This is a genomic window from Sphingopyxis sp. YR583, from assembly GCF_900108295.1.
In the GTDB taxonomy this organism is placed as follows: Bacteria; Pseudomonadota; Alphaproteobacteria; order Sphingomonadales; family Sphingomonadaceae; genus Sphingopyxis.
Genome location: NZ_FNWK01000001.1, coordinates 2,039,780 through 2,097,081, shown reverse-complemented (window position 1 = coordinate 2,097,081; position 57,302 = coordinate 2,039,780). Strand labels below are relative to the sequence as shown.

The 57,302-nt window shown below is 65.5% G+C and carries 49 protein-coding genes and 1 tRNA gene (1 of these 50 cut by a window edge); 24 read left to right on the top strand and 26 right to left on the bottom strand.

Annotation, left to right across the window (positions count from 1 at the left end):
- The 4 genes from BLW56_RS09680 to hisS all read right to left on the bottom strand — a co-directional run.
- On the bottom strand, positions 1-831 hold the 5' portion of the coding sequence (locus BLW56_RS09680; protein WP_093510301.1) for a DUF4167 domain-containing protein. The gene continues 93 nt to the left of window position 1, outside the view; only the first 831 of its 924 coding nucleotides appear in the window; its start codon is at positions 829-831; its stop codon lies off the left edge, out of view.
- Between the two features lie 234 nt (positions 832-1,065).
- Positions 1,066-1,890: a peptide chain release factor N(5)-glutamine methyltransferase gene (gene prmC, locus BLW56_RS09675; RefSeq protein WP_093510300.1), complete on the bottom strand. Its 825-nt coding sequence runs from the start codon at positions 1,888-1,890 to the stop codon at positions 1,066-1,068.
- Positions 1,883-2,950, bottom strand: coding sequence for a peptide chain release factor 1 (gene prfA / locus BLW56_RS09670; protein WP_093510299.1), 1,068 nt, complete (start codon positions 2,948-2,950; stop codon positions 1,883-1,885). The genes prmC and prfA overlap by 8 nt, the downstream gene beginning before the upstream one ends.
- Positions 2,950-4,197 (bottom strand): histidine--tRNA ligase, encoded by a 1,248-nt coding sequence (hisS, locus tag BLW56_RS09665; protein WP_093510298.1) that lies wholly within the window; start codon positions 4,195-4,197, stop codon positions 2,950-2,952. Before hisS ends, prfA begins: the two co-directional genes overlap by 1 nt.
- Positions 4,198-4,291: 94 nt before the next feature.
- On the opposite strand from hisS, the gene BLW56_RS09660 reads away from it, so the two are divergent.
- Positions 4,292-6,226 (top strand): M61 family metallopeptidase, encoded by a 1,935-nt coding sequence (locus BLW56_RS09660; protein ID WP_093510896.1) that lies wholly within the window; start codon positions 4,292-4,294, stop codon positions 6,224-6,226.
- A 41-nt stretch (positions 6,227-6,267) separates the two neighbouring features.
- Entirely contained in the window at positions 6,268-6,804 is a 537-nt protein-coding gene (gene ppa / locus BLW56_RS09655; RefSeq protein ID WP_093510297.1) for an inorganic diphosphatase, read from the top strand.
- On the opposite strand, the gene BLW56_RS09650 is transcribed toward ppa, so the two are convergent.
- The 4 genes from BLW56_RS09650 to BLW56_RS09635 form a co-directional block, all read right to left on the bottom strand.
- On the bottom strand, positions 6,801-7,733 hold the full coding sequence (locus BLW56_RS09650) for a mechanosensitive ion channel family protein (protein WP_371262223.1): 933 nt from the start codon (positions 7,731-7,733) through the stop codon (positions 6,801-6,803). The two genes, ppa and BLW56_RS09650, sit on opposite strands and share 4 nt — an antisense overlap.
- A gap of 5 nt (positions 7,734-7,738) precedes the next feature.
- Positions 7,739-8,944, bottom strand: a complete 1,206-nt coding sequence (gene metC / locus BLW56_RS09645) for a cystathionine beta-lyase (protein ID WP_093510295.1) — start codon at positions 8,942-8,944, stop codon at positions 7,739-7,741.
- Positions 8,945-9,013: 69 nt separating this feature from the next.
- Positions 9,014-9,856, bottom strand: a complete 843-nt coding sequence (sseA, locus tag BLW56_RS09640) for a 3-mercaptopyruvate sulfurtransferase (protein WP_093510294.1) — start codon at positions 9,854-9,856, stop codon at positions 9,014-9,016.
- Between the two features lie 183 nt (positions 9,857-10,039).
- The gene (locus tag BLW56_RS09635) at positions 10,040-11,347 is read right to left on the bottom strand and encodes a hypothetical protein (protein WP_093510293.1); all 1,308 of its coding nucleotides are present in this window, start codon (positions 11,345-11,347) and stop codon (positions 10,040-10,042) included.
- Between the two features lie 118 nt (positions 11,348-11,465).
- On the opposite strand from BLW56_RS09635, the gene queF reads away from it, so the two are divergent.
- Together queF and BLW56_RS09625 are read left to right on the top strand one after the other, a co-directional pair.
- Positions 11,466-11,936 (top strand): preQ(1) synthase, encoded by a 471-nt coding sequence (gene queF / locus BLW56_RS09630; protein ID WP_093510292.1) that lies wholly within the window; start codon positions 11,466-11,468, stop codon positions 11,934-11,936.
- A 69-nt stretch (positions 11,937-12,005) separates the two neighbouring features.
- On the top strand, positions 12,006-12,416 hold the full coding sequence (locus BLW56_RS09625; protein WP_093510291.1) for an acyl-CoA thioesterase: 411 nt from the start codon (positions 12,006-12,008) through the stop codon (positions 12,414-12,416).
- Between the two features lie 20 nt (positions 12,417-12,436).
- Here BLW56_RS09625 and BLW56_RS09620 read toward each other — a convergent pair whose 3' ends face one another.
- The 8 genes from BLW56_RS09620 to hflK all read right to left on the bottom strand — a co-directional run bounded on the left by BLW56_RS09620 (position 12,437) and on the right by hflK (position 20,346).
- Positions 12,437-12,664, bottom strand: a complete 228-nt coding sequence (locus BLW56_RS09620; protein WP_093510290.1) for a hypothetical protein — start codon at positions 12,662-12,664, stop codon at positions 12,437-12,439.
- Positions 12,665-12,753: 89 nt separating this feature from the next.
- Positions 12,754-14,040 (bottom strand): cytochrome P450, encoded by a 1,287-nt coding sequence (locus tag BLW56_RS09615; protein ID WP_093510289.1) that lies wholly within the window; start codon positions 14,038-14,040, stop codon positions 12,754-12,756.
- 101 nt (positions 14,041-14,141) lie between these two features.
- A complete protein-coding gene (locus BLW56_RS09610; protein ID WP_093510288.1) occupies positions 14,142-14,594 on the bottom strand; it encodes a hypothetical protein in 453 nt (150 codons plus the stop codon).
- Positions 14,591-16,186 (bottom strand): helicase HerA-like domain-containing protein, encoded by a 1,596-nt coding sequence (locus tag BLW56_RS09605; RefSeq protein ID WP_371262222.1) that lies wholly within the window; start codon positions 16,184-16,186, stop codon positions 14,591-14,593. The genes BLW56_RS09610 and BLW56_RS09605 overlap by 4 nt, the downstream gene beginning before the upstream one ends.
- Positions 16,187-16,248: 62 nt before the next feature.
- Entirely contained in the window at positions 16,249-16,617 is a 369-nt protein-coding gene (locus BLW56_RS09600; protein ID WP_093510894.1) for a VOC family protein, read from the bottom strand.
- A gap of 120 nt (positions 16,618-16,737) precedes the next feature.
- A complete protein-coding gene (locus BLW56_RS09595; protein ID WP_093510287.1) occupies positions 16,738-18,231 on the bottom strand; it encodes a trypsin-like peptidase domain-containing protein in 1,494 nt (497 codons plus the stop codon).
- 139 nt (positions 18,232-18,370) lie between these two features.
- Positions 18,371-19,219 (bottom strand): protease modulator HflC, encoded by an 849-nt coding sequence (gene hflC, locus BLW56_RS09590; protein WP_093510286.1) that lies wholly within the window; start codon positions 19,217-19,219, stop codon positions 18,371-18,373.
- Complete coding sequence (hflK, locus tag BLW56_RS09585) at positions 19,219-20,346, bottom strand: protease modulator HflK (RefSeq protein ID WP_256203369.1); 1,128 nt, start codon at positions 20,344-20,346, stop codon at positions 19,219-19,221. The genes hflC and hflK overlap by 1 nt, the downstream gene beginning before the upstream one ends.
- A gap of 115 nt (positions 20,347-20,461) precedes the next feature.
- Between hflK and BLW56_RS09580 the strand changes: the two genes are divergently transcribed.
- From BLW56_RS09580 to BLW56_RS09535, 10 genes are all read left to right on the top strand, one after another.
- Entirely contained in the window at positions 20,462-21,451 is a 990-nt protein-coding gene (locus tag BLW56_RS09580; RefSeq protein WP_093510284.1) for an Mrp/NBP35 family ATP-binding protein, read from the top strand.
- Complete coding sequence (locus BLW56_RS09575) at positions 21,451-21,873, top strand: CoA-binding protein (protein ID WP_093510283.1); 423 nt, start codon at positions 21,451-21,453, stop codon at positions 21,871-21,873. The genes BLW56_RS09580 and BLW56_RS09575 overlap by 1 nt, the downstream gene beginning before the upstream one ends.
- Positions 21,870-22,466 carry a hypothetical protein gene (locus BLW56_RS09570; RefSeq protein WP_093510282.1) on the top strand — a complete coding sequence of 199 codons (597 nt, stop codon included), beginning with the start codon at positions 21,870-21,872 and terminating at the stop codon, positions 22,464-22,466. The genes BLW56_RS09575 and BLW56_RS09570 overlap by 4 nt, the downstream gene beginning before the upstream one ends.
- A 50-nt stretch (positions 22,467-22,516) precedes the next feature.
- Complete coding sequence (locus BLW56_RS09565; protein WP_093510281.1) at positions 22,517-23,230, top strand: SIMPL domain-containing protein; 714 nt, start codon at positions 22,517-22,519, stop codon at positions 23,228-23,230.
- Positions 23,231-23,304: 74 nt separating this feature from the next.
- Complete coding sequence (locus BLW56_RS09560; RefSeq protein ID WP_093510280.1) at positions 23,305-25,593, top strand: xanthine dehydrogenase family protein molybdopterin-binding subunit; 2,289 nt, start codon at positions 23,305-23,307, stop codon at positions 25,591-25,593.
- Entirely contained in the window at positions 25,590-26,585 is a 996-nt protein-coding gene (gene hemH / locus BLW56_RS09555) for a ferrochelatase (protein ID WP_093510279.1), read from the top strand. Before BLW56_RS09560 ends, hemH begins: the two co-directional genes overlap by 4 nt.
- A 92-nt stretch (positions 26,586-26,677) precedes the next feature.
- Positions 26,678-28,219 carry a DUF1963 domain-containing protein gene (locus tag BLW56_RS09550; protein WP_093510278.1) on the top strand — a complete coding sequence of 514 codons (1,542 nt, stop codon included), beginning with the start codon at positions 26,678-26,680 and terminating at the stop codon, positions 28,217-28,219.
- A gap of 106 nt (positions 28,220-28,325) precedes the next feature.
- Positions 28,326-29,048 (top strand): acetoacetyl-CoA reductase, encoded by a 723-nt coding sequence (phbB, locus tag BLW56_RS09545; RefSeq protein WP_093510277.1) that lies wholly within the window; start codon positions 28,326-28,328, stop codon positions 29,046-29,048.
- Positions 29,049-29,100: 52 nt separating this feature from the next.
- The gene (locus BLW56_RS09540; RefSeq protein WP_093510276.1) at positions 29,101-29,643 is read left to right on the top strand and encodes a DUF7010 family protein; all 543 of its coding nucleotides are present in this window, start codon (positions 29,101-29,103) and stop codon (positions 29,641-29,643) included.
- Positions 29,640-29,885 carry a ribbon-helix-helix domain-containing protein gene (locus BLW56_RS09535; protein ID WP_256203368.1) on the top strand — a complete coding sequence of 82 codons (246 nt, stop codon included), beginning with the start codon at positions 29,640-29,642 and terminating at the stop codon, positions 29,883-29,885. Before BLW56_RS09540 ends, BLW56_RS09535 begins: the two co-directional genes overlap by 4 nt.
- Here the strand turns inward: BLW56_RS09535 and BLW56_RS09530 are convergent.
- From BLW56_RS09530 to BLW56_RS09520, 3 genes are all read right to left on the bottom strand, one after another.
- Positions 29,870-30,727, bottom strand: coding sequence for an ATP-grasp domain-containing protein (locus BLW56_RS09530; RefSeq protein ID WP_093510275.1), 858 nt, complete (start codon positions 30,725-30,727; stop codon positions 29,870-29,872). The genes BLW56_RS09535 and BLW56_RS09530 overlap by 16 nt on opposite strands.
- Positions 30,727-35,433 (bottom strand): NAD-glutamate dehydrogenase, encoded by a 4,707-nt coding sequence (locus BLW56_RS09525; protein WP_177175898.1) that lies wholly within the window; start codon positions 35,431-35,433, stop codon positions 30,727-30,729. Before BLW56_RS09525 ends, BLW56_RS09530 begins: the two co-directional genes overlap by 1 nt.
- A gap of 177 nt (positions 35,434-35,610) precedes the next feature.
- Positions 35,611-36,954 (bottom strand): PAS domain-containing protein, encoded by a 1,344-nt coding sequence (locus BLW56_RS09520; protein ID WP_093510891.1) that lies wholly within the window; start codon positions 36,952-36,954, stop codon positions 35,611-35,613.
- Between the two features lie 308 nt (positions 36,955-37,262).
- Between BLW56_RS09520 and BLW56_RS09515 the strand changes: the two genes are divergently transcribed.
- Positions 37,263-37,703, top strand: a complete 441-nt coding sequence (locus tag BLW56_RS09515) for a DUF983 domain-containing protein (RefSeq protein WP_093510274.1) — start codon at positions 37,263-37,265, stop codon at positions 37,701-37,703.
- Complete coding sequence (locus BLW56_RS09510) at positions 37,660-39,063, top strand: aminotransferase-like domain-containing protein (protein ID WP_093510273.1); 1,404 nt, start codon at positions 37,660-37,662, stop codon at positions 39,061-39,063. Before BLW56_RS09515 ends, BLW56_RS09510 begins: the two co-directional genes overlap by 44 nt.
- 7 nt (positions 39,064-39,070) lie before the next feature.
- On the opposite strand, the gene BLW56_RS09505 is transcribed toward BLW56_RS09510, so the two are convergent.
- From BLW56_RS09505 to BLW56_RS09485, 5 genes are all read right to left on the bottom strand, one after another.
- On the bottom strand, positions 39,071-40,480 hold the full coding sequence (locus BLW56_RS09505) for an efflux transporter outer membrane subunit (protein WP_093510272.1): 1,410 nt from the start codon (positions 40,478-40,480) through the stop codon (positions 39,071-39,073).
- An 11-nt stretch (positions 40,481-40,491) separates the two neighbouring features.
- Entirely contained in the window at positions 40,492-43,686 is a 3,195-nt protein-coding gene (locus BLW56_RS09500; RefSeq protein ID WP_093510271.1) for an efflux RND transporter permease subunit, read from the bottom strand.
- A gap of 166 nt (positions 43,687-43,852) precedes the next feature.
- Positions 43,853-45,124 carry an efflux RND transporter periplasmic adaptor subunit gene (locus tag BLW56_RS09495; protein WP_093510270.1) on the bottom strand — a complete coding sequence of 424 codons (1,272 nt, stop codon included), beginning with the start codon at positions 45,122-45,124 and terminating at the stop codon, positions 43,853-43,855.
- 404 nt (positions 45,125-45,528) lie between these two features.
- Positions 45,529-46,149: a TetR/AcrR family transcriptional regulator gene (locus BLW56_RS09490; protein WP_093510269.1), complete on the bottom strand. Its 621-nt coding sequence runs from the start codon at positions 46,147-46,149 to the stop codon at positions 45,529-45,531.
- Positions 46,150-46,199: 50 nt separating this feature from the next.
- Entirely contained in the window at positions 46,200-46,580 is a 381-nt protein-coding gene (locus BLW56_RS09485; protein WP_093510268.1) for an OsmC family protein, read from the bottom strand.
- A gap of 183 nt (positions 46,581-46,763) precedes the next feature.
- Between BLW56_RS09485 and BLW56_RS09480 the strand changes: the two genes are divergently transcribed.
- The 5 genes from BLW56_RS09480 (at position 46,764) to BLW56_RS09460 (ending at position 53,736) form a co-directional block, all read left to right on the top strand.
- Positions 46,764-48,983, top strand: coding sequence for a TonB-dependent receptor (locus BLW56_RS09480; protein WP_093510267.1), 2,220 nt, complete (start codon positions 46,764-46,766; stop codon positions 48,981-48,983).
- Between the two features lie 2 nt (positions 48,984-48,985).
- Entirely contained in the window at positions 48,986-50,197 is a 1,212-nt protein-coding gene (locus BLW56_RS09475; RefSeq protein ID WP_093510266.1) for a cytochrome P450, read from the top strand.
- Entirely contained in the window at positions 50,194-51,078 is an 885-nt protein-coding gene (locus BLW56_RS09470) for a helix-turn-helix domain-containing protein (protein WP_256203366.1), read from the top strand. The genes BLW56_RS09475 and BLW56_RS09470 overlap by 4 nt, the downstream gene beginning before the upstream one ends.
- A gap of 12 nt (positions 51,079-51,090) precedes the next feature.
- Positions 51,091-52,203: an NAD(P)-dependent alcohol dehydrogenase gene (locus tag BLW56_RS09465; protein ID WP_093510265.1), complete on the top strand. Its 1,113-nt coding sequence runs from the start codon at positions 51,091-51,093 to the stop codon at positions 52,201-52,203.
- 102 nt (positions 52,204-52,305) lie between these two features.
- Positions 52,306-53,736 carry an aldehyde dehydrogenase family protein gene (locus BLW56_RS09460; RefSeq protein WP_093510264.1) on the top strand — a complete coding sequence of 477 codons (1,431 nt, stop codon included), beginning with the start codon at positions 52,306-52,308 and terminating at the stop codon, positions 53,734-53,736.
- Positions 53,737-54,052: 316 nt separating this feature from the next.
- Here BLW56_RS09460 and BLW56_RS09455 read toward each other — a convergent pair.
- Positions 54,053-54,126, bottom strand: a tRNA-Cys gene (locus BLW56_RS09455).
- A gap of 264 nt (positions 54,127-54,390) precedes the next feature.
- Here BLW56_RS09455 and BLW56_RS09450 point away from each other — a divergent pair.
- The 3 genes from BLW56_RS09450 (at position 54,391) to BLW56_RS09440 (ending at position 57,072) form a co-directional block, all read left to right on the top strand.
- Entirely contained in the window at positions 54,391-55,053 is a 663-nt protein-coding gene (locus BLW56_RS09450) for a protein-L-isoaspartate O-methyltransferase family protein (protein WP_093510263.1), read from the top strand.
- 36 nt (positions 55,054-55,089) lie between these two features.
- Complete coding sequence (locus tag BLW56_RS09445) at positions 55,090-56,577, top strand: TolC family outer membrane protein (RefSeq protein WP_093510262.1); 1,488 nt, start codon at positions 55,090-55,092, stop codon at positions 56,575-56,577.
- 105 nt (positions 56,578-56,682) lie between these two features.
- Positions 56,683-57,072, top strand: a complete 390-nt coding sequence (locus BLW56_RS09440; protein ID WP_256203365.1) for a DUF2497 domain-containing protein — start codon at positions 56,683-56,685, stop codon at positions 57,070-57,072.
- A gap of 19 nt (positions 57,073-57,091) precedes the next feature.
- Here BLW56_RS09440 and BLW56_RS09435 read toward each other — a convergent pair whose 3' ends face one another.
- Positions 57,092-57,271, bottom strand: coding sequence for a hypothetical protein (locus BLW56_RS09435; RefSeq protein ID WP_177175897.1), 180 nt, complete (start codon positions 57,269-57,271; stop codon positions 57,092-57,094).
- Positions 57,272-57,302: the final 31 nt, after the last annotated feature.

The window sequence follows — 57,302 nt, the reverse complement described above, 5'->3', positions numbered from 1 at the left end:
GTCGGCGGCGCGTTCGGGGCGACCGATCGCCGGGGGCAGAACCGCGGTATCGATTCCCGCATTGCCATTGTCGGCGCTGTCGTCCTGACGCGGACGGCGGGCCGGGCGGCGCGCGGGGCGCGGAGCCGCTTCCTGTTCGGCCGCTTCTTCGCGCACGGGCGCTTCGCTGCGATCGCCCTGCGGCGCTTCGTCTTCGTCGCGGTTGCGAGCGGGGCGGCTGCGGGCGGGCTGGCGGCTACCGCGATTGTCATCGTCGCGGTTGCCGCGCGGTTCGCGGTTGCCACGGTTATCGTCGTCGCGATCACCACGCGGTTCGCGATTGCCGCGATTGTCGCGCTGGCCGCGGTCACCCCGCTCGTTGCGGTCGCCCCGGTCGTTGCCACGATCATTCCGCTCGCCGCGGTCGTCGCCATTGTCGGCATCGTCGCGGCCGGTGTCGGCTTCGAAATCGCTGTCGGTATCGTCGTGGCCGTCGAAATCCTCGACGCCGCGAATCTCGCGACCACGATCGTGGCTGCGTTCCTGGCCGTTCGCCGCAGCCTTTTCTTCCTGCCGGGCGCGGAAATCGCTCACGACGCGGAAATAATGATCGGCGAACTGCAGATAATATTCGGTCTGGACCCGGTCGCCCGCAAGCTGCGCGTCGCGCGCAAGGTTGCGGTATTTCTCGATCATCTGGGCGCCGTTGCCGCGCGCCCGGCTGTCGATGCGGTTGGCCTGGTCGACCCCACCGCGACCGCCCGACTGCGAACGGTTGTTATTGTTGCTGCCGTTGTTGTTACGGCCGCGACGGCGACCGTTCTGTCGGTTGTTCATGTTCAACTGAGACATCCTGATAAGCTAATAAGCTACGCCAACCCCTTTTGGCCGACCGCGCCACCTGCGCGTCGTGCCCGCGCTTCTCACGCGGTTCTTGCCCTTCTACCGCTGCGCCGGACCCTTGGCCCCGCACCAGCACCGTAAGTGGGAAGCAGACCAGTCGGACCAATCAAGGTTCCCTACCGGGTCTGTAAGCCGCCCCTACCGCGCTTTGCGGCGGAAACCAAGCAAATTCTTGTACAGGCTTCAGGCGCGGGTCAGCAAAAGCGCCCTGTCGCGGCCGCCCAGATCCTGTCTGCAACCGACCGAAAACCCCGCCGCTTCGGCGAGCTTCGATACCGATATGCGTTGCGTGTGACCGATTTCAAGGATCGCCAGCCCGCCAGGCGCCAGAATCCGCGGTAAATCGGGGATGATCCGCCGATAGTCGTCCAGCCCGTCGGCGCCGGCGAACAAGGCGCCGGCGGGCTCATGGTCGGCCACGTCGGGCATCAGTTCCTCCGTGTCGGCGATATAGGGCGGATTGCAGAGAATGAGGTCGAATTGCTGGTCCACCTGATCGGCCCAATTGCCGGGCATCAGATGCACCCGGTCATCCAGTCCCAAAGTCAGCGCATTTTCCTTGGCATGGTCGAGCGCGATATCGCTGGCATCGACCCCAAGACCGCTCGCTTGCGGCCATTCGCTGAGCGCCGCATAGAGCAGCGTGCCGGGTCCGGTACCGAGGTCGAGGATGCGCTTTGGGCCAATGGTGCCGAAATGGGCAACCGCCGCCTCGATCAGCGTTTCGCTGTCGGGCCTCGGGATCAGGACACCCGGGCCGACGCCGATGCGCACCGTCCAGAAATCGCGATAGCCCAGAATATAGGCGACGGGTTCGTGCGTCATTCGGGCGGCCACGAAATCGGCGAAGCGATCGGGAACGGCGAAACGCGCGGGATCGAGCAGCAGCGCCTGCCTTTCGACGCCCAGCGCGTGCGCCATCAGCAATTCGGCATCGAGGCGCGGGGTGTCGGATACCGCCGCAAGCCGCGCCGCCGCGTCGCGCAGCGCGGCGCCGACGTCAGTCACCCAGTCCCGCCAGTCGCTGCGCCTGATCCTCTGCGATCAGCGCGTCGACCAACTCGTCCATCGCGCCTTCGATGATCTCGGGCAGGCGGTGGAGCGTCAGGTTGATCCGGTGATCGGTCACGCGCCCCTGCGGGAAATTATAGGTACGGATGCGCTCGGACCGGTCGCCCGACCCGACCATCGACTTGCGCGCCGACGCTTCGGCGCTGTGGATCTTTTCGCGCTCCAGATCATAGAGGCGCGCGCGCAGCACCTGCATCGCCTTGGCGCGATTCTTGTGCTGGCTGCGCTGATCCTGCTGGATCACGACGAGCCCGCTCGGGATATGCGTGATGCGGATCGCCGAATCGGTCGTGTTGACGTGCTGCCCGCCCGCTCCGCTTGCACGGTAGATGTCGATCTTGAGGTCGCTGTCGTTGATCGCGACGTCGACTTCCTCGGCCTCGGGCAGCACTGCGACGGTCGCGGCGCTGGTGTGGATGCGCCCCTGGCTTTCGGTCGCGGGCACGCGCTGGACGCGGTGGACGCCGCTTTCGAACTTCAATTTGGCGAACACGCCCTGTCCGGTCACCGACGCGACCACTTCCTTGTATCCGCCCATTTCGGCCTCGTTCGACGAGATGATCTCGACCTTCCAGCCCTGTCCATCTGCATAGCGGCTGTACATGCGCAGCAGGTCGCCCGCGAACAGCGCCGCCTCGTCGCCGCCCGTGCCCGCGCGAATTTCGAGCATCGCGGCGCGCTCGTCGGCAACGTCCTTGGGCAAGAGCTTGATGGCAAGATCATGCTCGGCGGCGGGCAGCGCGGCTTCGATCTCCGCGATTTCCTCGGCCGCCATCGCCTTCATTTCGGGATCGGCGAGCATTTCACCGAGCGAGACCAGCTCGCCGCGCAGGCGCACGACCTCACTCGCCGCCCTCGCGACGGGTTCGAGTTCGGCAAACTCCTTCGACGCGGCGACGAAATCGGCGGGCGCCATGTCGCCCGTCGCCATGCGCGCCTGCAATGCGGCGTGGCGCTCGATGATCGCGTCGATCTGTCTTTCGGAAACGGAGGTCATCAGAGCGCGCGAATGATCGCGTCGATCGTGATCGTAAGCTCGCTGTCGCCACGAATGTTCGTGTACGCTTCACCGTCGCGCGAGCCGATCGCGATCAGGGCGCGCGCCGGAATCTTCCCTGCCTTGTCAAAGCGCTTACGCGGCGATCCGCTTGCGACGATTTCGGTTGCGAAACCGCTGCCGCGCAGCGCCGCCAGCGCTCTCATCGCCATCGCGAGCTGGCCGTCATCCTCGACCGCGATCACCGCGTCGAGACGATCGTCGATCACATCGTCAGCGAGCAGCATCGCCAGCCGTTCGATCCCGCCGGCCCAGCCGACCGCCGGCGTCGGCGGTCCGCCGAGCGTTTCGATCAGCCCGTCATAGCGTCCGCCGCCGATCACCGTGCCCTGCGCGCCGAGCCGGTCGGTCACGAACTCGAAGGCGGTGTGGCGATAATAGTCGAGCCCGCGCACGAGCCGCGCGTTGCGCTCCCACGCGACCCCCGCGGCGTCGAGGCCCGCGGTGACAGCGCCGAAGAAGTCCTGCGCTTCGCTCGTCAGATAGGCGTCGATGTCGGGCGCGCTGTCGGCGATCGGGCGATCCTTCGGATCCTTGCTGTCGAGGATGCGGAGCGGATTCTTGTCGAGTCGTGCGAGGCTGTCTTCGCTGAGATCATCGCGGTGCGCTTCGAAATGCTCGACCAGCGCGGCGCGCCAGGCGTCGCGGCTCGCCACATCGCCCAGCGTGTTGAGCGTCAGCGTCACACCTTCGGAAATGCCGAGTTCCTTCAAAAGCTGGTCGGCGAACACCAGCAGCTCGGCATCGGCGAGCGGGCTGTCGCTGCCGATCATCTCGGCATCGAGCTGGTGGAACTGACGATAGCGGCCCTTTTGCGGGCGCTCGTAGCGGAACAGCGGGCCGTGCGTCGCGACCTTCAGCGGCGCGAACTGCTGCCAGCCGTTGGTGATATAAGCGCGCGCAATGCCAGCAGTGAATTCGGGGCGCAGCGTGATCGACTCGCCGCCGCGATCTTCGAACGAATACATTTCCTTCGACACGACGTCGGTCGTTTCGCCCAGCGAGCGCGCGAACACGGCGGTTGGCTCGATCACCGGCACTTCGACGCGCTTGAAGCCATAGAGGCGGCGCACCCGTTCGAAGGTGCCCACGACATGCGCGAACCGGTCGGCGAAATCGCCAAGCATGTCCTGGGTGCCGCGCACAGCTTGCGGGGTCGGAATTTTCGCGCTTTTGTCCTTGCTCATGCGCGGCGCATCTAATGGTTTTTCGTCGAAAGGCAAAGTGCGCTTGCTCAAGCCGTCGCTGGACCTCGCCCACGTTTCGCGGCAGAGGTGCGACATGGAAAAAGCACTGTTCGTCGCAGCGGCGGTCATCGCCGCACCCGTCGCCATTTCCCCCGCCATCGCCCAGGACGGCAACAGCCGGCCCCAACCGGTCGTCCAGCCGCTGACCATCCCCCTGCCCGCCGACAAACCCTATCCGGGCACGATGCAGCTCAAGGTCGATGCGAGCGATTATGCGCGCGGTATCTTTCACGTTCGCCAGACGATCCCCGTCGCGAAGGCGGGCAAACTGACTTTGCTCTATCCCGAATGGCTGCCCGGCAAGCATGCGCCGCGCGGTGCGATCGCCGAGATGGCGGGCTTCAAGCCGAGCGCCGGCGGCAAGCCGCTGGCGTGGACGCGGCAGCCGACCGATGTCTATGCGTTCGACGTCGACGTGCCCGCGGGGGTCAAGAGCATCGACGTCGCCTTCGATTTCCTGTCCCCGACGCGAACGAGCGAAGGCCGGGTGGTCGTCACCCCGGCGATGATGAACCTGCAATGGGAACAGGTCAGCCTTTACCCCGCGGGCTATTTCACCCGCGCGATACCGGTGCAGCTCGAGGTCATATTGCCCGAAGGCTGGACCGGCGCGTCGGCGCTCGACGGGCTCAAGGTGTCGGGCAACCGCTACAGCTTCGCGCCGACCAATTATGAGGTGCTGGTCGACAGCCCGATGTTCGCGGGCAAATTTTTCCGCAAATGGGATCTCGGCAACAAGGTCACACTCAACGTCGTCGCCGACGAAGCGAAATATCTCGAGGCGAGCCCCGACCATATCGCGCGCCACGCGGCGCTGGTGTCCGAAGCCGTCGCGCTGTTCGGGGTTCGCCATTTCGATCGCTATGAATTCCTGCTCGCGCTCACCGACGAGCTCGGGGGAATCGGGCTCGAACATCATCGCAGCAGCGAGAACAGCCGCAACCCCGACTATTTCACCAAATGGAACGACAATGACAGCGAGCGCGGGCTGCTCCCACACGAGCTGACCCACAGCTGGAACGGCAAATATCGTCGCCCCGACAAGATGTGGACCCCCGATTTCCGTACCCCGATGCAGGACAATCTGCTGTGGGTTTACGAAGGGCAGACGAGTTTCTGGGATCTCGTCCTCGCCGGCCGGTCGGGGATGCAGTCGAAAGAGATGATCCTCGCCGAATGGGCAACCAACGCGGGCAACTATAGCTCCCAGCCGGGGCGCCAGTGGCGCTCGGTCGAGGATACGACGCTCGACCCGATCATCGCGGCGCGCAAACCCAAGCCTTATCCGAGCTGGTCGCGAAGCGAGGATTATTACAACGAAGGGTCGCTGATGTGGCTCGACGCCGACATGCTGATCCGTCAGGCGACGAACAACGCCAAGAGCCTCGACGATTTCGCGCGCGCTTTTTTCGGCGGGCGCGAGGGCGACTGGGGGCAGAACACTTATGATTTCGACGATGTCGTCGCGGCGCTGAACGCCGTCCATCCCCATGACTGGGCCACCTTCCTGCGCGAACGCATGCAGGCGAGCGGCCAGCCCGCGCCGGTCGGAGGGATCGAGCGCGCGGGATACCGGCTCGTCTGGCGCGACGCGCCCAATGTCTATGACCGCGACCGCATGGCGCAGGCGAAAAATGCCGACCTCACCCATTCGCTGGGGATGACGATCGACAAGGACGGCCTTGCAAGCGGCATCCTGTGGGAAGGCCCGGCGTTCAAGGCCGACATCATCAATGGAACGAAGATCGTCGCGGTCGACGGGCTCAGCTACAGCCGCGAGCGGATTGAAACCGCGATTCGCGCCGCAACCGACGGCAAAACGCCGGTGCGCCTGCTCGTCGAGCGCGGTGGGCGCTATCGCAATCTCGAGATCGACTATCATGGCGGGCTGCGCTGGCCGCACCTCGAAAAAGTCGGGAGTGGCCCCGACTGGTTCGATCCGCTATTGGCGCCGCGCCGCCGCCTCTAAAAGGATTCGGCGGAGAACAGAACAAAGGACTGATTTCTCCCATGCGCATCGACCTGATTCCCGCCGGCGACAGCCCGCCCGACAGCCTCAACGTCCTGATCGAAGTTCCGATCGGCGGCGAGCCGGTGAAATATGAATTCGACAAGGCATCGGGCGCGCTTTTCGTCGACCGCTTCCTGCACACGCCGATGCGCTACCCAGCCAATTACGGTTTCGTGCCCCACACGCTGGGCGAAGATGGCGATCCGCTCGACGCGCTGGTCGTCGCGCGTTCGCCCATCGTCGCGGGCGCAGTGGTCAAGTGCCGACCGATCGGCGTGCTCAACATGGTCGACGACGCTGGCGGCGACGAAAAGCTGCTGTGCGTCCCCGTCAACAAGACCTTTCCTTATTACGACAAGGTTTCGACGTATAAGGACATGCCCGAAATCGTGCTGCAGCAGATCGAGCATTTCTTCACCCACTATAAGGATCTCGAACCCGGAAAATGGGCCAAGCTCAATGGCTGGGGCGATGTCGATGAAGCCAAGCGCATCATCGTCGAATGTATCGAACGTGCGAAGAAGACCGGTTTCTAAATTCCGTTGGCCGGCGCCGGACCATCATCCGGCGCCCCGACGATCTTCACATCCTGCCGTGGATAGGGAATGCGGATACCCGCTTCCTTGAACCGGTCCCAGATGCCGAGGAAGACCTCGCCCTGGATGTTACCGAGCCCCGCCTCGGGATCCGAAATCCAGTAGCGCAGTTCATGCTCGACCGCGCGTTCCCCGAAAGCCGTGATCCACACGACCGGTTCGGGTTCGTTCAAGATGCGCGGATTTTCCTTTGCCGTTTCGACCATCAGCCGCTGTGCGAGGCGCAGGTCGCAATCATATCCGACGGGTACGCGCATCCGCACGCGCACCTCGGGGCTCGCATAGCTCCAATTCTCGACCGGCTGGGTCATCAGCAGCTCGTTCGGGATCAAATGCTTTTTCCCGTCGCGCGTGATCACATTCACCGCGCGAACGCCGATCTTCGCGACGCGGCCGACATTCGGAACCCCGCCCGGCAGCGATGATCCGCCCATCGCACTGCCATCGCCGACGACGACGATATCGCCCGGCTTGATCGAACGGTCCATGAGCAGGATGATTCCCGCGATCAGATTGCCGACCGTCTTTTGCAGGCCGAAACCGATCGCAAGGCCCGCAGCGCCCGAGAAAACGGCAAGCGCGGTCAGATCGATACCCAAGAGGTCGATGCCGAACAGCATCGCGAAGACGAACAGCGCGATCGCGATCAGCTTTTCGGCGAGCAGGCGCTGCGTCGCGTCGATCTGCGTGTTGCGGCGGAGCAGCCATTTGATCGACCGCAAGATGATTCGCACCGCGAGATACAGCAGCACCGCGACGACGATCGTCGAGAACAGGCCATAAAGCGACAGCCGGTACGAACCGACATCGATGCCGACCGCCTTCAGCGTCTCGATCGTGCGGACGACGCCTTCGGGCAGCCCGTCCATGGCGATCATCCCGCCATCGCGGCGAAACCGCGTTCAAGGTCGGCGATCAGATCGGCCGGATCCTCGAGCCCGACCGACAGGCGGACGAGCGGATCGGTGTCGGTCCACGCAACGGCGGTACGAATCTCGTCCGGATTGCTGGGCACGACAAGGCTTTCATAACCGCCCCAACTGAATCCGATGCCAAAGGCCGACAGGGCGTCGATGAAGCGGGTGCGGCCGGCATCGTCGGTGCCTTTGAGCGTGAAGCCGAACAGGCCGCTCGCCCCGGTGAAATCGCGCGCCCAGATGGCATGGCCGGGATCGCCCGGCAGCGCCGGATGGAGCACCCGGCCCACCTCGGGCCGTGCGGCGAGCCAGTTCGCAACCGCGAGGCCATTTTCGCCATGCCGCGCCAGGCGGACATCGAGCGTGCGAAGCCCGCGCAGCATCAGCGCGCAATCGTCGGGCGATACCGACAGGCCAAGCTGGTAGGTCGCATGCCGCAGCCGCGGCCACAGCGCCCTGGTGGCGGTCAGCGATCCCATCATCGCGTCGCTGTGCCCACCGACATATTTGGTCAGGCTCATCACCGTCGCATCGACGCCGTGCGCCAGCGCGGGAAAAAGCAGGGGCGTCGCCCAGGTGTTGTCGAGCATCGTCGTCACGCCGCGTTCGCGCGCGACCGCAACGATCGCGGGGATATCCTGCACCTCAAAGGTCAGGCTGCCCGGCGATTCGAGGAAGATGAGCTTCGTTTCGTCCATGATCAGGTCGGCGATGCCTGCGCCGATCGACGGATCATAATAGGTCGTCCTGACGCCGAAGCGCGCGAGCATGCCGTTACAGAACAGGCGCGTCGGTTCGTAAGCGCTGTCGACCATCAGCAGATGATCGCCGGGCGACAGCAGTGCGAGCAGCCCCGCCGAAATCGCCGCGACACCCGACGGGTATAGCAAGGTGCCTTCGGCTTCGGCCTCGAGATCGGTCAGCGCATCGGCGAGCGCCCATACCGTCGGCGTGCCGCGCCGACCGTAATAGAGTTTGTCGTGCGTGGCATGGCCGCGCGCCTTAAGGTCGGCGATATTGTTGTAAAGGATCGTCGAGGCGCGCCACAGCGGCGGATTGACGACGCTGCCGCCCAGTCGGGGATCGCCGGTCCATTCGGGCCGGCGACCGCCCTGCACCAGTTTCGTTGCAGGGCGGAGGCTTTTATCGTCGCGGTTGTTCATGCCCGCCTTGTTAGCGTGCCGCTCGCCAAAAGCCAGCGGCACGGAAACAGGTTTCGCCCGCGGACGGGCTCAGGCCGCGCCGGTCGCCTTCGGCGTCGCCGGATCGGCGCCCCATTCGGTCCAGCTACCGTCATAAACCGCCACATCGTCCTTGCCGAGCAGGTGCGCGCCAAAGGCGACGACGGTCGCGGTCATGCCGCTGCCGCAGGTGGTGACGAGCGGCTTGTCGAGATCGACGCCGGCGGCATCGAACGCCGCTTTCAGCTCGTCGCCCTGCTTCCACGTTCCGTCGGCGTTGAACAGCGCGCTGTGCGGAAGGCTGCGCGAGCCCGGGATATGGCCGGGTGCGACACCCGCACGCGGATCGCGTTCCTCACCCGTAAAGCGGGCGGCAGGCCGCGCATCGACGACCTGTTCGGCGCCGCTGTCGACGTTCGCGAGCATCTGTTCCTTGGTGCGCACCGCCTTGGCATCGCGCCACACGGTGAAGTGGCGATGGCGCAGCGTCTGCTTGCCCATTTCGAGCGCGCGGCCCTCGGCCTTCCACTTGGCAAGCCCGCCATCGAGCAACGCGACGTCATGAGCGCCGAACAGTTTGAGTAGCCACCAGGCGCGCGCCGCGCTCTTGAGCGGGCTGTCGTCATAGATCACGATGCGGCTGCCGTCGCCGAGACCGAGCGACTGCATGCGGCTCGCGAATTTTTCGGCCGGTGGCGCCATATTGTCGACGGCGTTCGACGCGTCGGTCAGTTCGGCAAGATCCATGAACACCGCGCCGGGAATGTGGCCTGCCTCATATTCAGCGCGCGCGTCGCGTCCTGCATCGGCGAGAAATTTCGTCGCATCGACGACCCGCAGGTCCGATGCCCCCAGTTCGCGTTCCAGCCAGTCGGTTGAGACCAAGGCGTCCATGTCATGCTCCTGTTGCGGCCGGTCGGGAACCTGTTTTGCCTGTCCCTATCCCGGCCATCCTGCTGTGGCTTCTTTCCGGGGATAGTCAGCCTATGCCCCGCCCCGCGCTTTTTCAAGCGCGGTGGAGATGTGCCTCAGACGATGCTGCACCGCAACAAAAAAGCAGTGTCGTTTTGAGCCAGATTATTGCGCGCGCTTGATTGCGGTCGCGCGGGCGCCCGGACGCTCGACCGTGTAGGAAGCGCGGTCGAGCGGCAGAGGCGCGAGCTTTTCGCTGCCGCTTGCGCCCTGTTCGCGGCCGAGCACGAAACTGCCCGCATTCTGTCCGAACGCTTCGCCCTCGCCATCCCAATGATAGGTGACATCGAAGGCGATGACGGGGACCAGCATCGGCTTGCCGCCGATCATCAGCGGTTCGATTGCCGCGCGCGGCAACATGACCTCGGTCGACAATTCCTCGCCCGCGCCGACCGCCAGCATCATGTCGTCGCGCAGCACGCTGCCCCCCGCCCCGTCGAAGAAGCGGGCCAGCACGGGCTCGGTCATCGCCGAACCCTGATTGAGCGCGATTCGGACCATCAGCCCCGTCGCCGGCGTCGTCCCCTGATTGAGCAGGTTGAGCGCGAAGCCGACCGCGACATGATCGGCGGCGAAGCGGATGCTCCGCACATCGAGTGTCATCCCGACGACCGCACGCTTCTCGCCAGCAGCGCGGGTCACGAGCGGCTGGGCCGGGGACGGCGTGGGCCGGGCGGCAGGCGGCGGCGCTGACGGCTGCGGCGGAACCGGAACCGGCGGCTTGGGCGGTGTTTGCGCCGCCCGAGGTGTGGGACGCGGCGCGGCCGGGCGCGGTGCTGCGTCGATCTCGTCGAGCGGCGGCCCTGCGGGCGCCGCGCGGCGGCGCCAATACCAGAATCCGGCAGCGCCGGCTGCGATGACGGCCAGCAGCCAGGCCCATATCGGCGTACCCGACGGTGCGCTCGCGGGGGCCTCCGCGACCGGCGCTTCGTCGGCCGGAACGGACGTGGCTCCGGCCGCCGGTGGGGCGGTCGTCTCGAGTGGCGGCAAGGCCGGATTGTCGGTCGGATTCGCAGGCACCGCGCTCGCGGCCTCCGGCGCCGCCGCGCGCGGTGCCGCGGTCACAGGCGTGTCGCGCCGTGTCGACGCGGGCGCGGGAGCCGGGGTTGCGGTGGCGGGCTGGGTCGAGGTTACGCGTGGCGGCGCCACCGGCTGCGTTGGTGTCGGGGTCGGCGCGGGGGTTGGCGTCGGCACGCCGCGCCGTTCGCCCGGCGCGACTGGCGGCAAGCCATTGTCGGACGGGCCCTGCACCCCCGGTGTCCGGCCGTCATCGGCGGGCGGCGGAAGGCGGAAATCGATCGGGCGGGACGAGGTTCCAGCGTCTTGCGCGCGCGCGGGCGTCGCCGCCGCCAGCAGAGCCGCCGCAAGCGCAAGCGTTGCAACCTGTTCTCGCCCGAAGTTACGCACCGTCATCTTGTCCGCGATCCCACACTACCCATATCTCGCACGCGCCGCTGAATTGGCGCTGAACCCGGCCGCTTCCGTCCAACCTGTCGGTGACTTCGGCGCCGCTGCGCACTAGAGCCTTTCCATGACCGATTCCAGCCCTACCCCGCTCGCGCCGAAACATCTCGGCCAATCCAGTGAACTTCCTGCCTCGCCCGAGGCGGCCGTTCTCGATTATGTTCCCAATCCGCGTACCGGCGAGCTCTATCTCGTCCGCTTCGCGGCGCCCGAGTTCACCTCGCTCTGCCCCGTGACCGGACAGCCCGACTTCGCGCATCTCGTCATCGACTATGCGCCCGGCGAGACGATCGTCGAATCGAAAAGCCTCAAGCTCTTTCTCGGTTCGTTCCGCAACCATGCGGGCTTTCACGAAGATTGCACTGTCGGCATCGGCCGCCGCCTGTTCGACGAAATGCAACCCAAATGGCTACGCATCGGCGGTTACTGGTATCCACGCGGCGGCATTCCGATCGACGTGTTCTGGCAATCGAGCGCGCCGCCGGCTGATTTGTGGCTCCCCGACCAAGGCGTCGCGCCCTACCGCGGGCGGGGCTGACGAGATTTCTGCCGGGCCAGCCGCTATTTCATCTTTCCGTCACGAATTGTTGACATTAGTGTCAACGATATGAGTAGCGCTGCCTTGCCCCATGACCATGACATCAAGGTCGGTCCCGATGTGATCGACTTCATGGGTCATGTGAATAACGCGCATTATCTGAGCTGGGTGCAGGAAGCGGTGCTGGCGCATTGGCGCCACATTGCGCCGCCCGACGCGGTCGCGGCGCATCTGTGGGTCGCGCTGAAGCACGAGATCACCTATCGCCGCCCTGCCTTCCTCGACGATCAGGTCATTGCGACTGTCATCCTCGAAAAAGTACAGGGGGCGCGCGCCTTTTATGAAACGATCATCAAACGCGGCGAGGATGTGCTTGCCGAGGTCAAATCAAGCTGGTGTTGCATCGACGCACAGACGCTACGCCCTGCACGGCTGGCAAGCGAAGTGGTCGCGCGTTTCTTTCCCGGCGAGAAAATCTAGCAAGCAAGCCCCGGCCCGATTTAAGGGCTGACCGGCTCATCGTCATTATCGTCGACGACCAGCCAGATTCCGCCAGCGACGATCGCCAGACCAAGGACGATCGCAACCCAGCTTCCGCCTTCGAGATCGTTCTGGCCTTCGGCGGCCGATGCGGCGCGCACCGCGCTGGACGCAGCGGAGGCGGCGACGGGCGAAAGGACCATGGAGATCGCCGCGAGAGAAATCGCAGCCTTTTTCAGAACAGCCATATCTAGCTCCTATTACAGCGAACGTGGAACGCAGCCCGATTCGGCGTTGTTCCAGCGGTTGCGGCAGCAGGAGCCCGAATCGCGCCGAGTTAAGCCGCGACGAATCTTATCGGCAGACGCTTTAGCCCGCCGACGAACACCGACTCGACGCGTGCGGCTTCACCTGCGAGCTCAAGACTCTTCAGCCGCGGCAAAAGCTCTTCCATCAATATGCGCATCTCCATGCGCGCGAGATGCTGGCCGAGGCAGACGTGCGCACCGAAACCGAAGGCGATCTGTTGATTCTTTTCGCGGTCGGGATCGAAGACAAAGGGATTTGCGAACACGGCGTCGTCGCGGTTTCCCGAAACATAGTTGAGCATCAGCCAGTCGCCCGCACGGATCGTCTGTCCGCCGATTTCGACGTCTTCCTTGGCGCTGCGCATGAAATGCTGGACCGGCGTCGTCCAGCGAATCGCTTCCTCGATGAGACCGGCCTTGTCGCTGTCCGCGGCGCGGAAACGCTCGAACAGCGCGGGGTTCTTCGCCAGCTCCATGATGGCGCCTGCGGTCGACGCGCTCGTTGTGTCATGGCCCGCCGTCGCGATGATCATATAATAGCCGGCGAGTTCGCGGTCGGGGATCTGTTCGCCGCCGACCATGGCGTTTGCAATGACCGTTGCGATATCCTCGCGCGGGTTGGCGCGGCGATCGGCGGTCAGCGCCCCGAAGTAATTTTCGAAATCGGCGATGACATAGTGGAGCATCGCGATCGCCTGTTCGGCGCTCGTGATCGCCTCCCGGCTCCGGTTCAGCTCGGGGTCGGTGGGGCCGAACAGCTGCTGCGTCAGCATCAGCATGCGCGGTTCGTCCTCGGGCGGAACGCCCAATATGTCCATGATGACGCGCAGCGGATAATGCGCCGCCACGTCGCGGGCGAAGTCGGTCTCTGGCCCCGCTTCCAGCATATGGTCGACGGTCTCGCGCGCGAGCTGGCGAATACGGTCTTCGACGATCTTCAGATTTTTGGGCATGAACCAGCTCTGTGTCAGCAGCCGGTATTTCATATGGTCGGGCGCATCCATCTGGACCAGCGAGCGAATCAGATGCCCGTCATTGTTCGGCGTCGCAGCGCGCGCCAGTGCCTCGCCGTCGCGGTTGGTGAGCACGGTCGGACGGATGCCGTTCGCGAAACGCTGCGGATCGCGGCTGATCGCCATGATGTCGGCGTGCCGCGTCACGAGCCAGAAGGGATCGTGATCTTCATTCTCCGCAACGCCAAGCGGCATATTGGCGCGCGCCCACGCAAGCTGCTCGTGCAGCGGATCCCAATTGCCGTATGCGACGGGGTCGACGACGGCGGCGGCTACCTCTCCAGGCAGTATAGGTTTTGTCATGCAACCCAAGCTGCCCGATCATGTGGCGTCTGTCGAGCCCGGACGCGCGCCTGCCGAAAGGCGCCATCCGAAGCCCCTCACGGCGCAAAGGTTACGATCGGTCAGCCGGCCGGCTGCGGTGCTCCCGCCGGCATCGCCCGCTCCCATTCGGCGCGCGCGGTGCGGATCATCGCCTTGAGCGCATCGGCATGGCGCTGCCAGGCGGCTGCCGCGCCGGCATTCCAAGCAGTTCCCGCGGCAACGCCCAGTTCCTCGACCGTCATGTCGATGAAGGCGTCATATTCGGCGATCGGCAACGCGCCATAGGATCGGTGGGTAAAGACGAGTTCGGCGACGAGCGGCCACACCCAGCCCTCGCCCTGCGCGAGACCGAACATCATCTGCAATGTTTCGTCGGTCATCCGCCGCGAAGACGCATCGATCGAAATGAAGCTCGCGCGGCGTTCGGGATAGGCGGCGAAGAATCGCTCGAACAGCATATGGCGGATATCGATGCCGGCGTCGGCGACGGCCGTCAGGCTCACCTCCATCAACGCGGCATCGGTATCGCTCATTTGAAAAGGCTGCCCAATATCCCGCGCATGAGCTGGCCGCCGAACTTGCCCGCAACCTGCCGGCCGAGGCTCGTCGCGGCCGAACGTGCCGCCGACTGCACCATCTTCTCGGCCATCGACGGTTTCGCCGCCTCGCGCGCCGCGGCCTTTTCGAGGCGCAGCCGCTCCTTCTCTTCGGCCGCCTTGCGCTTTGCCTCTTCCTTCGCGGCGATCGCGGCCTGCTTGTCGGCCTCGACCTGCGCCTTCGCTTCGATCGCAGCCGCCTGTGCCTGCTCGGCCTTCGCGGCGAGCAGTTCCTCGGCGCTTTCGCGGTCGACCGGCGTGTCATATTTGCCCTCGACGGGCGAAATCGACTTGATGATCGCGCGCTCCTTGGCCTCCAGAGGACCGGCGCGCGAGCAGGGCGGCTTGATGAGCGTGCGCTCGACGGGCGACGGCGCGCCGTCGGCCATCAGCAGCGAGACCAGCGCCTCACCAACTTTCAGTTCGGTGATCTCGCGCGCGACATCGACCTTGGGATTGGGGCGGAAGGTCTCGGCGGCCGCTTTCACCGCCTTCTGATCGCGCGGAGTGAAGGCACGTAGCGCATGCTGGACGCGGTTGCCGAGCTGGCCCGCAACATCCTCGGGAATGTCGATCGGGTTCTGCGTGACGAAATAGACGCCGACGCCTTTCGAGCGGATCAGACGCACGACCTGTTCGATCTTCTCGGCTAGCGCGGGCGGTGCGTCGTCGAAGAGCAGGTGCGCCTCGTCGAAGAAGAAGACGAGCTTGGGCTTGTCGGGATCGCCAACCTCGGGAAGCGTTTCGAACATCTCCGAAAGCAGCCAGAGCAGGAAGGTCACGTAGAGCTTGGGGCTCGCCATCAACTTGTCGGCGGCGAGGATGTTCACATAGCCACGGCCATTCTCGTCGGTGCGAATCATGTCATGGATGTCGAGCGCGGGTTCGCCGAAGAAATGGTCGCCGCCCTGCGTTTCGAGCGTGAGCAATTGCCGCTGGATCGTCCCGACGGTCGCCTTCGACACATTGCCATATTTCGTCGTCAACTCGTCGGCATTTTCGGCGCACCAGGCAAGCATCGCCTGCAGGTCGCCAAGGTCGAGGAGCAGCAGATTCTGTTCGTCGGCGACCCGGAACGCGATCGCAAGCACGCCTTCCTGCACTTCGTTGAGGCCCATCAGCCGCGCGAGCAGCAGCGGCCCCATTTCCGAAATCGTCGTGCGGATCGGATGCCCCTGCTCGCCGAACAGATCCCAGAAGATCACCGGATTGTCGCGATACGCCCATTCGCTGTCGCCGATCTCGGCCGCGCGCGCGGCGAAAATCTCGTGCATTTTCGACGTCGGGCTGCCCGCCATCGCCATGCCGGCAAGATCGCCCTTCACGTCGGCGACGAACACCGGGACGCCGACCGCCGAGAAACCTTCCGCAAGCCCCTGCAACGTCACCGTCTTGCCGGTACCGGTCGCGCCCGCGATCAGCCCGTGACGGTTGGCGCGTTTGAGCACCAGCGACTGGCGCGGGCCATCCGCCGCACCGCCGCCGCCAAGGCCGATATAGATTTCGCTTGCCGTGCTGCCGTCGCTCACCCGCTGTCCTCCACTCGAAAATAGACGGACAGGTTAGAGCGGCGGCGCAGCGCTGCCAAGCGTCATCCCATGATGAAAGCGTTGAGCTTGTTGCCGTCGGGATCGCGGAAATAGCCGGCGTAGAATCCCTCGCCGCGCGGTCCCGGAGGGCCCTCGCACGTGCCGCCATGCGCAAGTGCGATATCGTAAAGGCGCTGGACCTGATCCTGATCCTTCGCCTCAAGCGCGACCATCACGCCGTTGCCGACCGTCGCCACATTGCCGTCGAAAGGTTTTGTAATGCCGATCCCGGCGCCGCCGCCCGGTTTTCCCCACGCGATGAAGGTGTCATATTCCATCATCCGCGGCGTTTCGAGTTCGGCGGCAATCGCATCGTAAAATTCCGCCGCCTTGGCGATATCCTTCGTTCCCAGCGTCACATAGCCAATCATCATCTTTCTCCCGACTCATCGTTATGGGAACATAATATGAACACGACAGCGGCAGCGCAAACAAAAAGGGCGCCGGACCCGAAGATACGACGCCCCGTTTGATACGGTAAAAGCCGAAGCCTATTTCACGCGAATCGCGATAAAGGCCGACGGACCGCCGCGCCGCAGGATTTCGAGCAGCACCGCGTCGCGGCCCGCCTTCTTCGCATCGGCAACCGCCTTGGCAAGCGCCTCGCTCGTCGCGACCGGCGAGCGGTTGACGCTGAGGATCACATCGCCGCGGCGCAGCCCCTTGCGGCCCGCATCGCTGTTCGCCGACGCCGCGCCGATCACGAGCCCCTTGGTCCCGGCATCGACGCCGACCGCACGCGCGATATCGGGCGTCACCACCTGAACCGAAAGGCCGAGTTCGTTCTGGATCGCCTTGTCGGCGGCGCCCGTCGGATCTTCGGGTTCGCTCTGCTCCGCTTCGGGGTCGAAGTTGCTGCCTGCCAGCTCTTCCTCGGGCGGACGGGTGCCGACGAGGGTCTGGATCGTCATCGTCTTGCCGTCGCGAATGACTTCGAGCGGGATGCGCGTGCCCGGCTTGGTATTCGACACGATGTAGGACAGCGTCTGCTGCGGCGTGACATCCTTGCCGTTGACCTTGGTCACGACGTCGCCGCGCTTGAGGCCGGCCTTTTCGCCAGCCTGTCCCGGTTCGACGCGCTGGATGAATTCGCCGCGGTCCTTCGGCAGGCCGAGTGCCGCCGCGAGATCCTCGTCGACCGGCGCGATACCGATGCCGAGATAGCCGCGCTGGACCTTTTCACCGGCGCGCAGCGCGTTGATCACCGGGATCGCCGCGTCGGCGGGGATCGCGAAGTTCACGCCGATGTTCGCGCCGACGGGCGAAATCAGCATATTGTTGATGCCGACGACATTGCCCTGCAGGTCGAACAGCGGACCGCCCGAGTTGCCCCGGTTGATCGCGGTATCGGTCTGGATATAACGGTCATAGGCGCCGCCCTGTCCGATATTGCGCTGCACCGCCGAGATGATCCCTGCGGTCACGGTCGAACCGAGACCCAGCGGATTGCCGATCGCGACGACCCAGTCGCCCACGCGCGCGGTGCCGCTGTCGGCGAATTTGACGAAGGGGAGACCGCTTGCGTCGATCTTGAGAAGGGCAAGGTCGGAGGCCACGTCGCGGCCGACGATCGTCGCCTTATATTCCTTCTGGTTGGTCAGCGTGACCGTGACCTGATTCACTTCCTCACCGCGCGGACCGCCCGAAATGACGTGATTGTTGGTGACGATGTAGCCGTCGGCCGAAATCAGGAAGCCCGATCCGCCGCCCTGTTGTTCCTGCGTGATCGGCTCGCGCGTCCCGGCGAAGGGGTTCAGCCGGACACCGAGCGTCACTTCCTGTTTGGTCGAGATGTTGACCACCGCCGGCTGCAGCTGCTCGACGAGGTCGGCGAAGCTTTCGGGCGCGCCCGCACGCGGAACGGCCTTGGCAATCTCGCTCTTCTCATTTTGCGCGACCTGCGCGCCGACGGGCGATTGGGTGACCAGCGCCAGCGCGGTGCCACCCGCCAGCAAGGCCGAAGTGATGCCATAAACATAACGCACGATCGGTAATCCTCTTCGTTCTCGAAAAACTCAACTTACCCCGGCTGCGGCGGTCTGCGGCGAATTGGCTGAACGGCAATTGAACATGAACGGGAGTTGCCCAATCTGTTCATCAAACCGTTCGCCCGTCGTCGCCCCCTCAGTTGCCGCGGAAACGCTTCAGATATTCATTGTCCGCCGACATGATGATCGACGTCCCGCCCTGGTTATTCTCGCCCAAGAAGGTCTGACGATAGCTCTGCATCGCGCGGTAGAAATCGTAAAATTCGGGATCCTTGCCAAAGCTCGCGGCATAGATGCGTGCGGCTTCACCGTCGGCGCCGCCACGGATGATCTGCGCTTCCTTCTGCCCCTCGGCGCGGATCGAGATCGCTTCCTGCTGCCGCGCGGTGCGCATGCGGTTATACGCCGCCTCGAGCGTCGCGCCTTCGGGAAGGTCGGCGCGCTTGATCCGGACGTCGATGATCTCGGCGCCATATTTCTGCGCCTCGCGGTTCAGCGCGACCTGGATATTGTCCATCACCGCGCCGCGTTCGGGCGACAGCAGCGTCGCAAAGGTGCGCTTGCCCAGCTCGTTGCGCAGCGACGAGCCGAGAATCGTCGCAAGCTGCGCCTGCAACTTATCCTCGGTGCGGATCGCGGTGTACATGCGCACCGGGTTGGTGATGCGGAAGCGCGCGAAGGCGTCGACCTGCAGCCGCTGCTGGTCGGTCGAAAGCACCTGCTGGCGCTCCATGTTCACACCAAGGATGCGCTTGTCGATATACTGGATGCCGTCGGTGAACGGCACGCGCAGCACGAGGCCGGCGCCCGAGCGCCCGAAATCCTCATTCGGCTTGTAGCGGTTCACTGTCCGCTCGATCTCGCCGAAGCGCAGGATCAGCGCCTGCTTGTCCTCGGGCACGATTGCCAGCGACTGCGACAGGATGACGAGTACCACGACGACGCCGAAGAGCAGCCGCATCGGGTTCTGGAACAGCGAATTCATCATTCGCCTCCCTTCGCGGTCGCTTCGGGGGCCTTGAGCCGCTTCTGCACTTCGTTGAGCGGCAGATAGGGGGTCACCCCGCGCGCTTCGACAATCGTCTTGTCGACGTTCGACAATACCGTCTCCATCGTTTCATAATAGAGGCGCTGGCGGGTCACGCCGGGCGCCAGCTTATACTGTTCGTAAATCTTGTCGAACGCCGCCGTGTCGCCGCGCGCGCGCTCGAGCACCTGCTGCTGATAGGCGCGCGCAAGGTTGATCGCCGATTCGCGTTCCTGCCGCGCCGCGGTGACTTCCTTGAACGCCTCATCGACCTGGCTCGGCGGATCGACCTGACGGATCGCGATGCCCTGAATCATTACACCGGCGCGATACTGGTTGAGCAGTTCCTGCATGCGCTGTTGGACCTGCGTCTCGATCTCGACGCGGCCGGGGCCGATTGCCTGGACGAGGTCGAAGTTCGCGACCGTCGCGCGCATCGCGCTTTCGGCGACTTCGCGGATCGTCCCTTCGGGATCGGCGAGCTGGAAGAAGAAGAGTTCGGGATCACGCACCGACCAGCGGACCTCATAAGCGAGATCGACGATGCTCTGGTCGCGCGTCAGCACGAAATTCTCGTCGGTCGCATTCGGCGAGCCGACCGCCATCGTACGGATCGCGCGGACGTCCTCCATCCGGATACGCTCGACCGGCGCCGGCCAGGTCAGCTTCACGCCGGGGCCGACGGTGCGCGAATAGCTGCCGAGACGCGTGATCACGCCTTCTTTTTCGGGCGGGACGATGTGGAAGGAAGAGAAAAGGATCCACGCCGCGACGAGCGCAAGGACGACCCATTTCCAGAGTTTCGCCGAATCGCCGAAATTGAACTGGCCGCCGCCGCCCGAGCCGCCGCCACCGAAACCGCCGCGCCCCTTGCGCAGCAATTCGTCGAGTGCCGAGGGGCCGCGGGGCTTTTGCCCGCGCCGCTGGTCGACGGGATCGGGCGTCACCCAAGGGTTGCGCGGGCCGGGGCGCTTATCGCCCTTTCCGTCGTCGTCTCCCTTGCCGGGGCTGCCCCACGGGCTGTTCGCCATCTGGGTGATCGACCCGAAAAATTGCCGCAATCCCCCCGGACCGCGGCCAGCCATGCTTCCATCATTTTCGTTGCTCATCCTGCTTTTATAGGGGCGGCGTCCGCGATTAACAGGGGGTGCGCGCGAAAATGGCTGGCAAACAGGCCAATCATGCCTATCTGCCGCGGACATGACCGAACAAAGCGCCGATATCGCCCGCCTGACCGCCATCGCCACCGATCTGAGCGGGGGGCGCTCGTCGGGGCTCCGACTGCTCGACGATTCGGGCCTGCTTGCGGTCGTCCTCGATGTGTCGGGGCTGGCGACCGAAGCGCGCAAACCGCTCGAGGATAAACTGCGCGCCGGCCTGCTCGCCGAAACGGGGGTGCGCGAGGTGCGCATCGCTATGACTGCCGAGAAGAAGGCGATGACGATCATCGCCGTCGGCAGCGGCAAGGGGGGCGTCGGCAAATCGACCCTCGCCGCCAATCTTGCCGTGGCGCTCCGGCGTCTTGGCGTGAAGGTGGGGCTGGTCGACGCCGACATCTATGGGCCTTCGCAGCCCCGGCTGATGGACAGCGAGGGCGTGAAGCCCGAGGCGCGCGGGTCCAAACTCGCGCCCGTCCCTAACGCCTATGGCGTTCCTATGTTGTCGACCGGACAGATCGCGGCGCCCGGACAGGCGATCGCCTGGCGCGGGCCGATGGCGGGCAAGGCGCTCGAACAACTTGTCGACGCGAGCTGGGGCGACATCGACACGCTCGTCGTCGACCTGCCGCCGGGCACCGGCGACGTCCAGTTGACGATGATCCAGAAGCACAAGCCCGCGGGCGCGGTCATCGTGTCGACCCCGCAGGATCTCGCGCTGATGGACGCGACGCGCGCGGTCAGCCTGTTCGAACAGGCCGATGTGCCGATCATCGGGCTCGTCGAGAATATGGCGGGATATGCCTGTCCGCATTGCGGCGAGGTCAGCGACCCGTTCGGCAGTGGCGGCGCTGAGGCCGCAGCGGGCACGATGGGCCTCGATTTCCTCGGCCGCGTTCCGCTGTCGATGGGCATCCGCCTCGCGAGCGACGGCGGCGTGCCGCCCGCGGCGGGAACCGATCCCGCCGGCGAACCATTCCACGCGATAGCGGCGAAAGTGGCCGCGTGGCTGCAGGCACGAAAGGGCAAATGATGGCGATCAACGACGAAGGCGAAATCCGTGAACTTCTGGGGCAGAAACGCCGCATCGCGGTGGTCGGCGCATCGCCCAACCCTGCGCGCCCCTCGAACGGCGTGCTCGCCTTCCTCGTAAATCAGGGCCATGACGTGATCGCGGTCAATCCGGGGCATGCCGGCAAGACGATCCACGGCGCGCCGGTCGTCGCGACGCTTGCCGACGTCGAACCCCCTGCTGAACTCGTCGATATCTTTCGCAACAGCGCCGATGCCGGCGCCGCGGTCGACGAAGCGATTGTTCATGGTGCCAAAGCCGTATGGATGCAGATCGGCGTGGTCGACGAGGCCGCGGCGAAACGCGCGGAGACCGCGGGACTGACCGTCGTCATGGACCGTTGCCCCAAGATCGAAGTGCCGCGCCTCGGCCTGCTCAAATGAAGGCCGCGCTCTCGCTGCTGGCCGCGACCGCGCTTGCGGGCTGCGCCACCACGGCGGCGACGGCAAATCCGCAAGACGCATTTTTCGATGCCCTCGCGGCGCGCTGCGGCCAGGCCTACGCCGGACAGCTTGCCAGCGATCAGGACGCCGACGCCGATATGCGCGGCAAGGCGATGGTGATGCACATCCGCCATTGCACCGCCGACCGGATCGAAATCCCCTTCCACATCGAGGGGCTGGCCGCAGACGGTGGCTGGGACCGTTCGCGGACGTGGATCGTCAGCCGGACGGCGGCGGGACTGCGCCTGAAGCATGATCACCGCCACGCCGACGGCACGCACGACGAAGTCACCCTCTATGGCGGCGATACGGCGGACAGCGGCAGCGCGACGCGCCAGAGCTTTCCCGTCGATGCCGAATCGATCGCAATGTTCGAACGCACCGGTCGCGGCGTTTCGACCACCAATATCTGGTCGATCGAAACCACCGAAGCGGGTTTCACCTATGGGCTGGACCGCAAGGGGCGGCATTTCCGCGTCGCGTTCGATTATGCCAAGCCGGTGGCGCCGCCGCCCGCGCCGTGGGGCTGGTAGGGAACCGCTTCGCGCGTCATACGCTGGACAGCGATGACGGGAGAAAATCGATGCGCACCCAGACCCTTATGCTGATCCCCCTGCTCGCGCTCGGCGCGTGCAGCGAAAAGGCACCTGACCCACGCGGCGTCGGGCATGATGAAACCCTGCTCTCGGTTTCGGCGACCGGCCGGTCGGAAACGCGGCCCGACGAAGCGCGCTTTACCGCCGGCGTGAGCACGATCGCCGCATCCGCCGAAGCGGCGACGCAGCGGAACAACGAAACGATGACCAAAGTGACCGAGGCGCTGAAAGCCTTTGGCGTCGCGGGCAAGGATCTCCAGACGCGCCAGCTCACCGTGAACCGGATCGACTGGGGAGCGAACAAGGGCAAGTTCGAGGCAGTCAATCAGGTCGAGGTGCGGATGCGCGCGGTCGACCGGGCCGGCGAGGCCGTCGCCGCGACGACGCAAGCGGGTGCCAATGTCCTGTCGGGACCGACATTGCGCGTGTCCGATCAGGAGGCGGCGACCAAATCGGCCTATGCCGCCGCCTATCGCGCCGCGCGCGCCCGCGCCGATGCCTATGCGGGCGCGGCCGGCCTGAAAATCGATCGTGTGCTGACGATCCGCGATGGCGGCGACGGCGGCGCACCGATGCCCTATTACGAGATGGACGCCGCAGCGAACCAGGCCGCACCGCAGGCCGCCGCGCCGCCTTTCAATCCGGGGGTCAGCGAATCACAGGTTTCGGTGCGCGTCGACTTCGCACTCTCGGGAAAATAGCGGCCGGAACGGGCCGCCCGCGAAAGCGCGATTTTCTTTGCGCCGATTCGCGCCCCTGACTATCAGCAGCGGGCATGGTGGGCATTCGCGACACGGTTGGTAAAAACAAATCGCGCCTGCCGCACGTCAGCCGCCGTTCGCTGCTGGTCGGCGCGACCGCGGCAGGCGGCCTCGCCATCGCGTGGAGCCTGTGGCCGCGCGATTACCGCCCGAACCTGACCGCCGCGCCCGACGAACATATCTTCAACGCCTTTCTGAAGATCGGCGACGACGGGCATATCAGCGCGATCGTCCCGCAATGCGAAATGGGTCAGGGCGTTACGACCTTGTTGCCGCAGATCATGGCCGACGAGCTTGGCGCCGACTGGCGCACGATCGCCGTCGAAACCGCGCCGATCAACCCGCTCTATACGAACACGTTGCTGGTCGACGAGGACAGCGCGGTCTTTACCCCGCGATCGGGCGTTCCCGATTTCGTGTCGGACGTGCGCAGCTGGGCGCGGCGCGAATGGGCGGTGCGCCATGCGGTGATGCTGACCGCGAACGGCTCTTCCGTGCGGATGTTCGAGGCGCCGTGCCGCGCCGCGGCAGCGCAGGCGCGCGCGCTGCTGATGATGGCCGCCGCGGACCGCTGGGACGCCAACTGGGAAGAATGCGACACACAGGACGGCTTTGTCATCCACGGCAAGAAAAGGCTGCGCTTCGGTGACGTTGCAGCAGCAGCGGCGCTGCTCGAACCGCCCGCCGAGCCCCTCTATCGATCGAGCAGTTCGGACCCGCTTTACGGCAAGGAACTGACCCGGCTCGACCTGCCGGCGAAAATCGACGGGTCGGCGAATTTCGCCGGCGACATCCGCCTGCCCGACATGGTGTTTGCGGCGATCCGGCAAGGGCCGCTCGGCGCGACGCGGCTGAAGGGGATCGACCGCAAGCAGGGGCTGGCCTCATCCGGGCTGCTCCATGTCGTCACCCACGATCGCTGGGTCGCGACGGTCGCGCGCAACTGGTGGGCGGCGAACCGCGCGCTCGATCGTTTTGCTCCTGTCTTCGAGACCGAAGGCACGCCGATTTCGACCGACCGCATCGACAAGGCGCTGAAATCGGCGTTGAAGGACGACGGTTATCGCATCGTCAGCGAAGGCGACGTCGCGGCGGCAATGGAAGGGCGGCAGAAAGTCGCAGCCGAATATGCCGTCGCTCCAGCGCTCCATGCTCCCATTGAAACGCGCACAGCGACTGCCGCGCCCGACGGTGCCGGGCTGCGCGTCTGGACCGCGACGCAAGCGCCGGCGCAGTGCCGCGACGCAATCGCGCGCGCGACCGGGCTGGCGCCCGCCAGTGTCACGCTGTTCCCGATGATGGCGGGCGGATCGTTCGACGCCTGCCTCGACCACAATGTCGCGGTGCAGGCAGCGATCATCGCGCTCGAGGTCAAGCGCCCGGTCCAGCTCGCCTGGTCGCGTGCCGAGGAAATCATGCGCCTGCCGCCGCGCGCACCCGCGCGCGCCAAATTGACGGCCACGCTCAACGCCGCAGGCGGGATCGACGCGCTGGTGACACGCATCGCGGTGCCGCCGACGAATCACGAGGTTCGCCAGCGCCTGTTCGACCATGCACCCGCCGACGTCGCGCAGCGCGCAGCGGCGGGCAGCACCGATGCGATGGCGGTCGAAGGCGCGGCGAGCGGCTACGCTATCCCGCACCGCGCGGTCGATCATTGCCCCGCCGATATCGGCCTTCCCACCGGACGCTGGCGCGGCAATGCCGACAGCTACACCGCCTTTTTTACCGAATGTTTCGTCGATGAAATGGCGGCGCGTGCCGGAAACGATGCGCTGTCCTATCGCATGGCGATGCTCGGCAATTCGCCGCTGCTCGCGCGCTGCCTGCTCACCGTGACCAGCCTCGGCGGCTGGGAAGGCGGATTGTCGGGCACCGCGCAAGGCCTCGCCTGCCATTCGATGCGCGGCAGCCATATCGCGCTGATGGCGACCGCGCGGCAGACCGAAAAGGGACTTCAGGTCGAACAATTGGTCGCCGTCGTCGACGCCGGCCGGCTCGTGAACCCGGCGATCGCGCGCCAGCAGATCGAGGGCGGGTTGATCTTCGGCCTCGCCGCCTCGGTCGGCGCCACGACCGATTATGAAGGCGGCCTCGCGACCGCGCGCAAGTTCGGCCAGCTCCGCCTGCCCGATCTGTCGCAGACGCCGCAGATCGTCGTGGAATTCATCGACAGCGACCGCGACCCGGGCGGCCTTGGCGAAATCGGCGTTCCGGTCGTCGCGCCCGCCATCGCCAATGCGATGTTCGCCGCCACCGGCCGCCGCATCCGCCGCCTGCCCCTGTCGGCGCATCCGCTATGAGCCTGCCGCCGGACCACCCCGAGGTGGCACCGCCGCGGATCGGCGTGCTGCTGGTCAACCTCGGCACCCCCGATGCGCCCGACGCCCCGTCGGTACGGCGTTACCTCGCCGAATTCCTGTCCGACCGCCGTGTCGTCGAAATCCCGCAGCTCCTGTGGCAGCCGATCCTGCGCGGGATCATCCTCACCACGCGGCCGAAAAAATCGGCGCATGCCTATGCCCAGGTCTGGACCGATTCCGGATCGCCGCTCGCCGCGATCACGCGGACGCAAAGCGAGGCGCTGCAAGCGGCGTTCGGCGAGGCGGTTCAGGTCGCTTATGCGATGCGTTATGGAAAGCCCGCGATCGGCGGCGCGATCGATGCGCTGGTGGCCGGGGGCTGCGACCGCATCCTGATCGCGCCGCTCTATCCCCAATATTGCGCCGCGACGACCGCAACGGTGGTCGATGCGGTCGGCGCGCATCTCAAGACACTCCGCTGGCAACCCGCGATGCGGTTCCTGCCCCCTTATCATGACGCCGCCGCCTATCTGGACGCGCTGAAAACATCGGTCGAGGCGAGACTGGACGCGCTCGATTTCAAACCCGATGTGTTGCTCGCGAGCTTTCATGGCATGCCCGAACGCACGCTGCATCTCGGCGACCCATATCATTGCCAGTGCCTGAAGACGGCGCGCCTGCTGTCCGAAGCGCTCGGCCGCCCGGTCGAGGTCGCCTTCCAATCGCGCTTCGGCCGCGCCAAATGGCTCGAACCCGCGACCGACGCACGCCTCGAACAGCTCGGCCGCGAAGGCCGCAGCGTTGCCATCTTCGCGCCCGGCTTTTCGGCCGACTGCCTCGAAACGCTCGAAGAATTGGCGATCCGCGGCAAGCAGCAGTTCGAAAGCGCGGGTGGACGGCATTTCGCCTATCTGCCCTGCCTCAACGCCGATGCGACCGGCATCGCGATGCTGGAGACGCTGGTACGCCGCGAACTGGCGGGATGGCTCTGATCCCATCCGCTTACCAACTGTTTAGGTCCATGCGCTAAATTGATCCGGCACGGTGCGGAAAGGTCATCGACCGCGCCAGTTTGGAGATTCGCATGAACGAGGTCGAATCGGCGATGCTGATGCTCGCCGGAGTCACGCTGGCCTTTCTGGCGGTCGTTTTTGCCATCTGGTGGTCGCGGCGCCCGCGTCCGGTCGCCGCGGCGCCGCGAGCGCCACGCGAAATCCGGCTGCCGAAGCTCCCGCGAAAGGAAGTGCCCGTTTATGAGGATGTCGAGATCTCGCCCTCACGCCTCGCACGAATCCGCCGTGCCGAACCTGAGACGATGCCCGAAGAAGCGGAACAGGAACCGGCGCCGGAGCCCGCCGTCGCTGTCGAGCCTGTCGAAGACCAGCTCGAGTCGATGATCTCCAACGTCGAGGCCGAAGCGCACCGGATGGGGAACCCGGATGCCGAGGAGGTTGCACTTCGCCTCGTCCCCCAGATTCCGCCGCGCGACGCGATCTCGACGAACAGCTGGATCGGCGGTCGGCCGCGCCTTCCCGCCGGCACGGAATGGCCGAAGATCGACGACCAGCCTGCGGATTTTCTGGCGCAGATCAGCTGCGCCGACCTGCCGCGGGATTTGTGGAGCGGGCTGGGACCGCGCGACGGCACGCTCGCTTTCTTCATCCACCGCCGCAAATATGACATGCGCGTACTTCATCTGCGCGACCCCGGCACGCCCGTCGCACCGCCCTTTACGCTGAACGATCCCGAGGGGTGGTTCGGCCCATATGGCGACCTCGATTCAGGCGATCTCGCATCCTTCGCGGTGCGGTCCTTTCCCGAATGGCCCGTCGATCTGGTCGCCGTCCGTCCCGGCGATTCCGATCCGCGCAGCGAGGGCGATCCGGCCGAGCCCGGCAATACGCTCTATCATGGCGGCTACGACATCGCCGACCCGGCCTTCCATCCCTTCGACTGGGCCAGCATGACGGCGATGGTCGCCTTGCTCGAACAGCGGCTCGACCGGCTGACGACCGAGGCGATGCCGCCGCCGGGGGCCGGGGCCGAAGACATCGGCGCGATGGAACAGCGCGCGGCGATCAATCGCGAAGCGCGCGCGCGCGCCGAAGAGATTGTCGCCATCGTCCACGACAGCGCGGCGCGCGGCGATTTTTCGGCCGCCGACGCGACCGCCGTCATGGCGGGATTGCATGCGATTCGCTGGGCCAAGGCGATCGCCGTGACCGATCCCGACACGGGGATGGAACGCGTCGAGACGATCACCCTGCCGCTGACGACGCACCGCGCGGACGCCGATCTGTGGGTTCACGATTATCAGACGATCCTGTTCGACCGCGCGAAGCATGCCTGGTGCGCCAATCAGGACAATCTTTCGGCACCGGCGCGCGCGCTGTTCGAACCCTGGTGGCAAACGCTTGCGGAGCGCGAGATGGCGGCGATGGGGCATGAACCCTTCCGTCATGTCATCGATTATGACGACCAGCGCGACGTGGTGCTGCTCGAATTGCCGACCAGCGGACTGATGAGCCGCAGCTTCGGCGATCGCGACAATCTGGTCGTGACGATCGACAAGGCGGACCTCGCGGTCGGCGACTTTTCGAAGCTCCGGGTACAGGCAAGCAGTTGACGCGCCTCCCGCCTGAATAGCTTTGCGATTGACGTTCCGGTCAACTTGCAGGCTCCGGCGGCGCAGCCTAATCATCGTCTCCTAACTCTGTGGGAGAGCTTGATTTATGGCACGCGTAGCAATCGTCACCGGCGGCAGCCGCGGCATCGGGGAAGCGATTTCGCTGAAATTGCAGGAACAGGGCATCACCGTCGTCGCCAACTATGCCGGCAACGACGAAAAGGCGCGCGCGTTCAGCGACCGAACCGGCATCCGGGCACTGAAATGGGATGTCGGCGATCATCAGGCGTGCCTCGACAGCTGCGCGCAGATCGCCGCCGAAGTCGGCCCGATCGACATCGTCGTCAACAATGCCGGCATCACCCGCGACGGCACCCTCGCCCGCATGAGCTACGACGATTGGGACGACGTCATGCGCGTCAATCTCGGCGGCTGCTTCAACATGGCAAAGGCGACGTTCGGCGGAATGGTCGAGCGTGGCTGGGGACGCATCGTCAACATCGGATCGATCAACGGACAGGCAGGCCAATATGGGCAGGTCAATTATGCCGCCGCCAAATCGGGTATCCACGGCTTCACCAAGGCGCTGGCGCAGGAAGGCGCGAAGAAGGGCGTCACGGTCAACGCGATCGCGCCGGGCTATATCGACACCGACATGGTTGCGGCCGTGCCCGCGCCGGTGCTCGAAAAGATCGTCGCCAAGATCCCGGTCGGGCGTCTAGGCCAGGCCGACGAGATCGCGCGCGGCGTTGCCTTTCTGTGCAGCGAGGATGCGGGTTTCGTCACCGGCTCGACGATGAGCATCAACGGCGGGCAGCATATGTACTGACGATGGCGGGCGGCGGCTTTGCCGTCGCCGATCGAGCCGCTACACCGGCGACATGACCGACCGCCCATTCGCTATCGCCCAGCAGGATCTCGCTCGCGCCTATGCCGGCGGCGCGCCCGGCGTCCTCGTCTCGGGCGTCGTCTGGCTGGTCGCGGGCGCGGTGTGGCAGCTTCACGGTACGATGGCGGCTTTCGCCGCGCTCTTTTTCGGCGGGATGGCGATCCACCCGCTTGGCGTCCTCATCGAACGCATCGCGTTCAAAGGGCCCAAGGCAACCGTCGGCAAGCCGCTCGAAGCACTGGCGATCGAGGCGACGATCCCGCTGTTCGTCGGGGTGTTGATCGCGTGGGTGCTGCTCATCCGCGCGCCCGATCTCGCGATCCCGGTCTTTGCCTCAATCGTCGGCGCGCGTTATTTTCTGTTTCGCACCATGTATGGCGAGATCGCCTATTGGGTACTCGGCGGTACGATCCTGCTCGTCGCCGCGCTCGCGCTGTTCGGTATCGCCCTGCCGCTCAATCCCGGTTTTGCCATAGGCATCGTCGAGCTGGTCGCCGCAGCACTCATCCTGCGGCGCTGGCAGGCCCGCCGTTGAGCGCGCCCTTACATCCTCCGGTCAAACGCTCGGTAACGATCGCCGGCCACCCGACCTCGATCAGCCTCGAACCGATGTTCTGGGACGCGCTCGAAGCCGAAGCCGCCAGGCGAGCGCTGCCTGTCAACGCGCTCGTCGCGCGCATCGATGTCGAGCGGATGGAAGCCGACGATCCACCGAATCTGACCTCGGCGATCCGGCAATGGCTGTGGCGCAGCCGGCCCGGTCAGATCGCGCCGTAGACCGCCGACCCGAACGCCGCCCCCTTATCGGGCGCGTGATGCAGGAACAGCGACGGCTCGATCAGTTCGAGTTCCATGATGTGCAGCGTACCCGCAGCGTCGCCGACCATGTCGACGCGCGCATAGACCGGCGGTGCCGGCGCGGCCGCCAGCGCCTGAGCGGCAAGCGCCTGCGCGGCATCGCTCGCCTCGCACGCGGTCTCGCGCCCGCCGAACTGCTCCTGCACGCGGAAATCGCCCGACGCGGGGCGCTTGACGATCGCGTGGCTGAACTTGCCGCCAAAGAAGAAGAGCGAATATTCGCCTTCGGTGAGGATGCCGGGCATCAGCGGCTGGACGAGGCGCCGCTGACCCAGCGCGTCGGCGGGGATCGGTGCGCCCCGCGCGATACGATACGTCCCGTCGGCACCGCCGGAGATCGCGGGCTTGATCACGACCTCGTCGGTCGTCAGCTCTGACATCGCTTCGGTCAGGCTCGCATCGTCGAGCGCCTCGACCTCGACCGTCGGCACGACTGCGACGCCCTTGACGCCGAGTTCGGCCAGATAAGCCTTGTCGCTGTTCCAGCGCAGTACGGGCACCGGATTGACCACGGGCAGGCGAGCTTCTTCAAGCTGGTGGAGCAGAGCGTACCAACCGGCGACATCGCGCTGATAGCCCCACGCGAAAAGCGGGAGGATCAGATCATAACCCGACAAATCGCCGGGATCGGTCCACGCGCGCTGCTCGACGATCAGCCCGGCCGCGGTCAGCGCCGCCGCCTTGCGGGCAAAGGCGGGCTGCCACTTCTCATAATAGTCGGGCGCCGGGACAAGGATCGCGACGCGGGGCTGGAACGGCATTACCTCCCCAGCAATCCGCGTGCCTGCCCGGCGATATGCGACAGCATCGCGCCGTTCGGGGTCGGGATCATCCGCGCGCGATCGACCGTCGCGCGGAACTGCTCGACGCGCGGCGCATGATCGGCGAGCCATTTGGTCACCGCCGCGTCGAGATCGCCCTTCGGCAGCCCCGCGAGGAAGCTCAGCCGCATCTGCTGGAAATCGCGCGCAAGGCTGTTCACCAGCAGGCGTTCCCACGGATCGGCGGGGCTCATATGCGCCGCCAGCGTCTGCGCCCAATCGAGACCCAGCGCTTCGCCGAGATGGGTGAAGGCGCTCGTCACCGCGACCTCGTCGTCGCCGCGCCGTTCGGCAAGGTCGACGATACCGATCGCGCCGTCGGTCTTGAATAGGCGGACGACCGACGAGGTCAGCGCCTCGGGCGCACCCGCGTCGAGCAATTGCTGCGTCAGCATGTCCCACTGATGCTTCACCGACGGGCTGAGCAGGCCGTCGACGCTGGCGTTGAGGCGATCGACGCCGGGTTCGAGCCGCGCGACGACCGGGCCCGGCTGCGACAGCGACTGCGTCACGCGCAGCAGGTCGGCCATCTGCGAGGTCATCGCCGACGCGGCCTGGCTGAACAGCGACAGGCGGATGCTTTCGTCGATCTTCGCGTCGTCGAGCGCGTCCCAGATCGCGGGCATATCGAGCAGGCGCTCGACCGCGACGAATGCCGCGGCGATATCGCCGAGCGCGCAGCCTTCCTCTTCGACCAGTTCGAACGGATGGACGATGCCCATGCGGTTGATGATGCGGTTCGCAATCTTCGTCGCGATGATTTCGCGGCGAAGCTGGTGGTCGGCGATCGCCTGACCAAAGTCGCGCTGCATCTCGTCAGGGAAGGCAGCGGCAAGGTCGCTTGCCAGCGCCGGATCGTTCGGCAGGTCGCTATGCTCGATCGCATCCTGCAGCGCGAGCTTCGCGGTCGACAGCAGCACCGCAAGTTCGGGGCGCGTCAGCCCGCGCCCTTCGGCGGCGCGGCGGAGCAGTTCGTCGTTCGCGGCGAGTCCCTCGACCTTGCGGTCGAGCCGGCCCGATGCCTCGAACGTCTCCATGATCCGCACCAGCGACGGCACCGCCGCCGATCCGCCCTTTTCGGCGATCGACAGCGCGAGCGCCTGCAGGCGGTTATCCTCGAGCACCAGCTCCGACACATTGTCGGTCATGCGGACGAGCAGCGCGTCGCGGTCATCCTGCGACAAACGCCCTTCGGCCATCTCGCGGTTCAGCGCGATCTTGATGTTGACCTCATTATCCGAACAATCGACGCCGGCCGAATTGTCGATGAAGTCGGTGTTGATCCGCCCGCCCTTAGCCGAGAAGGCGATGCGCGCGGCCTGCGTGGTGCCGAGGTTCGCACCCTCGCCCACCGCCTTGACGCGCAGATCCTCGGCGTCGACGCGCAGCGCGTCGTTCGCGGGATCGCCGACCTCGGCATTGTTCTGGCTTGCGGCCTTCACATAGGTGCCGATGCCGCCGAACCACAGCAGGTCGGCGGGCGCCTTCAGGATCGCCGAGATCAGCGAGCCGGGGTCGATTTCGGACACCGACAGGCCGAGCATCGCCTGCACTTCGGCGCTCAAGGGAATGCTCTTCTGGCTGCGCGGGAAAATGCCGCCGCCCTTCGAGATCAGCTTCTCGTTATAATCGGCCCACGATGAGCGCGGCAGGTTGAACATCCGCTCGCGTTCCTTCCAGCTCTTCGCCGGATCGGGGTCGGGGTCGAGGAAGATGTGGCGATGGTCGAAGGCGGCGGTCAGCTTGATCGCCTTCGACAGCAGCATCCCGTTACCGAACACGTCGCCCGACATGTCGCCGCAGCCGACGACGCGGATCGTGTCACTCTGCACATCGACGCCCATTTCGGCGAAATGGCGCCGGACCGACAGCCACGCGCCCTTGGCGGTGATGCCCATCGCCTTGTGGTCATAACCCTTCGACCCGCCGCTCGCGAACGCATCGCCGAGCCAGAAGTCGCGCTCCATCGCGAGCGCATTGGCGACGTCGGAGAAGGTCGCGGTGCCCTTGTCGGCGGCAACGACGAAATAGGGGTCGTCGCCGTCGTGGATCACCACGCCCTTCGGATGCACGACCTTGCCCGCGACCAGATTGTCGGTGATCGACAGCAACGAGCGGATGAAGATGCGATAGCATTCGGTGCCCTCGGCGAACCAGGCATCGCGGTCGAGCGACACGTCGGGCAGCGCCTTCGGATAGAAACCGCCCTTCGCGCCGGTCGGCACGATGACGGCGTTCTTGACGCGCTGCGCCTTCATCAGCCCGAGGATTTCGGTGCGGAAGTCGTCGCGGCGGTCGGACCAGCGCAGGCCCCCGCGCGCAACCGGACCGGCGCGCAGGTGGATGCCCTCGACGCGCGGCGAATAGACCCAGACCTCGCGCCACGGCAGCGGCTTGGGCAGGCCGGGGACAAGGCTCGAATCGATCTTGAACGCCAGCGCCTCTTCGGCGGCGGGCGCAAAGGCGTTGGTGCGCAGCGTGGCGCTGATCACCGCATGGAACAGGCGCAGGATGCGGTCTTCGTCGATCGATTTGATGTCGGCGAAGTCGGCGAGAATGTCTGCCGCGAGCGTCTCCGCCCTCGCGGCGTCGCGCGCCTTGGGGTCGTGGAGCGCGCGGAAGCGCTCGATCAGCGCCGCCGTCAGCTTGGGCGCGTGGCGCAGCGCGCTGACCACCGTGTCCATGCCATAGGCCGAACCGCCCTGACGCAGATAGCGGAACCAGGCGCGCAGCCACACGATTGCGCGCGGGTCGGTCTGGTTGGTGAGCACGAGTTCGTTGAACGCGTCGTTCTCGGCGCGGCCGTCGAGCACCGCAGCAATCGCGCCTTCGATCGTTTCGGCGTAGGGAAGCAGCGCCAGCTCGTCGACGTTCGCCGGCAGGCGCAGCGAGAAATCATGGATCACGAGAGGTGTTTCATCGCCGTCCTCGCTGCCGGGCGCGCGGGCCGGGGCCAGCGTCGTCGGGATTTCCTCCAGCACCTCGAACCCGAAATGTTCGAGCGCGGGCACGACGTCGGACAGGGCAAGCGGGCCGACCGCGCTATAGACCTTGAGCCGCAGCCGGTCGTCGCCGTCGAGGCTCTTGCGCGCGAGGCGCACGCTGCGCGGGTTCGCGGCGTCGAGGTCGCGCAGGCGCAATATGTCGCGCGCGGCTTCCTCGGGATTATAGAGGTTGCGGTAATTGGGCGGGAAGGTCGGCGCAAAACGCGCCGCGAGCGCCGCGGCGCGGCCGGGGTCGCCGCGCTTCGCCAGCGCCGCCTCGACTTCGGGCTGCCAGCCGCGAACCATCTGTTCGAGCTGCGCATTAAGCGCTTCGGTATCGGGCACGACCCCGCCGCTGCGCAGGTCGAGCGTGTAGCGCAGGAGCGCCGCACCGCCGTCTTCGAGCACCATCGTCCAGCCGATAACGCCCGCCTTCGCTTCGCGAACCAGCAGCGATTCGACCGCAAGGCGGCGGCCGGTCGAAACCTCGTCGCGCGGCAGCCAGACAAAGGCGAACAGGTGGCGACCAAGCGCGCTCTGCACCGTGACCACCTTCGGCCGCGGCCGGTCGGTGATCGACATCGAGGTCAGCACCAGCTCCTCGAGCGAGGCGGTATCAAACGCAATCAGCAGGTCGTGCGGCAGCGCCGTCAGCGCATGGGCCAACGCCTTGCCCGCGTGACCCGCCGGGTCGAAACCGAACTTCGCCATCAACGCTTCAAGCTGCGCGCGCAGCACCGGCACCTTCGCCGGCGGCGTCGACAGCGCGGCGCTGGTCCACAGCCCCGCGTGGATCGAAAGGCGTTCGACCTTCTTGCCCTTGAGTTCGGGCACGATGACGAGGTCGAGCAATACGCGGCGGTGCACCGCCGACAGGCGGTTCGACTTGATCAGCAGGGGGGCGTGCCCTCCCTTGTCGAACCAGGCGAAGGCGGCTTCGAGCGCGGCGGGCGACAGAAGCTGGCCATCGGCGCTTTCGCTGATCCCGAGCGGTTCCTGCACCGCGCCGCTGCGCGCGCGCCATTCATGGCCGAGCTGGGTCATCGCCCCGCCCTCGAACCAGCGGAGCAGTTCGGCAGCCTCGCCCTCGACGCGCATCGCGGCATCGGCGAGCATCGCGGCGCGCATTGCGCGCCAGTCGCGCACCGCCGCGCGCACGTCGCGCAGCGCGGCTTCCAGCGCGTCGAGCAGGCGGCGCCGCGCGCGCGCGTCGCCGCGTTCGAGTTCCATATAGATGACCGACTCGCGTGCCGGCCCTTCGCCCGCTTCCTGCAGATGCCCCTTTGCATCGCGCTTCACGGCGACGACGGGATGGAGGATGCGATGGACGGCAAGGCCCTGCGCCGCGACGATCTGCGAGGTCGAATCGACGAGGAAGGGCATATCGTCATTGATGATGACGAGCCGCATCCGGCGGTCGGTGCCATCGGCGGCGATCGGTTCGAGCAGCAGCGACGGCGTTTCGGCGTCACGTTCGAGCGCGGCGCGCGCCGCGAATTGGCTGGCGTCGGTCAGCGCGGCCTTGTCCATATCGTCGCCTTCGCCCGGCAGCGCGCTGCCGGCGAGCGCGGCCAGATAGGCGGCGGCGACTTTCGGAGGAATTTTGACGGTGGAGGGGGTCGGCGTGTCCGTTTCCGGCGTGTCGGACGAATTCTGAGGCATAAAGTGCAGCATCCCGAACCAAAGAGGGGGATCCCAGCCGACGATCGGCGGGGGCCCGTTCGCTGCCGCCTCCTATGCGCCTCTGACGCGCGCGGCTCAAGGCCTCGTTCGCGCGTTCGCGCAAAAATATTTCAATTTTGCGATTGTCTATTACGTGGCCGCATCGAGCCGACGCTCTTACACGCCGGGCGTGATCGGAACAGCCTTCTTCGCGAGCTTCGCGACAAGCGTCGGATCATCCGCCGCCTTGGCGACGATCCCGATATGCCCCCCCGGCATCGCGCGCGCGATCAGCACGACGAATTCGGCGTCGCCGGCATCATGTTCAAGAATCAATGCAGGGTGCGCATGGCGCAGAGCTTCCAGCTTTTCATCCGGCCGCTCGCTTTCGCCTTCCGGCTTGCGGCGCGCGCGCGCGTCTTTGACCAGCCCCTTGAGCCCGCCGGGATAGCGATCGAGATAGGAGGCGAGTTCGCCGCGGGCGACTCCCTCTTCCTTCGCATGACCGAGGACGCAGGCATATTCGGCAAGCCGCGTCTTGTCGTAAGCGGCACCGAAAACCAGCTTCACGATCGGCGTCATCGGCGCGCGGTCCTGCACCGCGAGCCCGGCATCGCCCAGTATTTCGGCAAATGCTTCGGGCTGATCTTCGGCCGCGAGAGCAAAATCCCATGCCTTGCCGACCGCCTGATACAGCGCGCCGCGGCTCCGGCTGTCGGCGGCGATCGCGCGCTCGGCGGTTTCGCGGGCCAGCGCCAGCCAGTCGGCGAGCTCGGCACCTTGCCCCGGATCGAGCGGCAGTTCGTCGTCGTTCGCCGGGTAGTCCGCATCGGCGAACAGGTCGGCACCGTGGTTCAGCCCCGCAAAGCCCGGAACGACCGCCGCCGCAACATCGTCGTCGAGATGCTCCGAATCGGGGCCGTCGGCCCATACCGGTACCGGTGCGGTCAGCGGAGGAGCGCTGCGCAGCGCCTGCTCGACCGACAACTGCAATTCCTCGGCCTGATCGGCGGGAACGGCTTCTTTCCAGTTGATCACGCCCATGATGAAATCGATCGTGTCGTCGTCGGACGAAAGCGGCAGCAATATGCCGCGGTACATGATCGTCACGCCGCGATCGCTCTCGAATTCGGCCTCGAACCCGATCGGCGCGCGATTGGCGATGATCTGCAGATAATGGTCGGTCAACCGCGACAGCAGCGAACGGCCCGGAATCTGGCTGATATAATGGACGTCCTCGTCGATCTGCGATTCGTCGCGCAGCCGGTCGCCCAGAAAGGCGATGCCCGGGTTGTCGATTCCCTGCGTGAAATCGAGCAGCATCGAATAGGCCCCGAAATCGGCGCCTTCCAGATCGAGATCCTCGACCGACGGATAGGCACGGTCGGCGAGCAGCGAGGCCCAGTAATTATAGGCCCGGACCTGCATCCGCCGTTCGTCGACACCGACGGACGCGGGCGCGTCGATCGCCCCGTCATCCTGGTCATGGCTACCCGAAAGCAGGCCGCGCATGCTGTCCATCATTTGTCCCCAGTCGCAAACATCGGTAAATCTTATGCACCGGGACTGGTAAAAGCGGCGTAAACGATGGCTCGGACACAGCGCCGCCTCGCATGACGTGACCAGCAGGATTGTCCGACATAATGCACGACCCCATCCCGGTAATCCGCGATTATGTATGGAAAAATGAAATTACATTGCCATGCAAAAATGCTTCAACTGGTATAATTCACATCTATATCATATAGTTGTTCTGATGCTTCATCTTCTCCTTCCGCAGACATACATGCACTTTGCATGGTAACTGCCATGGTTGGTTGGAGTCGGATATGACGAGCGGCAATGTCGGAAACGAAAAACTGCGCTGGATCCTGTGGTCGGGCTGGCACGGCAAATGCCCCGAATGTGGCAAGGGCCACATGTTCCGCTCGTGGCTGAAACTCGCCAAACGCTGCGAGAATTGCGGACTCGATTTCAGCTTTGCCGCGCCCGACGACGGCCCCGCCTTTTTCTCGCAGTGCATCGTTGCCTTTCCGCTGACCTTCGTCATCGTATGGCTGCAGATCGCCTATAGTCCGCCGCTGTGGATCCACCTCGTCTTCTCGATCCCGATCATGGTCATCGGCTGCATATTGCCGCTGCGCCCGATCAAGGGCTGGCTGGTCGCCTCGCAATATGTGAACAAGGCGCAGGAATCGGGCACCGAACATCTGTGGGCAAAGCTGAATGCACGCGAAAGGCACGAAGCGGACGAACGGCGTGACGGCTGACGCGTGGAGGCCCGATATCGCGGGCGCCGCGGGACCGAAATATAAAGCGGTCACAAGCGCGATCGCGGCCGCAGTGGCGCGCGGCGAGCTTCAACATGGCGACCGCCTGCCGCCGCAACGCGAGCTCGCGGCGCTGCTCGGCATCGATCTTACGACCGTCACCAAAGCCTATGATCTGGCACGGCAACGCGGGCTGATCGTCGCGCGCGGACGCGCCGGCAGCTTCATCAGCAACGAGGTTCGGACTGGCGAGATCGCAACCACCGCACAGAATGACATCGCAATGAACAGTCCCCCGGTCGCCGCCGAAGCGCGCCTCGCCGACGCGATGGCGGGGGCGCTCGGCACGCTAGCGCGCGGGGGCGGCATCGCGCGCCTCCACTATCAACGCCCCGGCGGCGCGGTGGCCGATCGCGAAAGCGGCGCCGAACTGCTGCGGCGCCTCGGCATGGCGTCCGATCCCGAACAGGTCGTCGTCACCGCCGGCGCGCAGAACGGGTTGCACGCCATCGCATCGACAATCCTGAAACCCGGCGATCGCGTCGCATGCGGGCTTTATGCTTATCCGGGATTTCGCGCCGTGGCACGCCGGATCGGCGTCCACCTCGTCCCTCTTTCCGGGATAACCGTCGAAGCGCTCGAGGCCGTGCACGCCGATGCGCCGCTGCGCGCGCTCTATGTCGTCCCGACGAACGACAATCCGACTACCGCGACGATCGCGCTCGAAGACCGCAAAGCCATCGCTGCATGGGCGTGCGACGCCGGAGTACAGATCGTCGAAGACGATGCCTACGGCCTGCTGCCCGAAGCCCCCATTCCCGCGATCACTAGCTTCGCGCCAGACAATGGCTGGTATATCGCGAGCATGGCAAAAATCGTTTCGCCGGCGCTCCGCATCGGCTTCGTCCGTGCTCCGGGCGTCGCCGAAGCCATGCAAATCGCGTCGTGCCAGCATGAAAGCGCCGTGATGGCGCCGCCGCTCAATGCCGCGATGATATCGCTCTGGCTTGCCGACGGCACGTTCGACACACTCGTCGACACCGTGCGCAAGGAAGCGACCTGGCGGCAAAAACTAGCCCGCACGGTGCTTGGTGAGGGGCGTCACGCCGCGCACCCGCACGGTTATCACCTCTGGCTGCCGCTGGCCGACAATATCAGTGTCGACACGCTCGCCGCCGCCCTGGCGCTCGATGGACTGTCGGCGGTGCCCTCGGACCGGTTCGCGGTGGCGCCCGATGCCCCCGCAGCGATGCGTATTTCGCTTGGCGGGACGATCGACCGGCGGAGCCTCTCGCGGGCGCTGCACCGGCTCGCGGCCCAACTTTGGTCGCCCGGCGGCGCGCCGAGCGACGTCGTCTGACCCCCTTCTAGGTCGACCAGCCACCCGCCAGCGCGCGGAACAATGCGATCTGCCGCCGCGAAATCTGGCCATCCTGCTCGGCGAGCACGGCTTCGGTCTCCGCGAACGTCCGTTCGGCGTCGAGCCATTCGAGCGAATCGGATGCGCCCTCCTGCCGCTTTGCACGCACGATCCGCGCGGCACGCTCGGCCTGATCGCGCGCGGCGCGCAGCGCCTGCCGTTGTTCGAGCGAACGCGCGTAGGATGACAGAGCGGTTTCGGTTTCCTCGAGCGCGCGCAGCACCGTGCCGTCGAATTCGGCGAGCGACGCCTGCGTATCGGCTTCGGCCGCCGCGATCCGTGCACGCGCGGGCTCCTGATTGGGGAAGGCCCAGTTGAGCAAGGGCCCGAGCAGCCAGCGGACCGGGCCGCCGCCGAATATGTCGCCGAAGCCCGCACCGGTCGAGCCCGCCGAACCGCCGAGGGTGATGCGCGGATAGAGATCCGCTGTTGCGACGCCGATGCGCGCGGTGTCGGCGGCGAGGCGGCGCTCGGCGGCGCGAATATCGGGACGGCGCTTCAACAGCGCCGCCCCATCACCGACTGGGATCGGGTCGGTGATTTCGAGGCTGATGTTGCGATCCGCCGCGATCGCGGGGAGCGCAGCGGGGGCACGACCGGTCAGAGTCGCGAGGCGGAATAACGCCGCCTGCCGCTCGGCCTCGATGGAAGGAATGTCCGCGGAGCGCTGATCGCGCAGCGTCGTGATGCGCGCGAGGTCCAGCCCCGTCGCCATCCCGACCTCCTTGCGCCGTTCGGTGAGTTTCACTTGCTGGTCGAGCAGCCCGACGATGCGCCGCGCGACATCGAGCCGGGCGGCGCCCGAGGCGGCGTCCGCATAGGCCTGCGTCGTGTCGGCGGCGACGATCACGCGCACCGCGTCGGCATTCGCTTCGGCAGCGGCGGCATCGCCGCGCGCGGCCTCGATCGAGCGGCTGACGCGGCCGAACAGGTCGACCTCGTAGGAGACGTTGATCCCGACATCGACCGCCCAATCCTCGCGGTCCGCGCCGGGCAGGCGCTGGGCTTCGGGGCTGCGGCGGTAATTGGCGCCGGCACCGATCTGACCCTGCGGCAGACGGTCGGCGCGCGCGCCGCGCAGCGATGCCCGGGCGCGAGCGATATTGGCGACCGCGACGCGGACGTCGGTGTTGTTCGCGAGCGCATCGCCGACGAGGCCGTCGAGGACGGGATCGTTATAGAGCCGCCACCAGTCGCCCGCGACCGGCGCGAGCGAGACAGCGGGGCTGTCCGCCGAGACGAACGGCCCGGTCGCGACGGGCGCCGACGCCGATTTGGGCTCGGCATAGTTGGGGCCGACCGCGCAGGCTGCGAGTGCCAGCGCCGAGGCGGCGGTGAGGATATTGCGAAGGATCATATTCCTGCTCCTTATTCCGCCGGAACCGGCAGCGCCGTTCCGTGGTCGTCCGATCCGCCGCGCCGCGCGCGCCGCGCAGCCGACCATTGGCTGAGCGAACGGGCGACGACGTAGAAGGTCGGGGTGAAGATGAGGCCGAACGCCGTTACGCCGAGCATGCCGAAGAAGACGGCGGTACCGAGCGCCTGGCGCAGTTCCGCCCCTGCCCCGCTTGCGATCAGCAGCGGCACGGCGCCGAGGATGAAGGCGAAGCTGGTCATCAGGATCGGGCGCAGACGGTCGCGCGCGGCGCGCACCGCGGCTTCGATCGGCGACAGCCCATCCTCTTCTTCGGCCTGCTTGGCGAATTCGACGATCAGGATCGCGTTCTTCGCGGCAAGCGCGATGAGCACGACCAGCCCGATCTGCGTGAGGACGTTGTTGTCCATGCCGCGCAAATTCACGCCGACCATCGCCGCGAGCAGACACATTGGTACGATGAAGATGATCGCCAGTGGCAGCATCAGGCTTTCATATTGGGCGGCGAGCACAAGGAAGACGAAGACCACCGCGAGCGCGAAGACGATGCCTGCGGTGTTCGCCGCCGCCTTCTGCTGGAAGGCGATGCCCGTCCACTCGGTGCCGTAACCCGCGGGCAGATTGTCCGCCGCGAGCTTTTCCATCGTCGTCAGCGACGCGCCCGACGACGAACCCGGAGCGGTATCACCGTCGATCTCGACCGCAGGGAAGAGATTATAGCGCGTGACGCGATACGGCCCCGTGCGATCCTCGAAGTTCGCGACCGATCCGATCGGCACCATCGCGCCCGAGTCCGACCGGGTACGAAGGTTCGCGATATCGGCGACGGTCTGGCGGTAGGGCGCGTCGGCCTGTGCGGTCACGCGATAGGTACGGCCGAGCAGGTTGAAGTCGTTGACGAACGCCGAGCCCAGATAGACCTGCAGCGCCTCGAACACCCGCTCGGGCGGCACGCCGAGCGCATTCGCCTTCGCGCGGTCGATATCGGCAAAGATCCGCGGGTTCGACGGGTCGAAGAAGGTGAACACGTTCGCGAGTCCCGGGGTCTGGTTCGCCTTGCCGATCAGATTGTTCGTCTCGTTCGCAAGCGCGGCATAGCCGTTCCCGCCGCGATCCTGGACGATCATGCGGTAACCGCCCGCCGAACCGATACCCTGGATCAGCGGCGGCGGGATGACGACGATCTGCGCCTCGGTGATGTCGGCGGTGTTCGCACGCGCCTGGTTCATGATGTCTTCGAAATTGACGCCGAGCTTCCCTCGCTCCTCGAACGACTTGAGCGGGAAGTAAGCGGCGGCCGAGTTCGGCGCGAGCGTCTGCGACGGGCCATCGAAGCCCGCGAGCATCACCGAGCCGAGGACGCCCTCGATCGGCAGCACGCGGCCCGCGACCTTTTTCAGTACCGCATCGGTGCGTTCGACCGAGGCGCCGGCGGGCAGCTTGGCGACGACGAGGAAATAGCCCTGGTCCTGCGCCGGGATGAAGCCCGTCGGCGTCGCCCAGAACAGGCCCGCGGTCGCGGCGATCAACCCGGCATAGGTGACCATCATCTTCTTCGGCGCGCGCACCAGCCGGTCGGTAAGCGACGCATAGCCGTTGCTGAGCCGCTCGAACGCCTCGTTGAAGCGTTCGCCGGCATAGTGGATGCGCGCCATCAGCCAGCCATCGGCCTGGGCAGGCGCGTGCGGCTTGAGCAGGATCGCGGCAAGCGCGGGCGAAAGGGTGAGCGACAGCACCAGCGAGATGATCGTCGCGGTCGAGATGGTCACCGCGAACTGCTGATAGAAAGCGCCCGACAGGCCGGTGAGGAACAGCGTCGGGACGAACACGGCGCAGAGCACGAGCACGATCGCGACGAGCGCACCCGATACTTCGTCCATCGACGTCCGCGCGGCCTCGAGCGCGGACATGCCCTTTTCGAGATTGCGCTCGACATTCTCGACGACGACGATCGCGTCGTCGACGACGATCCCGATCGCGAGCACCAGCCCGAACAGCGACAAGTTGTTGAGGCTGTAGCCGAACGCCGCGAGCACCACGAACGTCCCGATCAGCGATACCGGGATCGCAAGCACCGGAATGATCGCCGCGCGCCATTTCTGCAGGAACACGAGTATCACGATGACAACAAGGAACACCGCCTCGATCAGCGTTTCCATCACCGCGTCGATCGACTGGGCGATGAATTCGGTCGGGTTGTAGATGACCCGATATTCGAGGCCCTTGGGGAAATTCTTCGACGACGACGCCATTTCGGCCTCAACCGCTTCGGCTGCGGCGAGCGCGTTCGAACCGGGGCGCTGGAACACCGCCATGATGACCGTCGGGTCGCCGGAGAGATAGGTGTTGCTGTTGTAATCCGACGCGCCGAGCTCGACGCGCGCGACGTCCGACACGCGGACCTGCCGGCCGTCGGCATCGCTGCGGATGACGATATTCGCGAAATCCTTGGGGTCGGTCAGGCGGCCCTGCGTCTCGACATTGAGCTGGAAGTCGCTGCCATTGGCATAGGGAGGCTGGCCGAGCGTGCCCGCGGCGACCTGCACATTCTCGCGCCGCAGCGCGGCGACGATCTCGCCCGCGGTCAGGTCGAGCGCGGCGGCACGGCCGGGATCGATCCAGACGCGCATCGCATAATCGCGCGCACCGAACAGCCGCACATCGCCGACGCCGTCGATACGGCTCAAACGGTCGCGGAGCTGGGTCAGCGCATAGTTGGAGATATAGGCGCGATCGAGCGACTTGTCCGGCGAAACGAGGTTCACGACCATCAGGAAGTCAGGCGAGGTCTTGCGCGTTACGACGCCGAGCCGCTGCACCGTTTCGGGCAGGCGCGGGGTCGCGATCGCGACCCGGTTCTGCACCAGCACCTGCGCGGCATCGAGGTCGGTGCCGATCTTGAAGGTCACTGTAATGGTAACGACGCCGTCGCCGGTCGACTGGCTGCTCATATAGAGCATATTGTCGACGCCGTTGATTTCCTGCTCGATCGGTGCCGCCACCGTGTCGGCGACCGTTTCGGCCGATGCGCCCGGATAGGTTGCGGTCACGGTCACCGTCGGCGGGACGATGTCGGGATATTGCGAGACGGGCAGGCCGATATAGGCGACCGCACCGACGATGGTGATGATGACGGCGAGCACGGCGGCGAAGATCGGCCGGTCGATGAAGAAGCGTGATAGGCGCATGGGAGAGCCCCTGTCTGAAAAACGATCTGGTCATCCCTTCCCGCTCGCGGGAGGGGCAGCGAGCCCGGACGGAATCCGGGGCACAGCGGGGTGGGGCTGTCGGCCATAGGGGACACCGCAGCACCCCACCCCAACCCCTCCCTGATCGGGAGGGGCCTTATTCAACTCACTTCGCGAAGGTCGCCTGTGCCGAGACCGGTTCGGTCGCGGCCGGACCGCCCTGTTTGGGCGCGGCGGCCACAATCTTGCCGGCCTTGGTCACCGCCTTGGTGCCCGGACGAGCGAACTGATATCCGTTGATGACGACCTGGTCGGTGGGCGTCAGGCCCGAGCGGATGACGCGCAGCCCGTCGACATCGGGGCCGATCTCGACCGGTTTCGCCGCGACCATCCCATCCTTGCCGACGACATAGACGATCTTGCGCGCCTGGTCGGTCTGCACCGCAGCAGCGGGAACCAGCAGCGCATGCGCGGTCTGGCCCGTCGACAGGCGCATGTTGCCGAACATTCCCGGGGTCAGGAACATCTCGGGGTTGCGGAAGCTGGCGCGGGCGCGGATCGTGCCCGAACGCGGGTCGAGCCCATTGTCGGTGAAGTCGAGCTGGCCCTTCCAGCGATAATCGCTTTCGTCCTGCAGGCGGACTTCGACCGCCGCGCCCTTATCGCCGCCTTCGCGCTTGGTCTTGAGGAACAAGGCCTCCGACCCCTGGAAGGTGAAGTAGACGGGGTCGAGCGCGTTGATCGTGGTCAGCAGTGTCCCGCCGGCATCGCCCGCCGACACAAGGTTGCCCGCGTCGATTTGCCGGTCCGAGATGCGGCCGCTCAGCGGTGCGCGGACGGTGGTGAATTCGACATCGAGCGCTCGGGCGGCGATGCGGGCATCGGCGCCGGCGAGCGCGGCATTCGCCGCATTGACCCGCGCGCGGAGCCGATCGATCTCGCTCTGCGACACCGCCTCGACATCAACGAGGCGGCCGGCGCGTTCGAGTTCGAGCCGCGCAAGCGCGAGATCGCTGCGTGCGCTGGCGGCCGAAGCGCGCGCTTCGGCAAGCGCGGCGCGATAGGGGCGCGGGTCGATGGTGAAGAGCGGCTGCCCCTGCCGGACAATCTGGCCGTCGGTAAAATGGATGCCGGTGATCGCGCCCGACACGCGCGGGCGCACCTCGACCGCTTTCGACGCTTCGAAGCGACCGATATATTCATCCCACAGCGTCACATCGCGCGCGATCGGCGCAGCGACGGTCAGCACGGGCGCCGGCGCGGCCGCGGCGGGCGGCGGGCCGTCCCGCAGCAACCACCAGGCACCTACGATCAGCACGAGAAAAGCCCCGATCCACGCCGCGCGGCGACCTCGGGCGGGGTGAAGCAAGGTTTTGAGTTCGCGGCGGACCCTCGCGTCGGCGGGGTCGAGCTTTTCGATCGGGGTGTGGACGGTCATGAATATGCCCTCTTCTATTCGTTCATTGCGGTCGTCTGCCCCCGTGAATGGGAGAGGGGCGCAGAAACCCGGCACCGGAAGCGCGCGCTTCCGGCTGATGTCTGGATGGTCCTTGTTGTCAGAGGGCCCTCTTCGAAGAGGACGGCCGCCCTGTTCCGCCGCCCGCATCGGAATGCGCGCGCCGGTCCCTGTCTATCTCTTGCGGACGAACGCCCACGGACGCCCGACCGGAACAGGCCATGTTCCCGGGGGATTATTCTGTGATGATGGATCCGGCCGCCGCACGATCTTTGTCCTGCGGCGGCCGGCCCGGGGGGAGAGCCCTATCTTTGTATACTAGGTGGTATATAAGTCTCGCTGCGCTGCGTCAAGACCATTCTGTACCGGGCAGTAAAATAATTCTATCAGCGTCCCGGCCACAGCTTCAGGCTGGTTTCGACGAGGCGCTCGAGTTCGGCGCGCGTCGCGCCCGCGCCCGCCTGCACCGACATGCCCTGGTTCACCGCGGTCAGGAACGCGGCCAGCCCTTCGGCGTCGGTATCGGGCGGGAAATCGCCCTCTTCCTTGGCGCGCGCGAAGCGTTCGAGCATCGCACGCTTCGCCGCCGCGCCGCGTTCGAGCACAGCCTGTCGAATGCATTCGGCCTCTGCGCCGCACGCAACCGAGGTGATCACGCCAAGGCACCCGTTCGGATTCTCGGGGCAGGTGTACATGTCGAGCGCGCCATACATCAGCCGTTCGGCGACACCGCGCGCGGTCGGCGCATCGAGCGCGGCGCGCATATAATCGGCCTTTTCGCGCTCATAGAGGTCGAGCGCCTTGTTGAAGAGCGCTTCCTTGTTACCGAAGGCCGCGTACAAACTCGGCTTGGTGATCCCCATCGCCTCGGTCAGGTCTGCCATCGACGCGCCTTCATAGCCCTTCGACCAGAAGACGCGCAGCGCCGACGCCAGCGCCATATCGACGCAAAATTCGCGCGGACGGCCCTTGTGCGGGGTGGCGACGGTGGCGGTTTCGATTTCCATAACGGCTGGTATATAAGTGGTAGATCGCAACTTGTCCAGTGGCCCGCCGATCAGGCGAGCCGCGTATCGATCGGCAGCCCACCCTTCAACGTCAACGTCACCGGCGTGCGCTCCGCAATGTCCGCTAGCCGGGCCATCTGATCGTCATCGAGCCCCGCGATCGTCAGCACCCGATCGACGCGGAGGCCATCCTTACTGGTGAGCCGCAAACCGACCTCGACCGATTCGAGCGGCCAGCCCTTGCGGTCAGCATACATACGAAGCGTAATCGCAGTACAGGCGCCAAGCCCCGCAAGCAGGAAGTCATAAGGCGCGGGCCCCTCATTCTGTCCGCCAAGCCCCGGCCCCTCGTCGCCAATCAGGTCGTGGCCGCTGACGTTGATCTCGGTGCGGTAATGATCTTTGCCAATCCGTGCGGTTCCGTGCGCCATGACGATCCTTTCTGCGGGCGGGGTGCCCACCTTATTCCGTGTCCAGCCAAAACGACAAGCCGCTTTGCCGAGCAAGAAATGTCAAAACTCGTTGCAAGGCGCGCTAAAGCCTTTGCGCCCCCTTCGTCCTAGCTTCCAAATTCGACAGGGCTCGCAGAGGCCCCGCCAATTGGGAGAAGGACTATGGCAGATTTGCCTTTTGCGCGCGCCATGCTGGCTGCGTTCGCCGTATCGACATCGACTTTCGCGATGGCGCAGGATGCGCCGCCAGCCGACACCGGCGCAAGCGAAGGCGACATCGTCGTCACCGCCCAGCGCCGTGAACAATCCTTGCTCGACGTGCCGCTCGCGGTCACCGCGCTCGGCGGCGACACGCTGGCCGACCGCGGCATCACCAATTCGGCGCAGCTCGGCGACGCTGTCCCGAACCTCCAGATCAACAGCCCTTATGGCGACACGCAGCCGAACTTTTCGCTGCGCGGCATCGGGGTCGCAAACGAATATAACAGCAATCAGGCCTCGCCGGTCGGCGTCTATCTCGACGATGTCTATCTCGCGCCGCGCACCAGCCACGGCATGGGGCTATTCGACCTCGACCGCATCGAAGTGCTGCGCGGACCGCAGGGGACACTCTTCGGTCGCAACACGACCGGCGGCGCGATCAACTTCATCACCAAGAAACCCGACCTGTCGGGCACGAACGGCTATCTGCAGGTCGGATACGCCAATTTCGACACCATCACCGCGCAGGGCGCCGCCGAAGCGACGCTCGCAGAGGACATCGCGGGACTGCGCCTCGCGGTCAACTACGCCAAGGGTGACGGGCAGATAAAAAATGTCTTTCCCGGCGGCCGCGACGCCGCATCGGTCGATACGCTGCAGGGCCGCGCCTCGCTCCGCGTCAAGCCGACAGAGACACTCGACGTGGTGCTGCGCGCCTATGCTGGCCGCGATCGTGGAACGCAGGCTGCGGTCCACGGTCTCGAACCTTTCCGCACCGGACTCGGCTTTTTCGAGACCAACGAGAATCGCATCGGCGAGAATCGCACCGATGCCTGGGGCTTTTCCGCGAATATCGCGCTCGAACTCAGCGACACGCTCAGCCTGACCTCGATCACCAGCTACGATGGCGGCAAGCAAAACCTTCAGCAAGCCGCCGACGGGTCACCACTCGATATCCTCGATATCAACTGGCGCTCGAACTATCGCCAGTTCAGCCAGGAATTGCGCGCCAATTACGATGGCGACGGGCTGACCTTCGTCGGCGGCCTCTTCTACGGCTGGGACCGCAACGTCACCGACAACACCTTCAACCTGCCGCTGCCCCCGGCGGGCGGTTTCTTCCAGCATTACCGGCAGGTCCGCAAAAGCTATGCGGTGTTTGGGCAGGCCGACATCGACCTCGCCGACCGGCTCGTACTGACGCTCGGCGCACGCTACACAAAGGACAAGTCGCGCTACGACGACGCCTTTGCCTACCTGTTCGTGGGCGGGGTCGACGATCCGCAGACGCCGCTCGCAACGACGGTGCCCTGCCCGGGCGTAGCTGGCACCTGCCCCTATGACCCGGCCGCACGCTTTGCGCTTGCCGACACGAACAATGCACTGACCGGCCGCGTAGCACTCAGCTACACCTTCGACGATGGCCCGTTGGTCTATGCGAGCTACAACCGCGGCTATCGCGCGGGTGCAGTCAACGGCGGCGGTTACACCTCGTCGGCCGGGATCGGCTATATCGAGCCCGAGCGCGTCAACGCCTATGAAATCGGCATCAAGGGTCGCGCGGGCGGTCGCCTGCTCACCTACGCCGCCTCGGCCTTCTATTATGATTATTCGAACCAGCAGCTGCAGGACACGCGCGCCGGCCCCGTCTCCTTCCTCGTCAACGCGCCAGCGTCAGAGGTGTACGGGCTTGAGGTCGAAACGACGTTGCGCCCCACCGATGGCCTGCGCATCGACGCATCGCTCGGCTGGCTGCATTCGAAATATAAGGAGCTGACGCTGCAGGGCGCCGACCTGTCGGGCAACGAACTGCCCTTCGCGCCAAAACTCACCGCTCAGCTCGGTTTCGAATGGGACGTCCTGAACGTGGCGGATGGGACGATCACCTTCGCGCCAAATGTCGCCTATTCGAGCCGCCAGTATTTCTCGCCCTTCAACGCGATCAATGCGCCGGGCACGCCGCAGGTGAACAGCGAGCTGCAGCAGGGCGCGAATGCCAAGGTCAATGCCTCGCTGAGTTGGAGCAACGATGCGCTGACGGTGCGCGCGTTCGCGAACAATATCTTCGAACGCAAAACCTATGGCTACGGCCTCGATCTGCGCGGCGCTGGATTCCCGTACAACTTCCTCGTGCCGTCGGCGCCGCGCACCTATGGCGTCAGCGTCCGTTACAGCTTCTGACGATGACCGACCTCAAGAACCCTGACCTTTACGTCGGCGGCATGCCCTATGCCGAGCTTGCGGCATTGCGCGCCGCGGGCCCGGTCCACTGGAACCCCGAAAGCGATGGTGCGGGGTTCTGGGCGGTGCTGGGGTTCGACGATATCGTCACCGTGTCGCGGCAGGCCGATCTCTTTTCCTCGGCGTATGAGAATGGCGGGCATCGCATTTTCAACGAAAATGAGGTCGGGCTGACCGGCGCAGGCGAATCCGCGATCGGCATCCCCTTCATCTCGCGCGATCCGCCGACGCACACGCAGTACCGCAAATTCTTAATGCCCGCGCTGTCACCGGGGCGGCTCGAAGGCATCGAGGCGCGCATCACCGAACGCGTCGAACGGCTGTTCGCCGACGTGCCGCTGAACGAGACGGTGAACATCCTCCCCCTCCTCACCGTCCCGCTGCCCTTGCTCACGCTCGCGGAGCTGCTCGGCGTACCCGCCGAAATGTGGCACGACCTCCATCGCTGGACCGACGCCTTCGTCGGCGAGGACGATCCCGATTTCCGCCAGTCACCCGAAGCGATGGCGGCGGTGATGGGCGAGTTCGTCGGCTTCGCTTCCGCGCTGTTCGACGAGCGGCGCGCGAACCCCGGTCCCGACATCGCCTCGCTGCTCGCAAACACGGAGATACACGGCCAGCCCGTCCCGCTCGGCGACTTCATCGGCAACCTCATCCTCGCGCTCGTCGGCGGGAACGAGACGACGCGCAACTCGATCAACCACAGCCTGATCGCCTTTTCGAGCAATCCCGACCAATGGGATGCGATCCGTTCCAACCCCGGCCTGCTGCCGAACGCAGTTAAGGAAATGGTCCGCTATGCAAGCCCCGTCATCCACATGCGCCGCACCGCGACGCGTGACGCGGAGCTTGGCGGCCAGCAGATCCGCAAGGGTGACAAGGTTGTCGTCTTCTACCCCGCCGGCAACCGCGATCCGGCGGTCTTCGCCGACCCGGACGCCTTCGACATCGCACGCCCGATCCGCCAGCATCTCGCCTTCGGCGCGGGCACGCATGTCTGCGTCGGCTCACGGCTTGCCGAAATGCAATTGCGACTCGCCTTTGCGCAAATGGCGCGCCATGTTCGGCGCATAGAGATTGTGGGAGAGCCGAGCCGCGTGCGGTCGAACTTCATCAACGGCTTCAAGCGGCTCGACGTCAGGCTGGTGACGTGAAAAACGAGAATATCTGGGATAATAAGGAAATTATCTGCGACGTCCTCGGCCGCGCGCCCGATGTCGAGATGGGATCATTGGGCGATGGCTGGTCGCTCTGCCGCTGGCGCCAGTTCGTCGGCAGCTATACCCTCCCCGCGCTACCGCAGCCGATCTTCACCGTACATGTCGCGGGCAAGCCGCAAGTCAAGACCTGGGACCGCGACGGCTGGACCGAGACGAGCTCGATCCCGGGCTGCGCGACGATCGTCCCCGCCGGCATGCCAACCGGCTGGCTCGTCGACGGCGAGCTCGACGTGGTGACGCTGTCGATGTCGTCGGACGTCCTTGCGGGCCAACCGCACGCCGACCAGTTCAACAAGATGCGCTTTGCCTTCGCCGACCCGCTCGGCGTCGCGCTTACGCGGCAGATCCTCTCCGAACTTTACGCGCCGCAGGCCGAGGAACGCACCGCCTATGTCGCGGCGATGGTGGGTGCGCTGAAGGCGCATATCCTCTCGGGCCCGCCCGCACACGGCAATCCCACCGAAATCCCCGTCTCCGATTTCTCGGCCTATCGCCTCCACAAGATCATGAACGCCGTGCTCGCCAACCCCGCCGAGGAACATAGCCTCGAAGCGATGGCGGCCGTCGCGGGGGTCACCCCGTCGCATTTCTGCCGCCTGTTCAAAAAGGCGACCGGCATCTCGCCACACCAATATGTGATGAAAGCGCGGCTCGATCGCGCGCAACAGATGCTCGTCCAGACCGACCTCAGCCTCGCCGCGCTGTCGGAGGCGACGGGTTTCACCAGCCAGAGCCATTTCAGCCGTGCCTTCCGCGCCTGGTTCGGCATGGCGCCGAGCGACTATCGCCAGCAGGAACGGCGCGGGCTTCACTGAACGGAGAATGCAATGACCGAAGCAACGGCGGCCGTGGTGCGCCAGCCCGGCGGCGATTTTACGATCGAGGCGATCGAGGTCGAAGCGCCGCGCCCCGGCGAAGTGCGCGTTCGCATCGCGGGCGTCGGGCTTTGCCATACCGACCTGATCTTCCGCGACCAGTTCGCGCCGTTCGCGCTCCCCGGGGTGCTCGGCCATGAAGGCGCGGGGGTGATCGAAGCAGTCGGCGAAGGCGTCGAAGGGTTGAGCATCGGTGACGAGGTGGTCGTCGGCTTCTCGAGCTGCGGCGCCTGCCCACGCTGCGACGAGCATCTGCCGAGTTATTGCCAGAGCTTCGTGCCATTGAACTATGCCGGGATGCGCCTCGACGACGGCTCGACGGCATACTCAAAAGGCGATGAACGCGTCACATCGCATTTCTTCGGCCAATCCTCCTTCTCGGCGCTCACCGTCACACGCGCGCGCAATGTCGTGAAGGTCGATACGTCGAAGGTTGCGCTCGAATTGCTCGGGCCCTTGGGTTGCGGTTTTCAGACCGGCGCAGGCGGCGTGATGAACTCGCTCGCCTGCCCGCCGGGTTCGAGCATCGCGATCTTCGGAGGCGGGCCGGTCGGGCTCGCGGCGGTGATGGGCGCGGTTATTCAAGGTTGTTCGACGATCATCCTTGTCGAGCCGGTCGCCGCGCGGCGCGATATCGCGAAAGACCTGGGCGCAACGCATGTCATCGACCCCGCCGAGGCGGGCGATCTGACCGAAGCGTTACGCGCGATCGTCCCGGCAGGCCTCGACTTCGCTTTCGATACCAGTGGCGTCGTCCCCGTGATCGAGGCGGGCCTCGCGGCGCTCGGCAGCCATGGCGCGATCGGCCTTGTCGGCGTACCCGCGAAAGCCGACGCCGCGATCAGCGTCAATATCGCCGCGCTGATGACCCCCGGTCACCGCATCATCGGGATCATAGAGGGTGACAGCGATCCGCGGACCTTCATTCCCGAACTGATCGCGCAACATGCTGCGGGGCGCTTTCCCTTCGACAGGTTGATCAGGACGTTCCCGCTTGCCGAGATCAACGAGGCGCTGGCAGCGCAGACGCGCGGCGAGTGCATCAAGGTCGTGCTGATACCCTGACGTCCCCTCTTTTGGGAGTGGCGTAAATATGACGCGCCGACAATCGCGCTGGTAGTTCAACAAGCTGATGCCGTCCCGGGGCGAAGCCAAAGGAGAGACACGATGGATTTCGACCGTGATTATATGATGCTGATCGGCGGCAAGCTCGATGGCGGAAGCGCCCGTTTCGACGTGCTCAACCCCGCGACCGAACAGGTGATCGGCAGCACGCCCGACGCGACCCGGGACGATCTGGACCGCGCCATTGCCGCGGCCCGCGGCGCTTTCCCCGGCTGGGCAGCGACGCCGATCGCCGAACGCAAGGCCGCACTCATGGCGATGGGACAGGCCGTGCTCGCCAGCACCGACGCCTTCAAACGCCTGCTGACGGCCGAACAAGGCAAGCCGCATGCCGAGGCTGAAGGCGAGATCATGGGTGCGGGCTATTGGCTGATGGGCGCCGCCAGCCTCGACCTGCCGGTGACGGTCAACGAGGACAGCGCGGATCGCTATAGCGAAACGCGGCACGTTCCCTTGGGCGTCGTCGGCGCGATCGCGCCGTGGAATTTCCCGATGGTCCTCGCGATGTTCAAGGTCGGCCCGGCCTTGCTCGCGGGCAATACGATGGTGCTCAAACCCTCGCCCTTCACCCCGCTCGCCACGCTGAAGTTCGGCGAGTTGGTGAAAGACCTCCTTCCGCCCGGCGTACTCAACATCATCACCGGCGGCGACGCACTCGGCCCGTGGATGACGAGCCACCCCGGTTTCGACAAGATCAGCTTCACCGGATCGACCGCGACCGGCCGCCGCGTGATGGAATCGGCCGCCCCGACGCTGAAGCGCGTGACGCTCGAACTCGGCGGCAACGACGCCGCGATCGTAATGCCCGATATCGACGTCGAAAAGGTCGCCGAGGAATTGTTCTGGGCCGCCTTCCGCAACAATGGCCAGATCTGCATCGCGACCAAGCGCATGTATGTTCACAAGGACATCTACGAGCCGCTGAAGGATGCGCTCGTCGCCTATGCGAAGACGGTCAAGGTCGGCGACGGATCCGAACAGGGGACGCAGATCGGCCCGATCAACAATGAAGCGCAATACGCCCGTGTCCTCGAACTGATCCAGGATGCGAAGGACCGGGGCTATACATTTCTTGTCGGCGGCGATGCTGCGGACGTGCCCGGCTATTTCGTCCCGGTCACCATCCTCGACAACCCGCCTGAGGACAGTCGCATCGTGCAGGAGGAACAGTTCGGCCCCGTCCTGCCGCTCATCAAGTTCGACGATTATGACGATGTCGTCGCGCGCGCCAACGCCACCGATTACGGCCTCGGCGGCTCGGTATGGGGTCAGGACGAGGACAGGGCCTTCGAGATCGCCCAGCGTATCGCGAGCGGGACCGTCTGGGTCAACGAGACCCAGCATTTGTCGCCGACTGCGGCGTTTGGCGGCATGAAGCAATCGGGTGTGGGGGTCGAAGGCGGGCTCGAAGGCCTGCTCGAATATACCAATGCCCAGACGATCGTGCGGCGCAAGAAAGCCCAACCGGCTTGAATCGACCGAAAAACACCCTAAGTTCGTTTCATCGTCAACAAGCGAAAGGAGGTGGTCGAATGTCTCATTGTCAAACGCCGCATGCGGCAGATTTGAGCATGACCTTCCTCGCGGGGGTCCAGCTCGGCTAAGCTGTCCGCGACAGGCACGACAATGGAAGGGCTGCTCCGAAAGGCGCAGCCCTTTGTTGTTTCTGCAACCGTCGTCAGGCGAGCGTCAGTAAAGGCCGCTAAGCCGGTGCAATGCCCCACCTCGACCAAAGGCCGGCCACGGACCCATCACAAGGCATTGATTTAGCCGAATCGTGTGGAAGATTTGGAGGCCCGAGCCGGAATCGAACCGGCGTGCGCGGATTTGCAGTCCGCTGCGTCACCACTCCGCCATCGGGCCTCATGCCAAATTGCCGCGTCGCCAGTGGGACGGGCCGGTGTGGACGGCGCCGCTAGTGAGGGGCTTTCGCTGGCTTGTCAAGGATTCGCCAGAAGAGCGCGATACCGCATGCGCCGGCCGCGCGATGCGGGGTTGGCGGCACCCGTGTTGCCAGCTATGCGCGGCAACGCGCGGCGGCATGGCTGTATTACCATTGCAACACAGCATGGCTTCGGCTAAAGCGGCCTCGCAAAGGTTCATATTCCAGGGAATCGGAAAAGGCTGATGGCGACGAAGTTTAGCGAAATCACTGCGGCGGAGATGCGCTCCGCGATGGTCGACTGCCAGCTCAGGACCAACGACGTAACCGATCCCGCGGTCGTGGGCGCGATGGCCGCCGTGCCGCGCGAGGCCCATGTGCCCGCAGCCCTTGCCGGCGTGGCCTATACGGACCGGGCGATCGCGCTGGGTGACGGCCGCGCATTGAACGCGCCGCTGGTGACCGGCCGGATGCTCGTCGCGGCGGCGATCCGTCCCGGGCAACGCGTGCTGATCGTCGGCAGCGCGACGGGCTATACCGCTGCGCTGCTCGCAAAGCTCGGTGCCGAAGTATATGCGGTCGAGGAGCAGGATGCGTTGATGGCTTCGGCGCAGGCCGCGGTTGCGGGCGGCAATATCCGCTGGATCGCGGGACCGCTGGCGGCCGGTGCGCCCGATGCCGCGCCGTTCGACCGCATCATCGTCGAGGGCGCGATCGAAACGCTGCCCGACGCGCTTGTCGCGCAGCTCGCCGATGGTGGCCGGTTGATCGCGGCCCGGCGCGAGGGCGCAGTGACGCGTCTCGTCGAGGGCGTGAAGGCTGGCGGCACGGTCGCACTTCGTAGCTTTGCCGACATGGACGTCGCACCGCTGCCCGGCTTTGCCGCACCGGCGGGTTTCCAGTTCTAAAAGCCCCATCCCTCCTTGTTTCAGGGCCGCGTCTCTATGCACGACAATAAAAGAAAGCAGATATTGAGCCGTGCCCATTGGCTTGCCGGTCTGGCGGCCGGTTCGCTGTTGCTGCCCGCTGCGGCGCAGGCAGAAACATTGCAGGGCGCACTGGCCAAGGCCTATGAAAACAATCCGACGCTGACCGGCGCGCGCGCGGGACAGCGTGCGAACGACGAGAATGTGCCGATCCAGAAGGCTGGCGGTTTGCCCGAAGTCGGCGCGCGCGTCGATTATCAGGAAAATCTCGTTCTTCCCGGCAACGCCTTTTTCTCGCCCAAGCGGAACGTCAACGTCGGCGGGCAAGTGACCGTCCCCATCTATCAGGGCGGAGCCGTCCGCAACGCTATCAAGGCGGCCAAATTTCGCGTGGAAGCCGGCCAAGCCGACCTTCGCGCGACCGAGGCGAGCATTTTTTCGCAGACCGTCGGCGCCTATATGGATGTTATCCGCGATCAGGCGATCGTCCAGCTCAACCAGAAGAATGTCTCGGTGCTGCGCACCAATTTGCAGGCAACGAGCGACCGTTTCGAGATCGGCGACCTGACGCGCACCGATGTCGCGCAATCGGAAGCGCGCCTCGCGCTGGCCGAGGGCGATTTGCGCACCGCCGAATCGAACCTGATCGCCAGCCGCGAATCCTATATCCGCCTCGTCGGCGACGCACCGGTCGACCTGCAGGCTCCGCCCGCCCTGCCGAACCTGCCCGTCACCGCCGAGGAAGCCGTCGCGATCGCGCTGAACAGCAATCCCGATATCGACGCTGCGAACCAGCTTGTCGGTGCCAGCCGCGCCGACATCGGCGTGGCGCGCGCAAGCCGCCTGCCCAAATTGTCGGCGACCACCAGCGGCGGTTACACGAACAATCTGAACTCGATCCCGCCCGCGAACACCACATCGGAAAATGTCACGAAGAGTGCGCAGGCCGGGCTCTCGCTGACGATCCCGATCTTTCAGGGCGGCCGCCCCTCGGCGCAAGTGCGTCAGGCACAGTCGCGCAGCAGCCAGGCCATCGAGCAATATGTCGAGGTCGAACGCGGCGTGATCGCCCAGACGCGCGGCGCCTATGCCGCATGGCAGGCGAACGAGCGGATCATCGCCGCAACGCAGCAGGCGGTGAGTGCGAACGCGCTCTCGCTCGAAGGCGTGCGCGCCGAAAACAGCGTCGGCACCCGGTCGATCCTCGACATTTTGAACGCCGAACAGGAATATCTGAACACGCAGGTCCAGCTCGTGTCGGCACAGCGCAACTCCTATGTCGCCGCCTTCTCGGTCCTCGCCGCGATGGGCAAGGCCGAAGCGCGCGACCTCGGCATCGAGGGCGGCGCACTTTACGATCCCGCGGTCAATTACAACCGTGTGAAAGGCCAGATCTGGGATTGGGCCGACGATCCGGCGCCGCAGCAGGTCGCAACCGACACGCGCGCAATCCCTGCGGCGACCGCTGGCGTTCCCGCCGGCCCGCCATCGCTGTCGCCACAATAAGGCTTGGCAAAACCCGCCCCAAATCGGTAAGGGAACGGTTAACCATCCGGTAATCGCGATGGTTTAGGGGGTGGGGTTATGGGCGATATGTCGCGGGAACCTTCGATGGAAGATATCTTGTCGTCGATTCGGCGCGTGATCGCGCGCGATGAAGCACCGGGTTCGGTGCGCGAGATTCGCGTCCCCGAAGCCGACGACATCCTCGACCTTCAGGACGAAGAAGATTTGGCCGAAACAGTACACGCGCCCGAAGAACTCGTTTCCGAAGCCAGCGCCGATGCCGCGCGCCAGTCGCTCGAAGCGCTGACCGCTGCCGTTACGCCTGCGGTCGCCGCTGCAACCGTCGCAGCGCCCTCTGTTGCCGGCCGCACCATGGAGGACGTCGTGCTCGACGCACTCCGCCCGATGCTCAAGCAATGGCTCGACGCCAACCTGCCCGCGTTGGTCGAAGCGATGGTGGCCAAGGAAATCAGCCGGATCGCCGGCAAAAAATAATCGATCTCCGATGCGTTCGCTACGCGCTGTGCCGCCTGGCGAAGCGAAGCCCAAGCCACCAGAACAGTAGAAATGCTGCGACCTGATAGCCGGAAACGATTCGGCTGTGAGGGAAGACCATTTCGGGGATGATCAGAAACGGCAGCACAAACGCCAGATATGTGAAGAGAAGCAGCCAGCCCGTCAGATTGGCCGGCATGTAACCGGGGCCAAATTTTTCGAAGAGGATA

Excerpts from the sequence above, each read along its gene's own strand:
- BLW56_RS09480 (WP_093510267.1), top strand. The coding sequence starts at position 46,764 with ATGGCAGATTTGCCTTTTGCGCGCGCCATGCTGGCTGCGTTCGCCGTA.
- BLW56_RS09445 (WP_093510262.1), top strand. The coding sequence starts at position 55,090 with ATGCACGACAATAAAAGAAAGCAGATATTGAGCCGTGCCCATTGGCTT.
- BLW56_RS09460 (WP_093510264.1), top strand. The coding sequence starts at position 52,306 with ATGGATTTCGACCGTGATTATATGATGCTGATCGGCGGCAAGCTCGAT.
- phbB (WP_093510277.1), top strand. The coding sequence starts at position 28,326 with ATGGCACGCGTAGCAATCGTCACCGGCGGCAGCCGCGGCATCGGGGAA.
- BLW56_RS09435 (WP_177175897.1), bottom strand. The coding sequence starts at position 57,271 with ATGCCGGCCAATCTGACGGGCTGGCTGCTTCTCTTCACATATCTGGCG.
- BLW56_RS09515 (WP_093510274.1), top strand. The coding sequence starts at position 37,263 with ATGACGAGCGGCAATGTCGGAAACGAAAAACTGCGCTGGATCCTGTGG.
- ppa (WP_093510297.1), top strand. The coding sequence starts at position 6,268 with ATGCGCATCGACCTGATTCCCGCCGGCGACAGCCCGCCCGACAGCCTC.
- BLW56_RS09525 (WP_177175898.1), bottom strand. The coding sequence starts at position 35,433 with ATGCCTCAGAATTCGTCCGACACGCCGGAAACGGACACGCCGACCCCC.
- BLW56_RS09520 (WP_093510891.1), bottom strand. The coding sequence starts at position 36,954 with ATGGACAGCATGCGCGGCCTGCTTTCGGGTAGCCATGACCAGGATGAC.
- hflC (WP_093510286.1), bottom strand. The coding sequence starts at position 19,219 with ATGAATTCGCTGTTCCAGAACCCGATGCGGCTGCTCTTCGGCGTCGTC.
- BLW56_RS09550 (WP_093510278.1), top strand. The coding sequence starts at position 26,678 with ATGAACGAGGTCGAATCGGCGATGCTGATGCTCGCCGGAGTCACGCTG.
- BLW56_RS09540 (WP_093510276.1), top strand. The coding sequence starts at position 29,101 with ATGACCGACCGCCCATTCGCTATCGCCCAGCAGGATCTCGCTCGCGCC.
- BLW56_RS09620 (WP_093510290.1), bottom strand. The coding sequence starts at position 12,664 with ATGGCTGTTCTGAAAAAGGCTGCGATTTCTCTCGCGGCGATCTCCATG.
- BLW56_RS09510 (WP_093510273.1), top strand. The coding sequence starts at position 37,660 with ATGCACGCGAAAGGCACGAAGCGGACGAACGGCGTGACGGCTGACGCG.
- BLW56_RS09450 (WP_093510263.1), top strand. The coding sequence starts at position 54,391 with ATGGCGACGAAGTTTAGCGAAATCACTGCGGCGGAGATGCGCTCCGCG.
- BLW56_RS09505 (WP_093510272.1), bottom strand. The coding sequence starts at position 40,480 with ATGATCCTTCGCAATATCCTCACCGCCGCCTCGGCGCTGGCACTCGCA.
- metC (WP_093510295.1), bottom strand. The coding sequence starts at position 8,944 with ATGAACAACCGCGACGATAAAAGCCTCCGCCCTGCAACGAAACTGGTG.
- BLW56_RS09650 (WP_371262223.1), bottom strand. The coding sequence starts at position 7,733 with ATGGACGGGCTGCCCGAAGGCGTCGTCCGCACGATCGAGACGCTGAAG.
- hemH (WP_093510279.1), top strand. The coding sequence starts at position 25,590 with ATGAGCCTGCCGCCGGACCACCCCGAGGTGGCACCGCCGCGGATCGGC.
- BLW56_RS09615 (WP_093510289.1), bottom strand. The coding sequence starts at position 14,040 with ATGACAAAACCTATACTGCCTGGAGAGGTAGCCGCCGCCGTCGTCGAC.
- BLW56_RS09625 (WP_093510291.1), top strand. The coding sequence starts at position 12,006 with ATGAGTAGCGCTGCCTTGCCCCATGACCATGACATCAAGGTCGGTCCC.
- BLW56_RS09560 (WP_093510280.1), top strand. The coding sequence starts at position 23,305 with ATGGTGGGCATTCGCGACACGGTTGGTAAAAACAAATCGCGCCTGCCG.
- BLW56_RS09580 (WP_093510284.1), top strand. The coding sequence starts at position 20,462 with ATGACCGAACAAAGCGCCGATATCGCCCGCCTGACCGCCATCGCCACC.
- BLW56_RS09465 (WP_093510265.1), top strand. The coding sequence starts at position 51,091 with ATGACCGAAGCAACGGCGGCCGTGGTGCGCCAGCCCGGCGGCGATTTT.
- prfA (WP_093510299.1), bottom strand. The coding sequence starts at position 2,950 with ATGACCTCCGTTTCCGAAAGACAGATCGACGCGATCATCGAGCGCCAC.
- hisS (WP_093510298.1), bottom strand. The coding sequence starts at position 4,197 with ATGAGCAAGGACAAAAGCGCGAAAATTCCGACCCCGCAAGCTGTGCGC.
- sseA (WP_093510294.1), bottom strand. The coding sequence starts at position 9,856 with ATGGACGCCTTGGTCTCAACCGACTGGCTGGAACGCGAACTGGGGGCA.
- BLW56_RS09575 (WP_093510283.1), top strand. The coding sequence starts at position 21,451 with ATGGCGATCAACGACGAAGGCGAAATCCGTGAACTTCTGGGGCAGAAA.
- BLW56_RS09565 (WP_093510281.1), top strand. The coding sequence starts at position 22,517 with ATGCGCACCCAGACCCTTATGCTGATCCCCCTGCTCGCGCTCGGCGCG.
- BLW56_RS09570 (WP_093510282.1), top strand. The coding sequence starts at position 21,870 with ATGAAGGCCGCGCTCTCGCTGCTGGCCGCGACCGCGCTTGCGGGCTGC.
- BLW56_RS09530 (WP_093510275.1), bottom strand. The coding sequence starts at position 30,727 with ATGCCGTTCCAGCCCCGCGTCGCGATCCTTGTCCCGGCGCCCGACTAT.
- BLW56_RS09635 (WP_093510293.1), bottom strand. The coding sequence starts at position 11,347 with ATGACGGTGCGTAACTTCGGGCGAGAACAGGTTGCAACGCTTGCGCTT.
- hflK (WP_256203369.1), bottom strand. The coding sequence starts at position 20,346 with ATGGCTGGCCGCGGTCCGGGGGGATTGCGGCAATTTTTCGGGTCGATC.
- BLW56_RS09600 (WP_093510894.1), bottom strand. The coding sequence starts at position 16,617 with ATGATTGGCTATGTGACGCTGGGAACGAAGGATATCGCCAAGGCGGCG.
- BLW56_RS09440 (WP_256203365.1), top strand. The coding sequence starts at position 56,683 with ATGGAAGATATCTTGTCGTCGATTCGGCGCGTGATCGCGCGCGATGAA.
- BLW56_RS09495 (WP_093510270.1), bottom strand. The coding sequence starts at position 45,124 with ATGACCGTCCACACCCCGATCGAAAAGCTCGACCCCGCCGACGCGAGG.
- BLW56_RS09660 (WP_093510896.1), top strand. The coding sequence starts at position 4,292 with ATGGAAAAAGCACTGTTCGTCGCAGCGGCGGTCATCGCCGCACCCGTC.
- BLW56_RS09490 (WP_093510269.1), bottom strand. The coding sequence starts at position 46,149 with ATGGAAATCGAAACCGCCACCGTCGCCACCCCGCACAAGGGCCGTCCG.
- BLW56_RS09500 (WP_093510271.1), bottom strand. The coding sequence starts at position 43,686 with ATGCGCCTATCACGCTTCTTCATCGACCGGCCGATCTTCGCCGCCGTG.
- BLW56_RS09610 (WP_093510288.1), bottom strand. The coding sequence starts at position 14,594 with ATGAGCGATACCGATGCCGCGTTGATGGAGGTGAGCCTGACGGCCGTC.
- BLW56_RS09485 (WP_093510268.1), bottom strand. The coding sequence starts at position 46,580 with ATGGCGCACGGAACCGCACGGATTGGCAAAGATCATTACCGCACCGAG.
- BLW56_RS09475 (WP_093510266.1), top strand. The coding sequence starts at position 48,986 with ATGACCGACCTCAAGAACCCTGACCTTTACGTCGGCGGCATGCCCTAT.
- queF (WP_093510292.1), top strand. The coding sequence starts at position 11,466 with ATGACCGATTCCAGCCCTACCCCGCTCGCGCCGAAACATCTCGGCCAA.